At 62.5% G+C, this 52,378-nt stretch carries 48 protein-coding genes and 5 pseudogenes; 28 read left to right on the top strand and 25 right to left on the bottom strand.

Annotation, left to right across the window (positions count from 1 at the left end; genetic code table 11):
- Positions 1-203 precede the first annotated feature (203 nt).
- Positions 204-1,064 (bottom strand): alpha/beta fold hydrolase, encoded by an 861-nt coding sequence (locus tag L5G32_RS18650; RefSeq protein WP_237012577.1) that lies wholly within the window; start codon positions 1,062-1,064, stop codon positions 204-206.
- Between the two features lie 223 nt (positions 1,065-1,287).
- Here L5G32_RS18650 and L5G32_RS18645 point away from each other — a divergent pair, with 223 nt between their 5' ends.
- Together L5G32_RS18645 and L5G32_RS18640 are read left to right on the top strand one after the other, a co-directional pair.
- Positions 1,288-1,911 carry an LGFP repeat-containing protein gene (locus tag L5G32_RS18645; RefSeq protein ID WP_237012576.1) on the top strand — a complete coding sequence of 208 codons (624 nt, stop codon included), beginning with the start codon at positions 1,288-1,290 and terminating at the stop codon, positions 1,909-1,911.
- Between the two features lie 74 nt (positions 1,912-1,985).
- Complete coding sequence (locus L5G32_RS18640) at positions 1,986-2,579, top strand: class I SAM-dependent methyltransferase (protein ID WP_237012575.1); 594 nt, start codon at positions 1,986-1,988, stop codon at positions 2,577-2,579.
- A 21-nt stretch (positions 2,580-2,600) separates the two neighbouring features.
- Here the strand turns inward: L5G32_RS18640 and L5G32_RS18635 are convergent, their stop codons facing one another.
- A complete protein-coding gene (locus tag L5G32_RS18635) occupies positions 2,601-3,788 on the bottom strand; it encodes an oxygenase MpaB family protein (RefSeq protein WP_237012574.1) in 1,188 nt (395 codons plus the stop codon).
- 44 nt (positions 3,789-3,832) lie between these two features.
- Between L5G32_RS18635 and L5G32_RS18630 the strand changes: the two genes are divergently transcribed.
- From L5G32_RS18630 to L5G32_RS18620, 3 genes are all read left to right on the top strand, one after another.
- On the top strand, positions 3,833-4,441 hold the full coding sequence (locus L5G32_RS18630; RefSeq protein ID WP_308192066.1) for a TetR/AcrR family transcriptional regulator: 609 nt from the start codon (positions 3,833-3,835) through the stop codon (positions 4,439-4,441).
- A 130-nt stretch (positions 4,442-4,571) separates the two neighbouring features.
- Complete coding sequence (locus L5G32_RS18625; RefSeq protein ID WP_237012573.1) at positions 4,572-5,510, top strand: ABC transporter ATP-binding protein; 939 nt, start codon at positions 4,572-4,574, stop codon at positions 5,508-5,510.
- Entirely contained in the window at positions 5,510-6,331 is an 822-nt protein-coding gene (locus L5G32_RS18620) for an ABC transporter permease (RefSeq protein WP_237012572.1), read from the top strand. The genes L5G32_RS18625 and L5G32_RS18620 overlap by 1 nt, the downstream gene beginning before the upstream one ends.
- A 58-nt stretch (positions 6,332-6,389) precedes the next feature.
- Here the strand turns inward: L5G32_RS18620 and L5G32_RS19430 are convergent, their stop codons facing one another.
- A complete protein-coding gene (locus L5G32_RS19430; RefSeq protein WP_308192065.1) occupies positions 6,390-6,965 on the bottom strand; it encodes a sugar O-acetyltransferase in 576 nt (191 codons plus the stop codon).
- Between the two features lie 91 nt (positions 6,966-7,056).
- On the opposite strand from L5G32_RS19430, the gene L5G32_RS18610 reads away from it, so the two are divergent.
- The 4 genes from L5G32_RS18610 (at position 7,057) to metA (ending at position 11,784) form a co-directional block, all read left to right on the top strand.
- Positions 7,057-8,592 (top strand): acyl-CoA carboxylase subunit beta, encoded by a 1,536-nt coding sequence (locus L5G32_RS18610; RefSeq protein WP_372491726.1) that lies wholly within the window; start codon positions 7,057-7,059, stop codon positions 8,590-8,592.
- A gap of 101 nt (positions 8,593-8,693) precedes the next feature.
- On the top strand, positions 8,694-9,179 hold the full coding sequence (locus L5G32_RS18605) for a GNAT family N-acetyltransferase (RefSeq protein ID WP_237012571.1): 486 nt from the start codon (positions 8,694-8,696) through the stop codon (positions 9,177-9,179).
- Between the two features lie 131 nt (positions 9,180-9,310).
- Entirely contained in the window at positions 9,311-10,813 is a 1,503-nt protein-coding gene (locus L5G32_RS18600; RefSeq protein ID WP_237012570.1) for an MFS transporter, read from the top strand.
- A gap of 56 nt (positions 10,814-10,869) precedes the next feature.
- Positions 10,870-11,784, top strand: coding sequence for a homoserine O-acetyltransferase MetA (gene metA, locus L5G32_RS18595; RefSeq protein ID WP_237012569.1), 915 nt, complete (start codon positions 10,870-10,872; stop codon positions 11,782-11,784).
- Positions 11,785-11,807: 23 nt separating this feature from the next.
- Here the strand turns inward: metA and L5G32_RS18590 are convergent, their stop codons facing one another.
- The 4 genes from L5G32_RS18590 to L5G32_RS18575 form a co-directional block, all read right to left on the bottom strand.
- Positions 11,808-12,206 (bottom strand): DUF5313 domain-containing protein, encoded by a 399-nt coding sequence (locus L5G32_RS18590; protein WP_237012568.1) that lies wholly within the window; start codon positions 12,204-12,206, stop codon positions 11,808-11,810.
- 86 nt (positions 12,207-12,292) lie between these two features.
- The gene (locus L5G32_RS18585; RefSeq protein ID WP_237012567.1) at positions 12,293-12,754 is read right to left on the bottom strand and encodes an arsenate-mycothiol transferase ArsC; all 462 of its coding nucleotides are present in this window, start codon (positions 12,752-12,754) and stop codon (positions 12,293-12,295) included.
- Positions 12,751-13,839, bottom strand: coding sequence for an ACR3 family arsenite efflux transporter (arsB, locus tag L5G32_RS18580; protein WP_237012566.1), 1,089 nt, complete (start codon positions 13,837-13,839; stop codon positions 12,751-12,753). The genes L5G32_RS18585 and arsB overlap by 4 nt, the downstream gene beginning before the upstream one ends.
- Positions 13,840-13,869: 30 nt before the next feature.
- The gene (locus L5G32_RS18575; RefSeq protein ID WP_237012565.1) at positions 13,870-14,328 is read right to left on the bottom strand and encodes an ArsI/CadI family heavy metal resistance metalloenzyme; all 459 of its coding nucleotides are present in this window, start codon (positions 14,326-14,328) and stop codon (positions 13,870-13,872) included.
- Between the two features lie 93 nt (positions 14,329-14,421).
- Between L5G32_RS18575 and L5G32_RS18570 the strand changes: the two genes are divergently transcribed.
- Both L5G32_RS18570 and L5G32_RS18565 read left to right on the top strand, forming a co-directional pair.
- A complete protein-coding gene (locus tag L5G32_RS18570) occupies positions 14,422-14,775 on the top strand; it encodes an Rv2640c family ArsR-like transcriptional regulator (RefSeq protein ID WP_237012564.1) in 354 nt (117 codons plus the stop codon).
- A 48-nt stretch (positions 14,776-14,823) separates the two neighbouring features.
- Positions 14,824-15,180 carry a hypothetical protein gene (locus L5G32_RS18565; RefSeq protein WP_237012563.1) on the top strand — a complete coding sequence of 119 codons (357 nt, stop codon included), beginning with the start codon at positions 14,824-14,826 and terminating at the stop codon, positions 15,178-15,180.
- Between the two features lie 19 nt (positions 15,181-15,199).
- Here the strand turns inward: L5G32_RS18565 and L5G32_RS18560 are convergent, their stop codons facing one another.
- On the bottom strand, positions 15,200-16,564 hold the full coding sequence (locus tag L5G32_RS18560) for a dihydrolipoyl dehydrogenase family protein (RefSeq protein WP_237012562.1): 1,365 nt from the start codon (positions 16,562-16,564) through the stop codon (positions 15,200-15,202).
- On the opposite strand from L5G32_RS18560, the pseudogene L5G32_RS18555 reads away from it, so the two are divergent.
- Positions 16,500-17,314 (top strand): annotated as a pseudogene (locus L5G32_RS18555) (acetoacetate decarboxylase). The gene L5G32_RS18560 and the pseudogene L5G32_RS18555 overlap by 65 nt on opposite strands.
- On the top strand, positions 17,314-17,949 hold the full coding sequence (locus L5G32_RS18550) for a TetR/AcrR family transcriptional regulator (RefSeq protein ID WP_237012561.1): 636 nt from the start codon (positions 17,314-17,316) through the stop codon (positions 17,947-17,949). Before L5G32_RS18555 ends, L5G32_RS18550 begins: the two are co-directional and overlap by 1 nt.
- Positions 17,950-18,025: 76 nt before the next feature.
- On the opposite strand, the gene L5G32_RS18545 is transcribed toward L5G32_RS18550, so the two are convergent.
- Both L5G32_RS18545 and L5G32_RS18540 read right to left on the bottom strand, forming a co-directional pair.
- The gene (locus L5G32_RS18545; protein WP_237012560.1) at positions 18,026-18,403 is read right to left on the bottom strand and encodes a hypothetical protein; all 378 of its coding nucleotides are present in this window, start codon (positions 18,401-18,403) and stop codon (positions 18,026-18,028) included.
- A gap of 344 nt (positions 18,404-18,747) precedes the next feature.
- Positions 18,748-19,671, bottom strand: coding sequence for an alpha/beta hydrolase (locus tag L5G32_RS18540; protein WP_237012559.1), 924 nt, complete (start codon positions 19,669-19,671; stop codon positions 18,748-18,750).
- Positions 19,672-19,794: 123 nt separating this feature from the next.
- On the opposite strand from L5G32_RS18540, the gene L5G32_RS18535 reads away from it, so the two are divergent.
- From L5G32_RS18535 to L5G32_RS18525, 4 genes and pseudogenes are all read left to right on the top strand, one after another.
- Positions 19,795-20,367 (top strand): TetR/AcrR family transcriptional regulator, encoded by a 573-nt coding sequence (locus tag L5G32_RS18535; RefSeq protein ID WP_237012558.1) that lies wholly within the window; start codon positions 19,795-19,797, stop codon positions 20,365-20,367.
- A 230-nt stretch (positions 20,368-20,597) separates the two neighbouring features.
- A pseudogene (locus L5G32_RS19520) lies at positions 20,598-20,744 on the top strand (LLM class F420-dependent oxidoreductase); the annotation flags it as partial.
- Between the two features lie 44 nt (positions 20,745-20,788).
- A complete protein-coding gene (locus L5G32_RS18530) occupies positions 20,789-21,058 on the top strand; it encodes an SAP domain-containing protein (RefSeq protein WP_237012557.1) in 270 nt (89 codons plus the stop codon).
- 216 nt (positions 21,059-21,274) lie between these two features.
- Positions 21,275-21,949 (top strand): type 1 glutamine amidotransferase domain-containing protein, encoded by a 675-nt coding sequence (locus tag L5G32_RS18525; RefSeq protein WP_237012556.1) that lies wholly within the window; start codon positions 21,275-21,277, stop codon positions 21,947-21,949.
- A 1,639-nt stretch (positions 21,950-23,588) separates the two neighbouring features.
- Here L5G32_RS18525 and L5G32_RS18520 read toward each other — a convergent pair.
- The 6 genes and pseudogenes from L5G32_RS18520 to L5G32_RS18495 all read right to left on the bottom strand — a co-directional run bounded on the left by L5G32_RS18520 (position 23,589) and on the right by L5G32_RS18495 (position 30,512).
- Positions 23,589-24,308: a hypothetical protein gene (locus L5G32_RS18520; protein WP_237012555.1), complete on the bottom strand. Its 720-nt coding sequence runs from the start codon at positions 24,306-24,308 to the stop codon at positions 23,589-23,591.
- 194 nt (positions 24,309-24,502) lie between these two features.
- Positions 24,503-25,738, bottom strand: a pseudogene (locus L5G32_RS18515) (IS3 family transposase).
- 461 nt (positions 25,739-26,199) lie between these two features.
- Positions 26,200-26,619, bottom strand: coding sequence for a hypothetical protein (locus L5G32_RS18510; RefSeq protein ID WP_237012554.1), 420 nt, complete (start codon positions 26,617-26,619; stop codon positions 26,200-26,202).
- Between the two features lie 844 nt (positions 26,620-27,463).
- Positions 27,464-27,727: an MFS transporter gene (locus L5G32_RS18505; RefSeq protein ID WP_372491727.1), complete on the bottom strand. Its 264-nt coding sequence runs from the start codon at positions 27,725-27,727 to the stop codon at positions 27,464-27,466.
- A gap of 289 nt (positions 27,728-28,016) precedes the next feature.
- The gene (locus L5G32_RS18500) at positions 28,017-28,574 is read right to left on the bottom strand and encodes an alpha/beta fold hydrolase (protein ID WP_237012552.1); all 558 of its coding nucleotides are present in this window, start codon (positions 28,572-28,574) and stop codon (positions 28,017-28,019) included.
- Between the two features lie 1,455 nt (positions 28,575-30,029).
- Positions 30,030-30,512: a hypothetical protein gene (locus tag L5G32_RS18495; protein ID WP_237012551.1), complete on the bottom strand. Its 483-nt coding sequence runs from the start codon at positions 30,510-30,512 to the stop codon at positions 30,030-30,032.
- Between the two features lie 1,082 nt (positions 30,513-31,594).
- On the opposite strand from L5G32_RS18495, the gene L5G32_RS18490 reads away from it, so the two are divergent.
- Positions 31,595-32,760 (top strand): IS3 family transposase gene (locus L5G32_RS18490; protein WP_237012550.1). Its coding sequence is split into 2 segments (ribosomal slippage): positions 31,595-31,879 and positions 31,882-32,760, totalling 1,164 coding nucleotides; the frame shifts between segments, so codons are not numbered across the junction.
- Positions 32,761-33,174: 414 nt separating this feature from the next.
- Positions 33,175-33,642 carry a hypothetical protein gene (locus tag L5G32_RS18485; RefSeq protein WP_237012549.1) on the top strand — a complete coding sequence of 156 codons (468 nt, stop codon included), beginning with the start codon at positions 33,175-33,177 and terminating at the stop codon, positions 33,640-33,642.
- 341 nt (positions 33,643-33,983) lie between these two features.
- Here the strand turns inward: L5G32_RS18485 and L5G32_RS18480 are convergent.
- Positions 33,984-34,190 (bottom strand): annotated as a pseudogene (locus L5G32_RS18480) (Na+/H+ antiporter NhaA); the annotation flags it as partial.
- Positions 34,191-34,322: 132 nt separating this feature from the next.
- Between L5G32_RS18480 and L5G32_RS18475 the strand changes: the two are divergent.
- Complete coding sequence (locus tag L5G32_RS18475; protein WP_237012578.1) at positions 34,323-35,621, top strand: IS256 family transposase; 1,299 nt, start codon at positions 34,323-34,325, stop codon at positions 35,619-35,621.
- Positions 35,622-35,639: 18 nt separating this feature from the next.
- Here the strand turns inward: L5G32_RS18475 and nhaA are convergent, their stop codons facing one another.
- From nhaA to L5G32_RS18460, 3 genes are all read right to left on the bottom strand, one after another.
- Positions 35,640-36,644 (bottom strand): Na+/H+ antiporter NhaA, encoded by a 1,005-nt coding sequence (gene nhaA / locus L5G32_RS18470; RefSeq protein ID WP_265739205.1) that lies wholly within the window; start codon positions 36,642-36,644, stop codon positions 35,640-35,642.
- A gap of 320 nt (positions 36,645-36,964) precedes the next feature.
- On the bottom strand, positions 36,965-37,549 hold the full coding sequence (locus L5G32_RS18465; RefSeq protein ID WP_237012546.1) for a TetR/AcrR family transcriptional regulator: 585 nt from the start codon (positions 37,547-37,549) through the stop codon (positions 36,965-36,967).
- 97 nt (positions 37,550-37,646) lie between these two features.
- Positions 37,647-38,786, bottom strand: coding sequence for a saccharopine dehydrogenase NADP-binding domain-containing protein (locus L5G32_RS18460; RefSeq protein WP_237012545.1), 1,140 nt, complete (start codon positions 38,784-38,786; stop codon positions 37,647-37,649).
- A gap of 235 nt (positions 38,787-39,021) precedes the next feature.
- Between L5G32_RS18460 and L5G32_RS18455 the strand changes: the two genes are divergently transcribed.
- Both L5G32_RS18455 and L5G32_RS18450 read left to right on the top strand, forming a co-directional pair.
- Entirely contained in the window at positions 39,022-39,666 is a 645-nt protein-coding gene (locus L5G32_RS18455; protein WP_237012544.1) for a TetR/AcrR family transcriptional regulator, read from the top strand.
- A gap of 64 nt (positions 39,667-39,730) precedes the next feature.
- A complete protein-coding gene (locus tag L5G32_RS18450; RefSeq protein ID WP_237012543.1) occupies positions 39,731-40,717 on the top strand; it encodes an oxygenase MpaB family protein in 987 nt (328 codons plus the stop codon).
- Between the two features lie 861 nt (positions 40,718-41,578).
- Here the strand turns inward: L5G32_RS18450 and L5G32_RS18445 are convergent.
- Positions 41,579-42,226, bottom strand: a complete 648-nt coding sequence (locus tag L5G32_RS18445; RefSeq protein ID WP_237012542.1) for a TetR/AcrR family transcriptional regulator — start codon at positions 42,224-42,226, stop codon at positions 41,579-41,581.
- A gap of 108 nt (positions 42,227-42,334) precedes the next feature.
- Between L5G32_RS18445 and L5G32_RS18440 the strand changes: the two genes are divergently transcribed.
- Genes L5G32_RS18440 through L5G32_RS18430 form a run of 3 tightly spaced genes read left to right on the top strand, consistent with a single transcriptional unit; the run spans position 42,335 to position 45,710 of the window.
- Positions 42,335-43,225 (top strand): SDR family oxidoreductase, encoded by an 891-nt coding sequence (locus L5G32_RS18440; protein ID WP_237012541.1) that lies wholly within the window; start codon positions 42,335-42,337, stop codon positions 43,223-43,225.
- Positions 43,222-44,154 (top strand): patatin-like phospholipase family protein, encoded by a 933-nt coding sequence (locus L5G32_RS18435; RefSeq protein ID WP_237012540.1) that lies wholly within the window; start codon positions 43,222-43,224, stop codon positions 44,152-44,154. Before L5G32_RS18440 ends, L5G32_RS18435 begins: the two co-directional genes overlap by 4 nt.
- Complete coding sequence (locus tag L5G32_RS18430; protein ID WP_237012539.1) at positions 44,151-45,710, top strand: flavin-containing monooxygenase; 1,560 nt, start codon at positions 44,151-44,153, stop codon at positions 45,708-45,710. The genes L5G32_RS18435 and L5G32_RS18430 overlap by 4 nt, the downstream gene beginning before the upstream one ends.
- A 47-nt stretch (positions 45,711-45,757) precedes the next feature.
- Here L5G32_RS18430 and L5G32_RS18425 read toward each other — a convergent pair.
- The 4 genes and pseudogenes from L5G32_RS18425 to L5G32_RS18410 all read right to left on the bottom strand — a co-directional run.
- A pseudogene (locus L5G32_RS18425) lies at positions 45,758-46,076 on the bottom strand (DDE-type integrase/transposase/recombinase); the annotation flags it as partial.
- A gap of 112 nt (positions 46,077-46,188) precedes the next feature.
- On the bottom strand, positions 46,189-47,244 hold the full coding sequence (locus L5G32_RS18420) for a site-specific integrase (RefSeq protein ID WP_237012538.1): 1,056 nt from the start codon (positions 47,242-47,244) through the stop codon (positions 46,189-46,191).
- Positions 47,245-47,700: 456 nt separating this feature from the next.
- Positions 47,701-48,033, bottom strand: coding sequence for a helix-turn-helix domain-containing protein (locus L5G32_RS18415; protein WP_237012537.1), 333 nt, complete (start codon positions 48,031-48,033; stop codon positions 47,701-47,703).
- Positions 48,030-49,136 carry a tyrosine-type recombinase/integrase gene (locus L5G32_RS18410; protein ID WP_237012536.1) on the bottom strand — a complete coding sequence of 369 codons (1,107 nt, stop codon included), beginning with the start codon at positions 49,134-49,136 and terminating at the stop codon, positions 48,030-48,032. Before L5G32_RS18410 ends, L5G32_RS18415 begins: the two co-directional genes overlap by 4 nt.
- Positions 49,137-49,582: 446 nt before the next feature.
- Between L5G32_RS18410 and L5G32_RS18405 the strand changes: the two genes are divergently transcribed.
- The 3 genes from L5G32_RS18405 (at position 49,583) to L5G32_RS18395 (ending at position 52,276) form a co-directional block, all read left to right on the top strand.
- Positions 49,583-50,716, top strand: coding sequence for a tyrosine-type recombinase/integrase (locus tag L5G32_RS18405; RefSeq protein WP_237012535.1), 1,134 nt, complete (start codon positions 49,583-49,585; stop codon positions 50,714-50,716).
- The gene (locus L5G32_RS18400; RefSeq protein WP_237012534.1) at positions 50,713-51,078 is read left to right on the top strand and encodes a helix-turn-helix domain-containing protein; all 366 of its coding nucleotides are present in this window, start codon (positions 50,713-50,715) and stop codon (positions 51,076-51,078) included. The genes L5G32_RS18405 and L5G32_RS18400 overlap by 4 nt, the downstream gene beginning before the upstream one ends.
- 151 nt (positions 51,079-51,229) lie before the next feature.
- Entirely contained in the window at positions 51,230-52,276 is a 1,047-nt protein-coding gene (locus L5G32_RS18395) for a Fis family transcriptional regulator (protein ID WP_237012533.1), read from the top strand.
- The last annotated feature ends 102 nt before the right edge of the window (positions 52,277-52,378 follow it).

Genomic DNA, 52,378 nt, shown 5'->3' with positions numbered 1-52,378 from the left:
CTCAAACGCTACATCGCACGCGAAATCTTCAAGACCTGCGAACGCAGCACAACCACCGCCGAGACCACGACAAACACCCAACACAGACCCACCGCGGCTTGACACCACACATAGAAGCGTCGAGACCCCGCCCGCCGGTCGAGCGTCCCCCCCGCCCGCCGGTCGAGCGTCCCTGCGTCCGCTGGTCGAGCGGAGTCGAGACCTCACAGAGCGTGCTTGTCCAAGAAGTCGTCGATCGCGCTCGCGAACACCTGATTGTCGTCACCGGCCACCATGTGGCCGGCAGCGCTGACGTCTGCGACGTCGGCGTGGGGGACCAACTCGAGCATGCTGGCGACGCCTGCTTCGCTGACGACGTCCGACTTTCCGCCGCGCACGATCAGCGTCGGCACCTTCACGTTCTGTGCAGCGGCGCTGAGCCGTGCCGGATCCGTGTGGCGGCGTGCTTCGTTTCCGGACGACCTGATGAACGCCGGGTCCCAGTGCCAGTACCAGCGACCGTCGTCGTGAAGGCGGACGTTCTTCTTGAGTCCTTCGAGGTTCCGCGGCCGCTTACGTTCCGGGTTGTACTCGGTGACGGCGTCGGCGACGTCCTCGAGCGTCGCGAAGCCATCGATGTGGTCGGTCATGAACGACTGGATGCGACCTATGCCTTCGGGTTCCACGTGCACGACGACGTCGACCATGACGAGGGCTGCCGCAGTGTCGGGATTCTCGCCCGCGAGGCACAGGCTGGTGATTCCGCCCAGTGACGCGCCGACGAGGATCGGTGCCCGGCCGATGGCCGTGACGACGTCGTGGATGTCGCCGACGAACGCGTCGATGCCGTAGTCGCCGTCGGGCGCCCAACTGCTGTCGCCATGCCCGCGCAGGTCGATGGTGTAGACCTCTCGGCCTCGCTCGGCGAGCGCTGCGGCGCTGCGATCCCACGAGTGTCGGGTCTGGCCGCCGCCGTGCAAGAGGACGATCGGCGTGCCCGTCGCGGTCTCGGACGCCCACCGATCGCCGACGATTCGGACCGCGCCAGAGTCGATGGACAGTGGTTCGGGCGTAATGTCGAGCATTCGTTTTCCTCCATAATCTATTCGATATTGCAAACCTACACAGAGGGTGAATCCCGGTCCGTTTCGGGTGGTTGCGATGCTTTTGTGGTCGATCTGAATGAATATGTGTCGAAATTGAAACCATTGACTACATGACGGAGTACCGATCAGACGCTATTGTCGATTCGGGTCAATGTTCACGCATTCACCCAAATCGAATCGTGATAGGAACCGAAGGGGAGACATGACGAAGATTGTGCGCCGCCGGACAGCAGGCATCGTTGCAGCTCTGGCCGTGACCACGCTGGTTGCAGCGGGATGCAGCGACGACAACACTGACGACGCTTCGAACGCATCGGGTACGGCGACCGAGCAGTCCGCAGACGCGAGCGGCGCGGAATCGGGCTCGGAGTCCGGTGCCACCAGTGGTGAAGACGTCTCGCTGGACGCGGCAGACGGCTCGAAGATCACCTTGACCGGCGCGATCGCGGGCAAGTACTCGTCGGCCACCGAGAAGCAGAAGACCGACCTCGGCAAGCCGCTGACCGGTGAGGACGCTTCGGGCACAGGCGAGAACGGTGTGTCCTTCCAGCAGTTCGACGGCGGCGTCATCACGTCGAAGGGCGACAACGCCTACATCACGTGGGGCAAGATCCGCGACGCGTGGAACGTCAAGCGCGACGACGCAGGCGAGCCCGCCGAGGACGGCAAGGGCGGCTCGGCAGGCCCGCTGGGCGCACCGACGAGCGACGAGACCGAAGAGGGCGACATGAAGAAGTCGACCTTCGAGAACGGTGAGATCACCTACGACACCAAGACTCAGAAGGTCGAGGTGACCGTCGACGGGAAGACCGTCGCGGCCGAGTGATCGAGTAATCGGTAGATATGCCCCGTCTGCGCTGCAGGCGGGGCATTTCTGTGTAGTGATGTAAAGGTTGTGATGTGAAAGAGCCGCTTCGACGTTGGAATCACAACATTCATTATCACAGCGTCGTACTCGACGTAGTGCCGGACGGTGCGCGTTCGGCATTGGACGTGGGGACCGGGGACGGGCTGCTGGCAGTCGATCTACGTGCCGCCGTCGAGGATGTCGTCGCGATAGACGTCGACGAGGACGTCCTCGAGTCGGCGCAGCGGGAGGCCGACGACGTCGAGTGGATTCACGGCGACGTCATGGACTATCCGTTCGCCCGGACGTTCGACGTCGTCGCGTCGATAGCGACGTTCCACCACCTGCCGGATCCTCGTGCCGCGTTCGGGCGACTCGCTGAACTGACGGCGCCGGGTGGCGTGTTGGTGATCGTCGGACTCGCACGACCTTCGACGCCACTCGACTACGGGTACGCCGCAGTGGGGAGCGTTCAACACCGCTGGTCATCGTGGCGGTATGGGTACTGGGAGCACTCGGCGCCGATTCTATTGCCGCCGCCGCAGACGTACTCGCAGGTCGCCGAGACGGCGCGCGAGGTGCTGCCGGGCGCGCGGTGGCGGCGACTGCCGTTGTTCCGGTATGCGGTCACGTGGCATCGACGGTGACCGTCTCCGACTGCGGGTCGCTCATGTCGACGGTGCGGCGGGCGCGTCGTCGACCATCTGGTGTCGGACGTCGTACGCGGCTCTCATGCGTTCCATCTCGGTGTCCCGGTCGCGGTACCCGCGGGCGACGAGTCGGTCGCGGCCGCCGGCCATGATCGGCCGGAGCCTCTCGCCTGTGGTTAACACGGGACGGGCGACCTTCAACACGCCAGTGAGGCGGCTCGGTCCGATGCCCAGTTCGTCGGCTGCTCGGTCGCCGAGGAACAGGCGTTGAAGGCCGCGCATCAGGTCGACGGCCGTGGCGTGGCGCCACCTGTCTGGGCCCGGCAACACAGCGGCCAGTTCGGGGATCAAGTAGTCGTCGGTGAGCGCGGTGACGAATTCGATGTCGTCCGGTCCAGGGCCGGGTGAGGTCAGCCGGTACAGATTCTCGATGCGGACATGGTCTGCGGCGGTGCACGGGTTGAGGTGATCGTCGACGCCGATGACGTGACCGACGTACCGCCACAGGTGGTAGATGTCGGCCAGTTCTTGATCGGTGAACCGGACGCCGAGTTTCTGCATAGCGTCGATGGCGATGTGGCCGAACTCCGCCATCGTGAACGCCATGTACGGCTGTGGAATCGGGACACCCCACGCGTCGTCGTCCCACAGCGCGGCCAGACGGAGACCGCGGCGCACGTGGGCGTGGATGATGCGCACGCGCACCGTGTACGCGAAGCCGTCACCGTCACGCCGCATGCCGCCGGGGCTGATCACATTTCGAAGCCACTCGCCGACCTCCACCGAACGGACCGCGGGCTGCGACACATAGCGCCCGGTCAGCGCCAGCGGCTTGCCTGCGATCGTGTTCGACGCACCGCGCAGCAACGACGCCGCACCGAGCACGATGCCTAACGAGGCGGTGTGCTGGACGAGAGTGTCTGCGGCGCGGTCCATCGCGGCGTGGTCGACCCAGGGCGGCTCGTCGTCGAGAACCGAGAACAGGTCATGCAGGGACGCGGGCGCATCCACGACCGCGTCGACGCCGAGAGCGAGCGCCGTGGTGACGGCATGGGTCGCGGAACCGGAGGCGAAATCGTCGGACACGAGTGCGTCAGCGAGTGGGTCGGCGTCCCACATCGCGTCGAGCCATCGCTTGCCTGCGGGACCGAAACGATAGACGGCGGCGTCTGATTCCACAAGGTCGGTCGGCGGCTGTTTGACCATGCATTCAGTCAAACACGAGAATTCCTCAGTTACTATTCACTTTCATGACCCGATCGTCTGGGACGCCGAGACGCGCACGACCTCGACAGCAACGCAGCATCGCGATGCGCGAGCGATTGCTGACCGAGGCCGTGCGACTGCTTGCCCGCACTCCGGGATCATTGCCGACGACCCAGCAACTCGCCGACAAGGCGCACGTCAGCATCGGTACCGTCTACCGGTACTTCGAGTCGATCGACTCAGTCGTGGACGAGCTCCGGTCGCACGCGATCCGGGACATCACCACCGATCTCGCGACCGGGGTCGGCACTGCGCTCGGACAGGAACCGATGGATGCGATGGTCACCGTCGTGGAGACCCTCACGTCTTCGTTCGAACGTCACCAGCCCATTCTGTCGGTGACTTTCACGGCCGGGGACGAGGGACAGTTGTGGCCGGAGGTCGAGGGGCCACTGGTCCCGCTGGCTCGTGTCTTGCCCGCTCGGCTTCGGCCTGACCTGCTGGACCGCGAGCTCGACGACCTCGTGTTCCTCACCATGGGCGCCACAGCGAGCCTGTGCCTGCGGATCGCGTTGTTCCGCGAACCCGACGCCGACCGCGACGCACTTGTGGCGGCGGCGGCGCGAATGTTGTTGGCCGCCTTCGCGACGTGAGCCAGACGGTGTCACCGGGTCTTCCCCGAGGGAGGGACCAGGGTCGATCTCGGGGAACTCACTGATGTGCATAGCTACTGGTCGCGCCTAGTTTTGTGGTCATGACGAACCTCGACGAGGGAGCACGGACATGATTGCAGCGAGCGAACTGACCAAGCAGTACGGCGACCGAACCGCCGTCGACGGGATCGACTTCACGGTGAGGCCAGGGAAGGTGACCGGGTTTCTCGGACCGAATGGTGCCGGGAAGTCGACGACCATGCGGATGATTCTGGGGCTGGATCGACCGACGTCGGGCTCGGTCCGGGTCAACGGTCATCCGTACACGCAGTCGCCTGCCCCTCTCCGAGAGGTCGGCGCACTGCTCGAGGCCCACGCCATCCATCCGGGACGTTCGGCCGTCGACCACCTCCGATGGCTCGCTGCGAGCAACGGCATCTCGCATGCGAGAGTTCGCCAGATTCTCGACCAAGTCGGACTCGAGGACGTCGCCCGTACCCGTGCCGGGAAGTTCTCGCTCGGCATGAGGCAGCGACTCGGCATCGCGTCCGCACTGATCGGTGACCCGCCCGTGGTGATCCTCGACGAGCCGGTCAACGGGCTCGACTCCGAAGGCATTCGCTGGGTTCGACGACTCTGCAGGCAGCTCGCCGACGAGGGGCGCACTGTGTTCGTGTCCTCGCATCTCATGGCCGAGATGTCTCTGATGGCAGACCAATTGATCGTCATCGGTCAGGGCCGGATCCTCGCCGACGCCTCGATGAGCGACTTCATGACTGACCACGCACCGAGTTACGTCCGCGTACGCACACCCGAGCCGGGTGATGCCCGACAGGCGTTGGCTCGAGCGGGCCACGACGGCGCGATGGTGGGCGACGAGTTGCGCGTCGCCGGACTGGACGCGTCCGCGGTCGGCGACGTCCTGTTCGCCGCCCGGGTTCGAGTCCACGAACTCACGGCCGTCCAGTCGTCTCTCGAGGAGGCGTTCATGGCGTTGACGGCGGACTCCGTCGAGTACCACGCCCACATGGAGCGTTCAGTCGCCCCAGCGCTCGAAGGAGCCTTCTGATGAGCACTACGACTGTCGCCGCCGGAGTCGACACGACGACCTTCACCGAGCCGGCAACGCCTGGTCTGGGAGCTGTGCTCAGAGCCGAGTGGATCAAGCTGTTCTCGGTTCGCTCCACCTGGTGGACGCTTGGAGCCACTGTCGTTCTCGGTGCGGGTCTCACCATCGTGCTGTGCGCGGCGAATGCGGAATGGCTGGCGTCCGAATCGGCGGACGAGTCTCCAGGATCGTTCATCACGTGGGGGATGATGATCGCCCAGATCTGCGCCGTCGTCATCGGTGCACTATGTGTGACGAGCGAATACGGAACTCGTATGGTGCAGGCGACGTTCGCCGCGGTGCCGTCCCGAGGGCGCGTATTGCTCGCGAAGTCTCTGATCGTCGGCCCGCTGATGTTCGTCGTCGGCACGTTCACCGCCGTGCTCGGGTACTTCGGCGGAAACTACTTCCTTGATGCACAAGGCATCGGGATGCCGCTGGAGGGCACGGTGGCGCGGTCGATGTACGGCAGCGGTCTCTTCATGGCCGCGATCGCACTGCTCAGCATCGGCGTCGGATTCCTGGTGCGGCACACGGCCGGAACCATCACGATCGTGCTGGCGGTGATTCTGATCCTGGGCAACATGGTGATGATGGTGCCGGGGGAATTCGGCGAATGGCTCGGGAAGCTGATGCCAGGAAACGCAGGCCAGGCGATCTCCACCCCCGTTCCGTTCAATCCGGACCTTCTGTCGGCGTGGCCGGGGTTCGGAGTCCTCGTCGCCGAAGTCGTCGCGGTCCTCGCAGTGGCGTGGGTGCTGCTTCGCCGACGAGACGTCTGACTTCTCGCAACGTTTGCGCTCGAACGTGTCCTCAGGACACTGTCGAGCGCAAACGTTCTCAGCGAGTGTCGGGGTCGGCGGCACTCGGCTGTGCGGAGGCTCCCTGCGCATGGAGCGTGCGCCGCTCGACGGCGGCCATACCGGTTACCACGCTCAGCGGGGGCACGTCCTTCGCGACGACTGTGCCTGCACCGACCACGGAGTCGTGGCCGATCGTGACGCCCGGAGCGATGGTCGCGCCAGCCCCGATCCACACGTTGTCCTCGATGACGATCGGCGCATGCGTGATGTAGTCGAAGCGTTCGTCGGGTTCTACAGGATGACCCGACGTGCTCAGAGTGACGCGCGGACCGATCAGCACACGGTCGCCGATGGTGATCCCACCGAAGTCGAGCAGGAAGCATCCCTGGTTGATGAACACTCGCTCGCCGAACGTCGTGTGCAGTCCGTAGTCGGTGTAGAACGGCGGCAGAATCGACAGCGAGTCGGGGAGCGGTCCACCGAAGATCTCGGTGAGTTTCTCCGCGCGTCCGGCGAGGTCGGTGAACGCGAGTGCGTTCAGGTCGGCACAGAGCGACATCGCCGTCTGAACGCGGGTGGCGAAGGCTTTGGACTCGTCAGTGTGGGTCGGCATTCGCTGTTCGTTACGCACGCTGATGACTGTGCCACCTTTCGAGCCGGCGGCTCTCGACTTCGCGGCCCGCGTTCTGCCTTACAGTGCGAGAGTGGGCGAGCGATGGAACTCAGAGACCGATTACCAGACGTCCGGTGAACCGGTGGACGGCGTGGCCGAGGTTCTCGCCAGGCGTCATCTGACGACGGATGCGGCGCGACCGGCGAAAGTCGACGCCTGGCATGCGAAGGGGCGGCGGACGGCACGCGAGAACATCGCCGACCTCGTCGACGACGGATCGTTCGTCGAGTATGGACGGTTCGTCACGCCTGCACAGGAGGGGGCCCGCGACGTGATGGACCTCGTCCTGGAGGCGCCCGCGGACGGGATAATCGGCGGAACGGCGACCGTGGACGGTCGTCCGTGCGCGGTGTTCTCGTACGACTACCTCGTGATGGCTGGTACCCAGGGCATGCGCGGCCACCGTAAGTCCGATCGCCTCATCGAGATCGCGACCCGGATGAACCTGCCGACGGTGTTCTTCACCGAGGGCGGCGGCGGCCGCCCGGGGGACGTCGACTGGCCGACGGTGTCGGCCCTCGACGTCGGATCGTTCGCGTTGTGGGCCGCCATGACCACTCCACGGATAGCAGTCGTCTCCGGACGGTGCTTCGCAGGCAATGCGGTGCTCGCCGGCTCCGCGGACTTACGGATCGCGACGGTCGACGCGAACCTCGGCATGGCCGGACCGGCGATGATCTCCGGCGGCGGTCTCGGCGAATTCTCCCCGGAAGAGATCGGACCGGTGTCCGACCAGGAACTCAACGGCGTGATCGACGTCGTCGTCGACGACGAGGCCGACGCGGTCGCCGTCGTCACACAGATCCTCGGGTATCTCGACGGTCGCGCAACGGCCGCCGACGTGGACGACGGCAGGCAGGCCTCGCTCCGAGAAGCCTTGCCTGCCAATGATCGTCAAGCGTTCGACGTCTGCCCGGTGGTCGAGACGATCGCCGATGAGGACTCCGTGACCTGGTTGCGTCCCGCGTACGCGCCTGAACTCGTGACAGCACTCGCACGAGTCGGCGGACACGCCGTCGGCGTGCTCGCGAACCAATCGACGCACGAGGCCGGGGCGATCACGACGGATGCCTCCCGAAAAGTCGCTGACTTCCTCGACCTGTGCGAGCGGTGGCGGCTTCCCGTGGTGTCGCTGGTCGACACACCGGGGTTCATGGTGGGCCCCGACGTCGAACGCAGCGGACTCGTCCGGGAGGCCGCACGGATGGTGAACGCCGGCGCCAGGCTGACGACGCCGTTGGTCGGCATCGTCCTACGTCGCGGCTACGGACTCGGCGCGCAGGCGATGCTCGGCGGCAGCACACACCGGCCGCTGATGACGGCAGCGTGGCCGAGCGCGCACCTCGGCCCGATGGGGCTGGAGGGCGCCGTGCGTCTCGGCATGGCCAAGCAACTCGCCGCCATGGCGCCCGACGAGCGGGAGCAGGTCGTCGCACAGGCGACCGCCCAGATGCGCGACCATGCGAAAGCCCTCAACGCGGCACGCTATTTCGAGATCGACGACGTGATCGATCCGGTCGAGACGCGTGCGTTGATCGTCGCCACGATTGCGCGGACGGGTGACTGAACGAGTGCGGAAAACCTGTTGACGAGTCGGGTCTGCGGTAGCACGATCCGGTGGTGATCATCCGAAGAGAATGTCCAGACGACACCCCCGGGATCAGGACGGTGACCGCCGCCGCATTCCGGGATGCGGATTACAGCGCACCGCCCGCTGAGCCGGGCGGTGACCCGGGAGAGGTCGCTCTCATAGACAGTCTGCGTGACGATTCCGGGTGGATGCCGGAACTGTCGTTGGTCGCTGTCGACGGAGAGCTTATTGTCGGCCACGTCGTCGGATCCCGTGCGTGGTTGGGTGACTCGCCTGCGGTCGGCCTCGGTCCGTTGAGTGTCAGTCCCGAAAGGCAGAAGGCCGGGGTCGGCAGCGCGCTGATGCATGCGATTCTGGGTGCGGCGGATGCACTCGGCGAGTCGATCGTCGGACTACTCGGCGAGCCGTCCTATTACGCCCGGTTCGGTTTCGTTCCCGCTGCTTTGCACGATGTAAAGGCGCCCGACATTTCGTGGGGCGAATACTTCCAAGTACGGACTCTGACCACTTACGGCGGCGCAGCGGGGCTGTTCAGCTATGCGGCTCCGTTCGAAGCGGTGTGACGAGCACACCAGGACTGGCCGACTCTGCGCTGGCCAGGTCACCCGCGGAGTCGTATCGTTCGTAGGGTCGGGAAGCGACAGCGGCGTCGTTAACGTTCTGACTGCGCGACACGACAGAATCGAGACGACCCATGACGTCTGCTGGTATTTCACCCACGACAACACCGGATCCACGCCGCTGGAAGGCGTTGGTCTTCATCTGCATCGCCCAGCTGATGGTGGTGCTCGACGGCACCGTCGTGAACATCGCTCTGCCGTATGCGAAGCAAGATCTGAACATCAGCGACTCGAATCAGCAGTGGCTGATCACCGCGTATGCGCTCGCGTTCGGCGGGCTGCTGCTCTTCGGCGGCAGGATCGCGGATCTCTGGGGTCGGCGACGGGCGCTGATGGTCGGACTCGTGGGCTTCGCTTTCGCGTCCGCGTTGGGTGGCGCGGCGGTGAACGAAGCGATGCTGTTCGGAGCGCGTGCCCTCCAAGGAGCGTTCGGGGCATTGCTGGCGCCCGCAGCGTTGTCGTTGCTCACGGTCATGTTCACCTCGCCCAAAGAGCGCGCACGCGCCTTCGGCGTTTTCGGCGCAATCGCCGGTGGCGGTGCGGCGGTCGGCCTGCTTCTCGGCGGTCTGCTGACGCAAGTGCTGGACTGGCGCTGGACCATGTACATCAACGTGGTGTTCGCCGCGATCGCACTTGCCGGCGCGATCTTCGAGATCAAAGAGCCGCCGCGCGACCCCGATCATGTCGTCAAGCTCGACTTCCTCGGAGTCGTCCTGGCGGGCTCGGGTCTCGCACTGGTCGTGTATGGGTTCAGCCGGGCCGCGGAGACGAGTTGGGGAGACACCGGGACGGTCACGAGTCTCGTCGTCTCCGTCGTGCTGTTGGCGTTGTTCGTCGCGTGGCAGACCAGAAGTCGGTATCCGCTTCTGCCACTGCGGGTGGTGGCCGACCGGGCGCGCGGCGGAGCCTATCTCGCCGTCGGGCTGTCGGTGATCGCGATGTTCGGATCGTTCCTGTATCTCACGTTGTACATGCAGACCGTGCACCACTATTCGCCGCTCAGCGCTGGTGTCGCGTTTCTTCCCATGGTGTTCGGAATGCTGATCGGCTCCACCCAGATCGCGGCGCGGCTGATCACCCGCGTTCCACCGCGTTTCCTCCTGGTCCCTGGTGCGTTGCTCGCTGCGTGCGGCATGCTGCTGTTCACTCAGATCTCCGCCGACTCGACGCGGTACTGGAGTGTGATCTTCCCGGCGTTGATCATGCTCGGCATGGGGATGGGCACGGTGTTCATGACGTCGATGAACCTCGCGACGTTCGGCGTCGAGCCGTACGACGCGGGTGTCGCCTCTGCCATGGTGAACACCTCTCAGCAGGTGGGCGGGGCCGTCGGCACCGCGCTGCTGAACACGGTGGCGGCCAATGCTGCTACCTCGTACATCACGAGTCACAAGGATGCGGTGCGCGCTCCGGCCGACGCGGTGCACATGCAGGCGGTGGCGTTGGTCCACGGCGAGAGCATGGGGTTCTATGTCGCCGCGGGGATTCTCGCAGCAGTCGCCCTGATCACCGGTCTGTTGATCAATGTCGGGCGTCCGATCGGTGAGCCCGCCGAAGTCGCGCCTGTAGCGGCGTAGCCGAAAACCGGCGCATAGCAGGAGTACTCGACGTCGCCGAACTACACTGGATGCCGATGCCTGTAAACGTGCCGCACGACCTCCCCGCCCGAGCGATCCTGGAGGCGGAGAAGATCTTCGTCATGTCCGACGAACGTGCGTGGCATCAAGACATCCGCCCGATGCGGATTGCCGTCCTGAACCTAATGCCACTGAAGGTAACCACCGAGACGCAGTTGCTACGGCTGCTCAGCAACACGCCGCTGCAGATCGAGATCACCTTGCTGCACACGGCGAGTCACGTCTCGCAGACCACCTCGGCCGAGCACCTCGAATCGTTCTACTCGACCTTCGACGATGTCGCGGAACAGCACTTCGACGGTCTGATCATCACCGGGGCTCCGATCGAGAAGCTCGACTTCGAGGATGTCGACTACTGGCCGGAGATGGCACGAATCTTGGACTGGACCCGCACCAACGTGCAGTCGACTCTGCACGTGTGCTGGGGTGCGCAAGCCGCGCTTTATCACCACTACGGCGTCGGTAAATACGAAGTGCCGCAGAAGATCTCGGGCGTGTTCACTCATCGTCTCACCGGTGCCGAGTCGCCGATCATCACCGGTTTCGACGAGGAGTTCCTGGCGCCGCACTCGCGGCACACCGATGTTCACGCCTCGGCGATCGCCGCGACCGGGGAGGTCGACGTGCTGGCGGTCAGCGACGAGGCTGGAGTCTTCTTGGCCGGAACTGCAGACGGTCGCCAGATCTTCGTGACGGGCCATCCCGAATACGACGCAGACACGTTGGCGCGCGAGTATCGCCGCGACAGCGAGCAAGGAATGTCGGTTCCGGTCCCGGCCCACTACTTCCCGGACGATGATCCCGCCGCTGTTCCCCTCAACCGCTGGCGCGGCCACGGGCACCTGTTGTACGCCAACTGGCTCAACTACTGCGTCTACCAGGAAGTCCCGTTCGAACTGGACGGGGTCTGACCGTACGGAACTGAACTGCCGGCCTAGCGGCTGCGCGGCCCGTACTTCTCTTCGTAGGTGCGGCGGAGGGGTGCCTCGCGCTCGCGTTTACGTTCGTCGGCGATATCCGGGTCCAGCCCGTGCTGGTCGAGGCGGTGGCGTCGCCAGACGGTGTTCAGTGCGAAGGAAAAGTAGACGAACGGGATGAGGATCGGCAGCGTCATGCTCGCGTGCACGAGGAGCGTGGTCGGGATGAAGAGCATCGGGATCAGAATCAACACGCACAGCGCGGACCAGCGAACGACGGTTCGGCGCACCGCGCCGGGGCCGGCCAAGTCGTTTCGGACCCATGCCCTCATCGAATCCGGGAGACGCTTCCCGTAGCAGTACAGGACGTACTCGATCGCGTTCGGGCGAGTCCGCTCCGGGCTGTCAGTGCTCATTCGTCGTCCTCATTCACGTGGCAGGGGTGCCTACCTGGGCATTTTAGCAAGCGGTGCACAGCGTGCCGCCCGGCACCAGCGTGGCGTCAGCGTCTCGGGGAGTCGTGCGTTGATTCGGCCGAGGCGGACCTGGTCAGTTCGGCGAGGAGGTGATGCACACGGGCAGCGATGTCATCGCGGACCAGGCGCATGCGTTCGATTCCGTCGATGCCACGTTCGGAAGGCTCGTCGGTGTCCCAATTCACGACCCGGACCCCCGATACGTCGACGACGGCTTCGCGTCCCAGCGTGACGACCAGATCGACGCGGTCGAGGACAGCGGGGTCGATGGCCTTGGGGACTTCGCGACTGATGTCGACGCCGACCTCGCACAACGATTCGGCCGACAACGCGTTGACCGCCTGTCCTGGACGGGTTCCGGCGGAGTGCACTTCGACGTCATCCCCGGCGAGTTGGGCCATCAGCCCGGCTGCCATCTGGGACTTGCCGCCGTTCTTCACGCAGACGAAGAGGACGGCGGGACGGCTGTGGCCGGGGGAGTAGGTCATGTCAGGTCGCTTCCTATCGGGGCGGTGATGTTGTGCGAGAAGCGCTTTCGAAGTGCGAGGGACACGTAGACGAGGCCGACGAGCACCGGGACTTCGATGAGGGGACCGACGACTCCGGCGAGTGCCTGACCGGAGGTTGCGCCGTAGGTGCCGATCGCGACGGCGATCGCGAGTTCGAAGTTGTTGCCCGCAGCGGTGAACGCGAGCGTCGTGGTCCGGGCATAACCGAGTCGCATCGCGGCGCCGAGAAGGTATCCGCCGCCCCACATGACGGCGAAGTAGGCGAGCAGGGGCAGTGCGATGCGAGCCACGTCCCACGGCCGCGAGGTGATCTGTTCGCCTTGCAGCGCAAAGAGAACGACGATCGTGAACAGGAGCCCATAGAGGGCCCACGGGCCGATCTTCGGCAGGAACGATGTCTCGTACCAGTCGCGACCCTTGGTGCGCTCGCCGATGCGGCGGGACAGATAGCCGGCGAAGAGTGGGACGCCGAGGAAGATCAGCACGGATTTGGCGATCTGCCAGGGGGAGGCGTCGATCGTCGTCTGCTCCAGTCCTAGCCAACCGGGCAGGACCGACAGGTAGAACCATCCGAGGACGGCGAACATGATCACTTGGAACACGGAGTTGATCGCGACGAGGACGGCGGCGGCTTCGCGGTCCCCGCATGCGAGGTCGTTCCAGATGATGACCATCGCGATGCAACGCGCGAGGCCGACGATGATCAGACCGGTCCGATACTCGGGCAGGTCGGGCAGCAGGAGCCACGCGAGGGCGAACATGAGCGCGGGACCGAGGACCCAGTTGAGGACGAGTGAGCCGACGAGGAGCTTGCGGTCGCCGGTGACGGTGTCGAGACGGTCGTAGCGGACTTTTGCCAGGACCGGGTACATCATGATGAGCAGACCGAGAGCGATGGGCAGCGAGACGCCGTCGACCTGGACCTTCTCGATTGCTGTGTCCACACCGGGGATCACGCGCCCAACGAGCAGTCCGGCGACCATCGCCACGCCGATCCACACCGGCAGGAACCGGTCGAGTGTGGAGAGTCTGGCGACGACCTTGTCGTCTGTGGGTGCACTCATGCGGATTCTTCTCGTCGAGCCGAAACGGGGTCAGTTCGTCGCGGCGGGTGTGCAGCAGGGAGCGTTCGTGGCCGGTGCATCGTCGGACGGGCCGGTCAGAGCAGACGGGGTCTCGCCGAAGGTGTCCGAGTCGGCCAACACGGTGTAGACCTCCCAGCGCTCGCCGTCGGGTGCTTCGACCCAGACCTTGTCCTGGGTGGCGAAACAACATGTGGTGGCGATCTGCTCCTCGGTGAACAGTCCGCCGTCAGTCAGTCGTGCGATTTCGCTGTGCACGGCTTCGCTGGAGTCCACTTCGACGCCGAGGTGGTTGATACTGCCGCCCTGGCCGGGGTTCTCCAGCAGAACCAGTTTCAACGACGGTTCGGTGATCGCGAAATTGGCGTACCCGGGTTTCACTTTGGCCGGGGTCGTGTCGAACAGGCGGCTGTAGAATTCGATGGACGCGTCGAGATCGTCGACGTTGAGAGCGAGTTGCATGCGCGACATGGGGTCTCCGTGAGTTTGATGAATATCGAAATCTGACGTGCTCCGTTCTAATTCATACTTTGATAAATGTCAAAGGTTAGTTACAGTGGTCGCATGCCGAAGACACTGCCTGTGGTCGACATCAGTGCACCGATCTGCTGCGCGCCGTTGGCGGCTGGGTCGATGACGAGTGAGGACGCCGTCGCGCTGGCGTTGCGTCTCAAGGCATTGGCCGATCCCGTTCGCCTCCAATTGATGTCGATGCTGATGGGCGCGAGGCCGGGGGAGGTGGCTGCCAGCGACTTGGCGTGCGCTGTTGGGGTGTCCGGCGGCACCGCATCACACCATTTGAACCAGCTCCGCAATGCGGGACTGGTCGCGTCGGAACGTCGCGGGGTGAATGTCTTCTACCGGGCTGAGCCGGAGAATCTCGAGGCTATGCGAGTAGTTCTCGATACCTGCTGCTGATCACATTTAGGCGTACCGTTGTAGGCCCCTAGCTGTCAGGAAACGACAATGCAGATTCACGCTCGTTCATCCATTGTCCGGACGGCTTCGGTCGCCGTCGTCGTCGGTGCCGTCGTCGCGTTCGGTGCGGTTGGCCAAGCCTCTGCCGACGTCAAACCGGGTACTTACACCTCCACCACGCTGTCGTCGGGTGCTGTGTTGCTGCAGCGCACCGGCCACGTGGAAGGAAACGAACTGGTTCTCATCGGGCGCTACCGTATTCATCCGACGTCCACGGGCGGTTACGTCGACTTCTTCCCTGGCCACCGCGTCTTCATGAACAGGGACGGACACGGCGGATACAGCGGTCCGGCGTACTTCGGCGGGACTCGGATCGGTAGCTTCAAGCTGACACCGCGCCGCTGACGAGCTTCTTCCGGCGCCGCTAACCGAGCAGGGCGTTGAAGACCTCTGAGCTGCTCGGGTGGGTGTAGATCATCGAGCCGAGTGTGGACGCCGGAATCGAGTTGCTCATTGCGACGGCCACGAGATTGATCAGCTCCTGCGAATCGACACAGTAGAGCGTGCACCCGAGGATCCGGTCGGATTCGACGTCGAGAAGGAACTTTGCGATTCCCTGCGGCTCGCCGAGGATCTTCGGCCGCGGCATGATCGGAATGTCGGCGATGTTCTTGACTCGCATGTCGAGGCGATGCCCACGTCCTTCGGTGTCCTCGCGCGCCTGCTCTTCGCTCATTCCTGCCTGCGACAGCGGCGGCGTGAGGAACGTCGTGCTCGGGATCAACCGTCCCGCGGTGGTCCGCGACCCGTCGCCCCAGCGGTCCGACAGGATCACGCGGTGATCGTCGTACGAGACATAGGTGAACTGCGGTCCGCCGGTTACGTCGCCCGCGGCGTACACGCCCTCCGCGCTGGTGCGCAGATGCTCGTCGACCCTCACTGCTCCCCGGTCAGTGGTCGTGATCCCCGCGGCATCGGGGGCGAGACCGTCGGTCGCGGGGCGTCTACCGGTGGCGAGCAGGATATAGTCGGCCTGCAGGTCGCCGCCGGTGTAGGAAACGTCGACACCGTCGTCGTGCGAGGTGAAGCCGGTAACGTCGACGCCGGAAAGGATTGTGACACCGAGCTTCTCGAGGTCGGAGTGCACCGCCTCCGCGACGTCACGGTCGAATCGCTTGAGGAAGACGTCGGAGTGGTCGAGCACGGTGACCGACGTGCCGAACTGCGCGAACATCGTGGCGAACTCGAGGCCGATAGGACCTGCGCCGACGACGGCTAGCCGTTCGGGATGGCCCGGCACGTGCTGGATTCGGGTTGAATCGAGGATGCGCGGCCCGTCGACGCCGGGCAGGTCGGGTCGGACTGGAGTCGATCCGGTGTTGATGACGACGGTGGTCGCGGTGACGGTGAGTTCGTCGGAGCCGCCCGTGACGCGAATGGTGTGCGGCGCGACGAACTCGGCGTCGCCGTCGATGACTGTGACTCCGGCGTCGTCGGCCAGCTTCTTGTTGACCGAGTTGAGCTTGGCGATGAGAGTGTCGCGCCGATTCTGTGCGCTGGACAGGGCCGTCCCGTCGTCGGCTCCGGATGACGCTGCTGCGTGAAGGTGAGCGTCGGTCAGCAGTGTCTTCGTCGGCACGCAGCCAATGTTGATACAGGTACCGCCGTACATATCCCGTGATCGCTCGACCAGGGCGACGCGGTCACCGGCTTTGGCGCGCGTCATGGCGATGGTCTTTCCGGCCTTACCGAATCCGATGACGAGGAGGTCGTATTCGACAGTGCTCATAGTCGCGGACCTTACGCCGCAGGGACGTTCGTCGCTCCGGATCGGATGCCGGGGGAGAAGGACGGGTCACCAGGACGGACGAGAGGCAGACCCAGTCGCCTATCGCACAGATCCGGACGCGCTGCGTGCGGTCGTTCCGGAACCTCTGACCATCGACGACCCGCTCGTGCGGTTCGAGGTGATGAAGATGGGCGAGGTGGACGGATTCGGTCCGTACACCGAGTCGGGTCAGGCGATCGCGGTGGAGCTGGACGGCGAGCACGGTGAGTACCTTCGCGCGATGTACCTCGACAACTTCGCCGCGACCGCCGCGGGGCGCGAGCTCAGCGCATTTCCGAAGGTCGTCGGAACGCCGGGGTTGGCGGTCGACACGGGTGCTCTGGTCGGGACGCTCGACAGGGGAGCGGAACGTGTGGCGACTGCAACGATGCCTTACAAGTGGAAGGGCCTACGTTCATGGTGAAGATCGTGCCCGACGTTTTCACCGTCGAACTCCTCCGCTCGCACTTGGTCCGAACCGAGATCACCGACGTCACGGTGAAAGAGGCGTGGACCGGTCCAGCGAGGCTTCAGCTGCTCGAGCACGTGATGGCGCCCATGGCCGACCTTCCGGTTCTCGAAGTCGTCTCGGCTTCTCACATCGTCACCGACTTGACCTTGGCGCCGGTCCCGCCGGTCTTCGACTACCTCGCCGATGAGAGAGTCGATGCATCCGCGTCGCGCGCCGCCGCAGGCTCCAGGACCCAGTGATGGCGGCTTCAGCTTCGGCAGCGGGTCCTCCGAGCCGTCCGGCCCGACGCCGCACGACGACCCGGGCTCAGCTGATTTCCGCGGCGACCGCTGTGTTCGAAGAGACGGGAACCACCAACGTCAGCGTCGGAGCGATCTGTACTCGTGCAGGCTTCACGCGCGGAGCGTTCTACTCGAACTTCAACACCGTCGATGACCTGTTCTTCGCGCTCTACCAGGATCGCAGTGTCGAGGTCGCTGGCCGCATGGAAGAGGCACTCGCACGGGCGAGCCGCGAAGGCTCGGGGGAGACGTTGGAAGGCAGCGTGAAGGGAGTCCTCGCCGCGCTGCCGGTCGACGAGACGTGGTTCGCGATCCGTGCGATCTTCCTCGGCCGAGCGCATCGCAACGAAAGCGTCGCCGAGCATCTGCGCGAGCATGCCGATCAACTCCGAACGGCGTTGCAGCCCAGCCTGTTGGAGGCGGACTCTCGCGCTGGTCGCGAAGTGACTGTCGGCGAGGAGACGTTCACTCACGCAGTGATTGCCGCGCACGTCGGCACCGCCATCCAGAGAGTCACTTACGAACGGCCAGACGAGATTCGCCACGCCGCAGTTCTCGGGGTGCTGACGGGGCTGACGAGGCCGCGCGGCTGATTGCGCTCGAGGTAGCCATCACGATCGCAAAGCACGGCAAACGTGCCGCTGTGAGCGGGATACCAACGGCGGTCGTTTAGCGGCCGCGTTTGGGCACCAGGGTGACGTCGCACAGCTTGAATCCGACAGCGTTAAACGCCGCGCCGGTATAACTACCATGCGCTGCCCTGGTGAGATCAATATGACCGTTTCCGGGTGATTCAATAACACCGCCCTGCCGCGTCTGACGGATGGTGCTGCTCGTGGCCGGGCCACCTTCCGGCGGGGTGTAAATGAACTGATTGCCATGCACGGTCGCCGTCGTCGAGTTCACCACGCCGAAACAGGTAGCGGTGTAAACGTACGTCCCGCCGTGCACATTCGCCGAGGCTGGTCCGGCTACGGCACCGGCCATGCCAAATGCCGCGATACCACTTACGGCCATACCGCTTACGATTCTCTGAATTCGTTTCATTGCGTCGCCTTTCGTATGGGTGGATCCTTTTCTCTCCCTACGAGGGCTATCGAGCGGTCCGCAGTCGCTGTTAGCCGATGGCGTCATTCGGTCGGACGACAGCGTTTGCAACTGACGGTCGAGGTCCGGACGCGCGTAGTTTTTGTCTGGCGTCCCAGAACTCGTTCGGATATCGAGCGCGGCGAAGTGCCGCTGCCGTCCAGTCTCCGAGTGTCGGGGAATGGTGTCGGTCTCCGTGGCTGTGCGGGGCTAGCGCGCTGTGAAGTCGGCGGCCAGCGAGGCGGCGCGGACGGCGATTCGAACGTCGCGGCCGCGTGGAGGTGTGCGGTGGGCTGCCTGCCGCGTCACCGCACGTTCTCGTCAAGGAAATCGAGTTGGTCGGCCACTACTGTTGAGAACAGCGGGTCGACATACGGATCGAAATGACCACCGGGGTAGAAACGGATCGTGGCATTGCGTATCTTCTCTGCCGCGCGTTGTGCAACTGCGGCTGGAGTCACTGCATCCTCGGACATGATTTGGACCAATGTGGGGCATCCGATCGCTGCCACAGTTCGTCCGGGAGAGTACCGCCAGATTTTCAGCAGTATGCGTGCGGCGACAGTCTCGGGGTAGTCGCCATCGCGTAATCCTGAATCGCGCAACAGCCGATCGCGTCCGGTAATCGCATCCGGTGAGACCATCACTGCACGCGTTCCGGGCAAGCCGACACTGTCGATATAGTGCGGCGGGCGTCGAAGAAGTGCTCGGATGCCGTCGCTGATAGCCGCGGGGCCTACCCGGAGCGCGTGCCGGAGTCCGACTGCACGGACGGCGGCAATGCCGTCAACATGGGGTACTTGCGCGATGACAGCAGCGAATTCGAGGCCGTTGCCCGCGAGTGTGAGTACGTGGCCACCGGCGAAGGACGTGCCCCATCCGACGATCCTCTTCTCGTCGACTCGATCGAGCGTCCGTGTGAAGTCGACGGCACTACGCCAATCGGCGAGCTGTTTCGGTATGTCCAACAGCTGCCGTGGTTCGCCGTCACTGTCCCCGAAGTATCGGTAGTCGAAGACGCACACGATGAAACCTGCCGCTACAAACCGCTCCGCGTACGCGTACAGGCGCATGGCCCGGGGTGTGCCGAATCCGTGCGCCATCACGATTGCGGGGAGCGGTGCTACGTCCGCTGTTGTGGGCCGGAACACTGTTGCTGCGCACCGAACACCGCCGGAGGTGAACGACGTTTCAGAACGCGTGAAATCGGTGTGTCCGTCAGTGGCCATCGGATAATTCCCCTGTTCTGTGGCGGGATGCACGGTGCGACGCGAGGAGAACCTGCGCTCTCTTGAATGGTCCTCAAGAACCGTAGCAGTACCTTGAACGGCGTTCAAGATAGGATTCGGAGCATGCCCAAGAACCGTGGACTTCACAACAGGGAGGCGAAGCGAGCAGGCATCATCAGTGTCGCGCGCGACCTGTTCGTGTCTGAAGGTTTTGAGCGCACGTCCATCACCCGGCTAGCCACAGCCGTCGGCATCACGGCAAACACGTTGTACTGGTATTTCGACGACAAGGACGACATCCTCGTGGCCGTTCTGACGGCCATCGTGGCCGAGGACATGGAGGACTATGCCGCCGTTGCGGATCGTCCGCTCGCCGAGCGGCTCGAATGGCTGGTCGAGCGGCTGAAACGGGTGGGGCCGTTGGTGTCGACCGTGCACGAGCGTGCGACCAAGTCGAAAGTCATCGACGAATGGCACAACGGATTTCACGCATACACCGAAGCGCTCTTCTCTGGCGATATCGCGGCCGCAGGCCTGTCAGGACCGGACGCGGACGCCGTGATCCACATCGGGACGTTCGTCATCGAAGGTCTTCTTACACACACGCTGCCACCTCAAGTATCGCGGGCAGTGATCGAACAACTCGTCGACTCGATGTCCCAAGGGCCCACTCCCGGAGCAATTACAGCGCAATGACTGGGCTACTGCGCCTAGAGGTGACATCTTGACCTGGCTTGCAGTGTGCGAGTGGGTCAAGCGCGGCGATAGTGATTGATTCAGCAGGGATCTACTGGGACTGCCACGCGGTGTGCGCAGAGAGTCGGCGCGCGCGATACGTGCGAGCGTAGGGTCGAGTCAGGACACCGAGTCGGTGGTTGTCGCAAATCCAACAATTGACTTCCAACTCGATACAACTCGCGAGGTCCGTCGATGACATCCGTCGGTACTGGGAAACGGGTTTCACCGACATCGCATTGGTTCAGGTCGGCGGAAGTTCTCAAGGCGCCTTCCTCCCTGACATCGCGCCCATATTGCTCCAGAAGCTGCGAGACGCCTCGTCCGAGGCCGATTGACGACCGCGTCGAAATTCGCTCAACCGAGGAAATGGAGGCACGACATGCCGCAGAAGAATCCTGGTCCATCAGTGAAAGACGATGAGCTGTACGAGCGACTGCGTGACGAAGGCGATTCAAAAGCGAAGTCGGCCAGAATCGCGAACGCGGCGGCCAACCGTGGCCGCTCCGCGGTCGGGGCGGCCGGTGGCCATTCGCATCGTTACGAAGATTGGACGGTCGATGAGTTGAAGTCACGCGCGAACGAACTGGGACTCACCGGCTATTCATCGCTCAACAAGAACGAGCTGGTTGAGAGGCTACGCAATCACTAGAGGTACCTCACAGACAGCGGGAGCTGTCGCTTCTCTGCGTTCCGCGGAACGCGACACCGGACTGAGTCTGGCTCGGCTCGGAATAGTGTAGACGCGCCACGGAGTTGAACTGAAGTACTGCGTGGACTGGCTGCTGCGAGTGCGGTGCCCCGTCCTTCGCAGTGTGTCGAATCCGAATTTTAGGAGCATACAAACGTGTCAAAGATCCTCTTCGTGATGACCGGCGTCGACTACTGGACGCTCGCCGACGGCACCAAGCACCCGACCGGCTTCTGGGCCGAAGAAGCCGTCGGACCGTTCGAGGTCTTTACGGAGGCCGGCTACGAGGTTGTCGTTGCGACCCCGGGCGGTGTGATACCCAGCGTTGACGAGGGCAGTCTCAGCGCAGAAGCCAACGGTGGTGAGAAGAACGCCACGCAGGTCAAGGCCACTCTCGATTCCATCACCGCGTTGCGGCATCCGATTGCTCTCGGAGACGTAGATCTCGACGACTACGTGGCGGTCTTCTATGCTGGCGGGCACGGACCAATGGAGGACCTTGCGGTCGACCACACCTCTGGCGAGCTGCTGGTCGCCGCCCGGGATTCCGGCAAGCCACTCGCGATCGTCTGTCACGGACCGGCCGCGATGCTCGCCGCCACGATCGAGGGCGGGGCCAACGCGTTCTCCGGGTACCGGGTGGCCGCCTTCACCAACGCCGAGGAATCGCAGGCGGGACTTGCAGACAAGGCGGAATGGTTGCTCGAGGACCGACTGACAGAAGCGGGCATTCAGGTCGAGGTCGGTGACCCCTGGGAGTCCAATGTCGTGACTGACCGTGGCCTGGTCACCGGTCAGAACCCGGCGTCGTCCCGGCCGCTGGCTGCCGAGATGGTCTCCCGCCTCGCCTGAACTGAGACCGCTTCACGGTAGTCCGCCCCGTCCACTGGAAATAAGTGGACGGGGCGGACTGTCGGACACACCCGTCGGGGGAGTCTGGCCGGTTGTAGGAGATGCAGTAGGAGTCACGTCGGACTTGGTCATGGTCGTCGGGCAGCAGCAAGGTTGAGATCTGCCTCGGTTCGGTCTGTGCCAGAGGTGATGGTCAATTGAGCGGCGCCGCTCTCCGTCAGCGCGAGGTTCTGTCCGGCCTGCAATTGCACCAGGGCGGCTTGTCCTCCGACAATGATTGATTCATCTGGTGTAGTACGCAGGGGGCTGCTGGACATCCTGCGTATTCGTTTGCTGCGTATCGCGACGGCGTCCAGTCTCTGAAAGCTGGGGAGTGGTGTCGATTCTGGTGGCCACGTGTTCGGCCTGCGCGTCGTGAGGTCCATCGGCGGTCGCTGCCTTTGGGCTATACCTGGACGGTGATGGGAGATCCCGAGGGCAACTTGTTCTGCGTCGGGATCCACAGGAATGATCTGAGCGCTGAGCCATGTGCCACGCCGTTCGGTCTGACGAGCGGCACGATGCCCACGGGCTCCGTCACGTTAGGGGCGCTGATGGGCTCAATCCGCGCCGACGGCCCAGTTCTTATGTGAACGTGGACAGTAACGGAGGCGCTTGTGAGGGGAGTGGGCATCGCTGGCAGCACATCAAGACGTCCTGCCTCCACCGCGGCAGTTAGAGTGGGAGTTATTCATTGGAGTCGCACGTACCCGGACAGTTCGACCATGATCAGGTTGTATTAGGGACGCTTGGATCATTTCTCGGCTGCCTTACCAGGTCCGAGTTTAGCGCAGCGTCCCGCTTGACGGACGGCGGATTGCGAAGGCGTGTTGTATCCGGCGGTTCGCTTCCGGAGCTGATCGAAGAAGTCGTGAATTGTCCTGATGCCGTGAGGATTCTACCAGTTCCCCTTGTGGTTTCCGACCGACGATCGGCAGTGGTTATTTGTTCATTATCTATGAATAACCGGACGAGGCCAGTTTCTATTTTCTCTGTGCTGGTCAGGAAGCCTGAACCTGACCGGCAGTGGGCGATTATTGATATTGGACGACGGGAGTCTTCCGCTCCAATGCGATTGGACGCGAGTATGGGTGACGGTGATTCGTTAGGAGATGATCCATCTGGGCCATCTGAGATGGACGTCGACTGGACTGATCCGGAATTCGTGTTGACTCCAGGACGAAATGGAAATCCAAACTATACGGTCTCCGATGTCATGAAGGAGCTAGCAGGATTTGATAGTGATGGCCGACGGATCGTTGCCAGAGCTGCAAACACTTGGTTATCCGCGTATTTGATTTCTCACGACCCTGATCTCTTGGCCGGACCGGAGGAGTTTCGGTAAATACTAGTTCGGGACCGTCAAATGAGCGACGAGCCCTACGCTGTCGAGTTGCCCCCGCGGCTATCGTCGCGGCGCCGGCGAGTCAATGTGTGTCGACAGTTATCGTTGTGCTCTCGCCGGGACCGTGGTGTAAGGCGAGTCGCGCAATGGGTGGAACTACCGGATGCTTCGCGCCCTCCTCAGAGCGCCTTCGGCCATAATCGCATGCGTGCAACGGGGCATGTAATCGAAGGGAAGTGGTGGTCTCTTCGAGATTCAGCAGTGCCGTGGCGGACCTTCGGACCAGTTCACGGTGTCGGACGTGATCGTCACATCGTCGTTGGCGGAGACTTCGCACGCCTCGATCACGGGGGCGTGCAGCAGTCGGTCGATCGCGTCGGCGGTTCCACCGACGTAGGTCGACACGAGGTCGATGTTCGACGCGACGATCCAGGATCGGTCGCGGGCCCACCAGAGGTTGGGTCGTAGGCCGTGGAAGTGTCTCGTCGCGTCGGCCGCGGTGCCGACCATGATGTGGAAGCGGTGCTGGTCGATGGTCGCCTTGGGAAGGTCGCGGTTCACCCCTTGCAGCGAGCTGTTGCCTTCCCACACGGCGAAGTAACATTCGTCGTCGCCGAGTCGGGCGGCAATCTCCGCAACGACATGGTTTGGAATGAGATTTGTCGACGACGGGCCCTCGTTCCAAAACGCGAGCGGCGACTCCTCGTCAATGTCGGCGATGGCGTCCCACTGCATCCGAGCATGCGCGATCGCTCCGGTGACACGTGCGACATCGGCCCACCGGAAGTACTCGACGGGGACGCCGTGCACGGTGCGGCGGGCCGGGTGCAGCACTCGGGCGTAGCTGTCGAAGCGGTTGGTGACCAGGTGCGCGACTGTGCCGAATCGGGCGGAAGTGATCGCCTCATCGATCCAGGCTGTGGGTGGAAGGGCTACGAGCTGATCAGTGTCGGCCCAGTCGTGTGCAGTGGTCATCGGTGGCTTACTGGGCGGACCCGAGGTGCAGCGGGCATAGGTAATCCGTATCTACGAGTAGCGAACTGTCCAGCTCGGACCGATGCCCGGTTCGTCGCCGGAACCGCCAATCGGTCACAGCACAAGGCTTGTCGCGATGACCGTACCGGTCGTCAGGGCCTTGACCCTCGATCGTGGACACGGTGTTGGTTCAGTTATGCCGCTTCCGCGAGGGTAGCTGACCTCGCGGCTTCGTAGCTGTTCGGGGGCGATGTTGCAGATCGCGGAGTGGCGTCGGCGGGTGTTGTAGCGGTTGGCCCATCGGAACACGGCCCGGTAGGCGGTGGCCTGGTCAGGGAACGTCGCCCGCCCTTCGAGCAGCTCGCGCTTGAGCGCGGCGTTGAAGCTCTCCGCCAGCGAGTTGTCGGCGCTCGTCCCGATCGCGCCCATGGACTGGGTCACCTTCAACTGCTCGCAGAGCGCGGCGTAGGCCTTCGAGGTGTAGACCGAGCCGTGGTCGCTGTGAAACACGGCGCCAGCCAGCGATCCGCGGTCGCGGGCGGCCGCGCGGAGGGCGTTTTCGACGAGGCCCACGCGCATGTGGTCGGCGGCCTGCCAGCCTGCGAGCTTGCGCGAGCCGAGGTCGATGCAGGTCGCGAGGTAGAGGTTCGTGCCGTCGGCGATGGGGAGGTAGGTGATGTCGCCGACATACCGGCGGTTCGGCTCGCCGATGCTGAAGTCCCGCCCGATCAGGTCGGGGAACTTGCGTCCGGACTGGTCCGGGATCGTCGTCTTCACCCGGCGTCGCAGCCGGATCCCCGCGAGCTGATGTTCGCGCATCACCCGCGCGACCCGCTTGTGGTTCACCCGCGCTGAAGGCGTCACGTCGTCGTTCAGGTCGGCCGTGATCCGCGGTGCCCCGTAGGCGCGGTCACCACCCTGGGCGGGGTCCTGCAGCACCCGGATCCGCGCCGCCAACGCAGCGTCCTCTGCAGCCTTCGCCGCCCGTCCGGGAGCCGCAGCGAGCCAGGCGTAGAACGACGATCTCGCGATCTCGATGACCTCACACAACCGCTTCACGCCGTAGGCGTCCTTGTGGTCCTCGACGAACTGGAAGCGGTTCACCAGTTCGTCTCCCCGGCGAAATACTTCGCCGCCTGACGGAGGATGTCCCGCTCGGTCTCGAGCTTGCGCTTCTCCGCCTTCGACTGGTCCAGTTCGGCTTCCAGCCGGACGATCCGCGCGGCCTGCGATTCCACCGGCCCCGACACGAGCGGCGACGTCTTGCCGGGCGTTGCCGTCCCGGAGCCGTGCTTTTCGACCCACTCCCTCAGCGCACCCCGGGAGATCCCCAAATCCGCTGCGATGCCCTTGAACGTCGCACCCGGTGTCGACTCATACAGATCCACCGCCCGCAGCCGGAACTCGTCCGTGTAGTTCTTCCTCGCCATCCCTTAGATTCTCGCTTCCCCAGCGTCGTGCTGGAATCAGCGTGTCCAAGATCAGGGGTCAAGCGCCTCAGGGCGGGGACGACAGACGGTGTGATCTGTACTTTTCGCATGATGATCATCCAAGCATTGGAATCAGCGACAACGGTAGCGAATCCGAGCATTCGGTGCCGCGCGAAGGAAAGCCAACTGCTCTGATGACCGGCAGCGACGTCAACTAGCTCTGAGTATATTCGTTGGCTGGCGTAGGGATCCTGGAGTATTGCGGTGCCCAAGCTACCGCCGCACCACGAACAGCATCACGGCCGCAGACTCTAAGTCGACGGCCGTGATCGGTGTTCGTAACGAATCCCTACCCTGTGGGAGTCGTTAGGGTTCTCGCGGGTCCAAATCCCCAAATGATGCGCCGATCACCCCACTGGTTGGAATGTCAGCCGGGTCCCCCGATATCCACGCCCGTGGAACTAGGAGATCGACCAGTTCAACTTCTGACTTGTGACCCCACCAAATACCGAATACAACCTTGTCCATCGCACAGGGACCTTCAACCTGGTATCGATCTGCAGTTCCGCTGTACCCTGATCGAAATGATCAATCAATTTGACGACTACACCGCCATCGATACGGGCCGCGTCAACCATTCTCCACTTGTCGTCTGGTCTTCCCCAGATATCGAGTGCACTCTTTACCGGATTCTCCTGCGCCACGACGACGGCGACATCCGATGCTGGTCGCGGTCCGGTGTCGACATGACCGCGGACTTCCCGGAACTGCGCGAACTCGGCGCCGTGCTCCGCGGATTCGACGTCGTCCTGGACGGCGAGATGGTCGCGTTCGACGCAGCAGGTCGCACCGGTCGAAGCATCCGGATCGAAATAGGCCATTCTAGTTCGGCGGGAATATAGTCCACGGTCTTCCCGTTATCTATATGCTCTTGCCCGAATGCTGCCGAATACCGGCGCTCAACCCCCACCGAATCGAGAGACTTCTCCAACCAGTTCCCGGATCTGTTATTCGAAACGAATTTCGCCCTACTCACCTTCTTCGCGGGACCGCTCGTCTCTCCCTTTCCCCAAGACTTCATTAGAACCGTACCGGAAACCCTCGGACAGTCTTCCGCAGCCTCAAGCAGATCGATCGCTTGCTTCAAGACCTCCTTGTTGTCATCATTCTTCATCATCAATCTCCAAACTCTCCATGCCGCCCTTAGGTTCGCGCTATGTGAATGTGCACTGACCGGAACCGGATGCGGGGCAGTCGAAGTCTGGTACTCTCATATCTGGATGCATTTCCACAGTGTACCCAACCGCTGGACATGACAGGAAGTGCAAGGTTGTTTAATCGTTGGTCAGATGGAACTTCCTTCGCTTTGCGAAGGGTAGTATTCTTCAGTTTGAAGCCATCCCACATCGAATGGACGCATTTCAATACTCTCAGGCTCTCCGACATAAGGGTCGGATCCGAATGATACAGTCTCGCGCTGGTTCCATTTGAACTCGATCCCCATGACAAACGCCTCCCAACCGACACGATTAGCTATTGTTGGCCATGAAGTGGTGACGGCCGACAGGCAACAGCCACTGTTCCCTGGCCGGGCGAGCAGGGAACGATCTGCCTCTTTCACGTCTACGTGCACCATGTGGCAGGGCCAGCGTGCATCGATCTTCGTGGCGTCGCCGCCGGTTGACCCGCTTTTGGGGCGCATGCCCGGCAGGCGCCCATCTCGCATTACTTGAGCGGCCAGCCGGGCCTTGCCTCACTCAATTGGACGATAGCGACGGTAGCGGTCGCGGCTGCGAGGCCGATCGCGCCGCCGAATTGCTTGGCAGTGTTCATCAGGCCAGAGGCTGCGCCAGCGTGTTCGGGACGAACACCTCTGGTCACGAGCGTGGCGAGTGGTGTGTTCATCAGGCCACCGCCGATCTCAATCATGAGGGAGGGAACCAGGATGGCAACAGCGAAGTACCCGCCATCGACAATGGTCAGCCAGATCAGAGCGATTGATTCATCTGGTGTAATACGCAGGACTTTACTGGATATCCTGCGTATTCATTTTGCTGCGTATCGCGACGGCGTCCGGTCTCTGTAAGTCGGGGAGTGGTGTCGATTCTGGTGGCCACGAGTGCGGCTTGTGTGTTGTGAGGTCGGCGCAGACGCGGGCGGTTCGACAGGGGCGACTTGGCGCGGAATTTATCGGGATCGACGAAGGAGGTGTCCGAGCCGGGCGTCCAGAGGACCTCAGCTCGCCTGCTGGCTTCAAGGATTGGCGCGGCGCCGATACTTACTGACGGACCCGGTCGATCAATTCTCGGTTGGCTACGGCCCAGTGCTGGACGAGCGACGCACCGCCGTGGCCTTCGCCTTCGTCGACCATCAACGTCGAACCGGGCCACGAGCGGTGCAGTCGCCAGGCGGTCTCGACGGGACTGGAGATGTCACGCCGGCCGTGTATCAAGGACCCGGGTATGTCGTCGCCGCCGAGTACCGCGGCGATCTCGGCAACGACATAGTCTGGAATGAGATTTGTCGACGACGGGCCCTCGTTCCAGAACGCAAGCGGTGACTCCTCGTCAATGTCGGCGATGGCGTCCCACTGCATCCGAGCATGCGCGATCGCTCCGGTGACACGTGCGACATCGGCCCACCGGAAGTATTCAACGGGTACGTCGTGCACGGTGCGCTGGGCCGGGTATAGCACTCGGGCGTAGCGGTCGAAGCGGCTGGTGACCAGGTGCGCGACGGTGCCTAATCGGGCCGAGGTGATCGCATCATCGATCCAGTCTGTGGGTGGAACGGCGAGAAGTTGGTCGGTGTCGTCCCAGTCGTGTGTGGTGGTCATCGGTCGCTCTCCGGGGCGGTCCCGAGGCACTGGCATTGGTAATCTCGTTTCTACGAGCAGCTTAGTTGTGGCGTGACATCGACGGATCTGAAAGCGTGTTAAATTTAGGCCAGGAGTGTGGAATTCGGGTTGTCTCAGAGTATTCTGTAGCCAATTCCTCACTACGGGTGATTCTATTTCATAGATCGGACGAAGAAATTGCGAAACAGACCACAAAACGTTCGGCGTCGTCTCGCCGGAATCGAAGTGACCCTGCACAAGGATGACGACGTTTCTGTTTGGTTAGATTCATTCTACTCGTATCCGGATTCTTTTGAGTTTACGTTATGCATCGTTAAGCGAAGTGCGCGATACACCATTTCAACGTACGGATTCGGAAGACCTGAACCCTCCAGTTTCACCGGCCAATATCTATTGGCACTAGAGATGCCTGACGGTGAGATCCTGTCGAATCTACCGAATCAACCCAACGGAAAGCTCCACCACCTGGCTTCGAAGAGTAATCCTCAGACAGGTACCACGACGTTCTACTCCGAACGGCTTCCCAACCCGGGCGCTATCGAAATCTGGTTTGCCTGGCCCGCTTATGGCATCGAAGACCGGCCAGTGAGCGTAGACGCTACAGAGATCCTAGAAGCTAGCAGGCGATCGGAGATTCTGTGGCCGCTAAGTGCTGTCACACGCGACGGTGGCCCAGAGCCGTCCGCACCAAGGAGTCCTGTCGAACCCATCGCTGGGGGATGGTTCGACCGACACTGGTTCCGCAAAAACCCTTCCAAGGAGGATGGGACCGCTGCCCGGATAGGCCATGTCTGTGCCGAGGAAGGCGATTGAATCGTGTAGGGGCCTACTGACGCTAATACCTAGGGGACTCACCCCTGTCGATCAACGACACCGGCGATCTAGCTGCGGGGGAGCTATCGTCCGTGCCACGGTGGCGGGCGTGAAGATTCTAGTTACTGGGGCCTCCAGCCGTGCTTGGAGAGCCGGTTGTGGAGGAGCCTGTATGCCGTGGGCACGACGTTGTGGCGCTGGCGCGTGATCCAAGGAAGGCCGACGGACTCCGACCGGTCGGTTCTTCAGCTCGCCATGCCGACGTCTTCGATTTCGATCGCGATGGATCCTTCGGTTGGTTTCTGCAGGTCAGCGCCGTGCGTGTATGGGTCACACCCTGGGGTAGACGGTAGACGTTTGATTCACCTGATGTAATACGCAGGGGTCTACTGGATATTCTACGTATTCGTTTGCTGCGTATCGCGACGGCGTCCAGTCTCTGAAAGTCGGGGAGTGGCGTAGATTCGTGGTGGCCACGAGTGCGGCTTGCGCGTTGTTAGGACGACGGTCGACGCAGCGACGCGGACGGCGATCCGGGTGACGTTGTGGGCGCACGATTAGGTGATCGAGAAACGTACCGTATTCTGCAAGAAATTAAACCGAATTTATTGGTGAGTAATCCTAAGTCCAGTAATAGTTCAGTTTCTGATCTTGGTGTGAATCTGCTACTGCATCGATACGCGTGTCATCGAGGACTGCGTCGACTGCAGAAGTAGCCGCAGCGATGGTGGCAAAGTGCGAATCAAGGTCCCTTGCGACGAACCAAGCGCGGTCTGCAGGCCAGACCAGGGCCGGTACAGGAAGTTGCCATCCACTCATCTTCTCGCTTGCGTACGCGTCGCTGGCGGGACTATCGGCTATTGAACTGAGATCCTTTACCGCACCACGGTAGAGGTAGTAGTTACGCCCCGACACGGCGAAATTGACTGCGCCACTCGAGTCAAAATCTGAAAATCCGCTATTGATCGCAAAATAACACTCGTCGGGGCGAGTCGTGTAATCAGATAGGCGGGATAAAGCGACGGCAATTTGCCACGTCTCTGTAGGGCCGATGGTAGGGATAATGGTGCTGTGACTCTGGCCATCCGTCATGGGGTCCGGCACGAACCTGATTCGCGCATACCGTTGATATCCACGCGGGCCTCGGATTAGCAGTTGGGACCAATCCGCATCCTGAATCCAGAACGCGGGGTCCGGTCGGCATTCTGGGCTGAGAACCAATCTATCCTCAATTCAGGTTCGTGTGCTTACAGTGGTTCTGATAGAACAGGGTGCTAGTGTCGTGGACACATCCTGCACAATATGTCCACGACACTGGACTGCCGTGTTCAATTGCGATGTTACTTCGGATGGCCCGGTTGCGGGACCCGAGTTGCTCATGCCGAGTCTTGTAGTTGGGGAAGAGCCAAGGGGTGCTGGGTACGCGATTGATTCATCTGGTGCAATACGCAGGGGTTTACTGGACATCCTGCGTATTCGTTTGTTGCGTATCGCGACGGCGTCCAGTCTTTGAGTGTCGGGGAGTGGTGTCGATTCTGGTGGCCACGTGTGCGGCTTGCGCATTGCTAAGTCGGAGGTCGGCGCGGATGCGGACGGCGATCCGGGTGACGTGTTGTCGGTGCGTGGTTAGGTGGCCGGGTCGGCGGTAGTGATGTTGAGGTGGCTCTGGTGGAGGAGTTGCTCGATGGTGTCTGCTCCCGCGCTGATCCCTGCCCAGTCGTGGTCGACGTCGGAGGCGATACACCAGGCGTGATCGGCCGGCCAGACGAACGACGCTAGGTTGAATCCTGTCTCGTACGAGCTCCACGGACCGAAGTCGGCCAGGGTGCCGTGGAGCAAGTAGTAGGCCCGGTGAGGGATTTGTACTCGAGGGCTCCGCCGGACCATCTTGGAAGTGTCCGGCCAGCCGTCCCAAATAGCGAAGTAGCAGTCGTCGGGAGTGCCGGTTTCTGCTTGTAGAAGCTCGCAGAGGGTACGCACTTTCGCGTGATCAGTGGAGAGGTTAGAGGGCGGTCCGTTGGTCTGTCCGTGTGGGTCGGGGCCGAACCTTAAGCGGGCGTACGCGTCGAAGACGGGCGGGCCGAAGCTGGCCAACCTGTCCCAGGGAGTTTTCGAATGGGACTGCCGCATCGATAGGTGACATCTGATCTGGCTTGCCCGTAGGGCGGCCTGGAAGGATGTGCACCATGCCCGCTCCCTACCCCCAGGAGTTCCGCGACGATGTCGTGCGCGTGGCTCGGTCCCGTGAAGACGGCGTCACTCTCGCGCAGATCGCGAAGGACTTCGGTGTCCACGAGATGACGCTGCACAAATGGATCCGCCAAGCCGACATCGACGACGGCAGCCGTCCCGGCAAGACCCGGGAGGAGTCGGCCGATCTGCGCGATGCGCGCAAGCGGATCCGGCTGCTGGAGCAGGAGAACGAGGTCCTGCGCCGAGCTGCCGCCTACCTCTCCCAGGCGAACCTGCCGGGAAAAGGTTCTACCCGCTCGTGAGCGAGCTCGCCGCTGACGGTATCCCCGTCGCGGTGTCCCTGCGGGTCCTGAAGCTCTCCCGCCAGCCCTACTACCGCTGGCGGAACCAGCAGGTCACTGAAGCCGAGCTGATCGAGGCGTACCGGTCCAACGCACTGCTGGACGCACACCTCGACGACCCCGAGTACGGCTATCGGTTCCTCGTCGGCGAAGCCGCGGAGGCCGGCGAGGAGATGTGTGAGCGGACCGCGTGGCGGATCTGCCGAGACAACCGGTGGTGGTCCGTGTTCGGGAAAAAGCGCGGCAAGAACGGGAAGCGCCCCGGCCCGCCGGTCCACGACGACCTCGTCAAGCGGGACTTCTCCGCCGATGACGTCAACGAACTCTGGCTCACTGACATCACCGAGCATTGGACTGATGAGGGAAAGCTCTACCTCTGCGCGATCAAGGACGTGTTCTCCGGCCGGATCGTGGGCTACTCCATCAGCGACCGGATGAAGGCCGGCCTCGCGGTGAAAGCCCTGGACAACGCGGCATCTCGGCGTCGCGACGCGGCCGGTTGCATCGTGCACTCGGACCGCGGATCTCAGTTCAGGTCACGGAAATTCGTGCACGCCCTGAACCGTCACCACCTCATCGGATCGATGGGCCAGGTCGGTGCTGCCGGAGACAACGCCGCGATGGAATCGTTCTTCGCGCTACTGCAGAAGAACGTCCTGGATCGCAAACGGTGGCGGGCCCGAGAGGAGTTGCGGATCGCGATTATCACCTGGATTGAGAGGACCTACCACCGTCGTCGCCGGCAGGCCCGTCTGGGCCGATTGACCCCGATCGAATACGAGACGATCATGAACCCGGCCGTGAGTCTCGCGGCCTGAGATCCCAACTGTCACCTAAACGTGCGGCAGTCCCAATTGACGATCCATGCTGCTGGCTGCGCATCGTCACTCGGTTGCAGCACCATGGAGGATATGAGAGCACACGCTGACGGTGCGCGTGTCGTTCCAGTCGAGTTCGAGACGTGGGTGCGACGACGACCTTCAGTATCGAGTCGGCACGTGCGTGCGAAAGCTCGTGAGTTGTCGACGCTCGTGTGGAGTCGACGTTCGTCGTCTATCGCTGGTGGTCCCAAAGGTCTATGGGTGAAGGTTGTGCGGGCTTCATGGGTGCTGGTGGCAATACTCGCGATTGCGGCTGTCGCGTTCGAAGGTTGGGTACTGCACGAACCCTCGACGCGGCCAGCTTCGAGAATACGGTGAGCGGAGGGGAGTGCGATGGCCAAGAGGTCATTGATGCCGATCGTGGTTCCGGCAGTCGTCGGCGTCGTGGCAGTGGTGGCTATCATCTTCGGTGGACGGTGGGCTTTGACCACCTGGATCGATCGGGGAATGTTGCCGCACACCTACGAAGATGCGGATGGTGCAGTCCGCATGGCAACCCGGATGGGGTTGGTTCTTATCGATGGCGACAAGGTCGTTTATGGCGAGGTCACCAGCGCGTTCCCAGACTCCGGCGCCTATCTCGTCGTCCAGACGCCTTCGCGTGAGCGGCTCACCGCATTGCTCGCGCGGTCGGACTTTCCGCCGCCGACTGAAATAGACACAGCGCACGATCGATTGCGGCCCATCGATCGGCATGGCCCGGAGTCGAGTCCGACGTTGGTTCGGTCCGAACGCCGGAAATCCGGGGACTACCTCACCGCGATTTGGGATCCGGTCCTACGGCCACGGACCGTGCACCTAAGCGCTATCGAGACCTGACCGTCGGCCGCGGGAGCGTGTGCACGTAACTGGCCGTGATCCGGTGGCGTCGTGACGAGCGACCGATGCCGCGTCGGGCGAACAGTGGCGGTCTTGAGGCCGCATCTCTATATCAGGTGAGCGCGGTGTGAGTGGGTTGAGCAGCTGGGGTAGGCGATCGATTCATCTGATGTAATACGCGATGCTTTACTGGATACCCTGCGGATCACCTTGTTGCGTATAGCCTCGGTTCCTACGCACGATCCTGCGAGTGTTCCGGGCGTGAGACGTTGGCGCGGCGTTCGATAAGGACGACGTCGCGCCAGTGACCGTTGTGTTGGCTTCTCTGCACTAGTCAACCTCTACGGTCCGGACCGTCCTGTTGTCTCCGGCGTCGTCGCCTGTCGTTTCCGGGCTGTTAGCACGGTCCCGGCCAGAATCGCGGCCGCGGCCGATGCGATCAGAATCGCTGTTTTTCCGTGTTCGAGGGCCAGTGCGTTGTCGCCGATGCTCAGTTCTGCGACCAGTAGCGACACGGTGAACCCGATACCGGCGAGGATTCCGACGCACGTGAGGTGGGCGTGTCAGATGGTCTGTGTAAGCGGTGAAGTTCAACCCTGAAGGGAACCGCTGTAGTGACTATCAATGATGATGTGAGCGTGGATGATTCGCGTGCAGGTCGACGACAGAAGCAGACCGAGATGGCCAGTGAGTTGGTGGCATCCGGTGCGTTGGATGAGGTGTTCGCTCGCATCGATGCCGGCGAGCCGGTCGGCGGGCAGGACGGCCTGCTGAGCTCATTACTCAAGGCCACTCTCGAACGTGGCATGAACGCGGAGCTGACCGAGCATCTCGGGTACGAGGCTGGGGACCCCGAAGCAGCATCGTTTCCGAACTCGCGCAACGGATTTAGCCCTAAGACGGTCGCTTCCGAGGTCGGCGATGTGGATCTGGCCATCCCGCGCGATCGGGACGGGACGTTCACCCCGATGCTCGTGCGCAAGGGCCAACGCCGCCTCGATGGTCTGGACGCGATGATCGTCTCGCTATACGCAGGCGGGATGACGGTCCGCGATATCGCCCACCACCTCGCGTCGACGATCGGCACCGAACTCTCGCACGAGACGATCTCGAAGGTGACCGAGGAAGTCGCCGACGAGGTCGCGACCTGGCAACACCGTGATCTCGACGCCCTGTATCCGGTGATGTACCTCGATGCGATCGTGGTCAAGATCCGCGATGGCGCACACGTGCGGAACAAGGCCGCCCACCTCGCCGTCGGCGTGGACATGGACGGGGTCAAACACGTTCTCGGGATCTGGATCCAACAGAGCGAAGGCGCGAAGTTCTGGGCGTCGGTGTGCGCGGAACTGCGTAACCGCGGTGTACAGGACGTGTTGATCGTGTGCTGCGACGGGCTGACCGGGTTCGCTGAAGCCGTCGAGGCCACGTGGCCGCACGCAACAGTCCAAACGTGCGTGGTGCATCTGATCCGGGCCTCGATGCGGTTCGTCTCCTACAGCGACCGTAAAGCCGTGGTGCGCTTGCTCAAGCCGATCTATCAAGCGCCGACCGAGCCCGCTGCCGCGGACGCGTTAGACGCGTTCGCGGACTCGGACATGGGCCGTAAGTACGTGTCGGCGGTTAAAACGTTCCGCGATGCGTGGGAACGGTTCATTCCGTTTCTGGCGTTTCCGCCGGAGCTGCGGCGGGTCATCTACACCACGAACAGTATTGAGTCGCTGAACTATCAACTGCGCAAGGTCACGAAGAACCGGGGCCATTTCCCGAACGACGCGGCCGCGATGAAGCTGTTATGGCTGGCCATCGGCAACATCGAGGACAAACGAGCTCGCGAGCGCATCAAGGAACAAGGACTTCCCTCGCACAAACGCAAAGCCGCGGGGCGGCTCGTGGAAGGCGCGGTCACCACGAACTGGAAACGAGCGCTCGAGCAACTCTCACTGACCTACCCCGAACGTATCGACCATCACCTATAAACCGAACACCTGACCGACTTACACAGAAATCTTGACAGGCTCCGTGAGGTCGCCCCACCGCACCGAGGGATCGAGTTGGCTGCTCGTGTAGCGAACCGTCAGCCACGTCGCGGTCAGGATGCCGATGGGTTTGCCGACGACAAGCCCGAGTAGGACGCCGAGCGCGATCGGGTCTGTGAAGGTGTTCGCCAAACCTGTCAGGCCGCCGACTGTCACACCCGCGGACAAGAATGCGAATGCAGGCACTGCGAACCCTGTCGAGATCGGGCGGAAGCGGTGCTCGAACTCCTCAGCAAGGCCTGCCCCACCTTTTCGCACTGGGATCATGAATCCGAGGACCACGCCGGCGATCGTGGCGTGGATCCCGGAAGCGTGCACCAGTGCCCAGGCGAGGATCCCGAGTGGTAGCAACACTGCCCATGCTGCCCCGCGCCGTTCGGAGAACCAGTGCGCCCAGCGGTGCGCGAGGACTGCGAACATGGCGATCGGAACGATGGCTGCCAACAGCGGTACCGGCTTGACCTGCTCGGTGTATACAACTGCGATGATTGCGATCGCGATCAGGTCATCGACCACGGCGAGCGTGAGCAAAAATAGTCGCAGCGCGGCCGGCAGTCCGCGCCCCACGACGGCGAGCACAGCGACTGCGAACGCGATATCGGTGGCAGTAGGAATCGCCCAGCCCTGGACACCGTCACGACCCCAGTTGACCGCGAGGTAGATGACGGCGGGAGCAACCACTCCGCCGATCGCGGCGAACACCGGAACGATCGCGGTACGCATCGAACGCAGTTGCCCAGCGACGATCTCGCGCTTCAATTCCAGTCCGACGAGGAAGAAGAAGATCGCGAGCAGACCGTCCGACGCCCATTGCCCGAGCGCCAACTCGAGATGCCAAGGCGCATAACCGATCCTGGCGTCTCGAAGCTTCTCGTAGACATCGGCGAGCGGGGTGTTCGCCATGACGATAGCGATGACTGCCGCGGCCACGAGCAGGAATCCGCCGACCGTCTCACGTCGCAGTAACTCAATAACTCGCCGCGTCTCGGCAACGGGACCGCGTTGGAAGACACAGACAGACCGATGGCTATTGGTGTGGGGCATCAAGCTCCTCAAGTTGGCACGACGATATAGACGCCGACCAGACTTCCCGGCACACCAGAAGTAACCCTACCGTGCCGCGAGGGGGGGACGAACGGTCATCCGGGAGCGATGCCTTTCGCAGACTTTTGTCGAGGCTCACCCAGGCAGCTACCGCGCTCAATCTGATCCCACGGAACCGGCCCTCACCCGCATGCACGGGTCCTGGACCCACAAGGCGCCTAACGTCACGGTCTCCGCGGTCATATCGGCAATTGCGGGCCGAGTCGTTCGAGGTAGTTCTTGATCAGTACCTGCGCATCAGGCTCGGAAAGTTGCCCTGTCATCAATAGAGTTCCGACTCCGTGTGCTAGGCCCATGACTTCCAACGCGAGGAGTCGGGCCGCGGGCCCTGTTCTGAGATCGTCGGGCCGCAGTCGTTCAGCGAGGTGGGCGGCCAAGCCGCTCAGGTGCTTCTGGTAAGCCTGCCCTGCCACACCCGGGGTAGATATCGCCAGCTCCTCCATTGCGATCCCGAGCCGGTGGAAGTCGAGACTCACCGGATCGTTGGGTAGGGCTTCGACTAGGAATGTCTTGATGAGCTCCAGCGGCGAACCGGATTCTTGTTGACGAGCGCGAGCCCGCCACCGCTCGACGCTCTTGTCGGCGTGGCTGTTGAGTGTGGCGCGGAGCAGCTCATCTTTGGTGCTGCCGTAATACTGCACGAGCCGCAGAGACACGCCCGCTTCGGTGGCCACAGCTCTCATCGTTACGGCATTGATTCCACCGCGGGCCAAGAGGCGCTCGACCGCCTCCAGGATCTCGGTTCTACGTTCGGACTCCGTCATCAACGATTCCCTCCATCCCCACCGATGGTACATTCGTATCACTGTGATACAAGCGTATCAAGGAGGGGAAGTGTCGACTTCGTTGCAACGGCTCGGGCTATGGACGGCTGCGTATCCCGGCGTGTTCGACGCCCTTGGTGACGCGATCAATTCCGAATCCGATGAGTGGGCCGACAACCCCGGGGGGCCGGCGTGGAGAGTTGGTGAGGAATTCGTTGGCACCCCACGCTAGTAGGCGGCCGGTAAATTCGTAGGGCTCGGTTCCTGTGAATGTTGACCGTGCGAGCAGACGTCCGCGGGCGTCTGTGGCCTCAGCGATGATGAGGCTGCAGACGCCGCCCGACGGTACGTGTTGTTGCCATGGGAGGTGCGTCGACGCGGTGTCTGTGAGGGCTTTCGCTGGTTGGGAGGTGGCGGTGGGGCCGAGTAGTCGTGTCAACGCGTGCAGTGGCGTGGTGGCTCTGCCAAGCCAGCCGAGTCCCACATCGACCGTTTCAATGCCGGGGTGCGCTTCAGGGACGGTGAAATGTTCGGCGCCTCCGACAGAGAGTGCGCGAACGGTTCGCCCTTCATGGTCCTGGAATTTTAGGAGCTGCGTACCGTTCCGTTCTGTCGTCGTCCCGAACGGGGCGGATGTGCCGCGAAATGCGAAGGACTGTTCCGAGATTACGCGGGCGAGTGATTCGCGTGTTCCCGGTGTTGTTGCTCGGGTCAGTCTTCTGAATGGAATCTGCTTGCCGGTGTCGTCAGTGAGGAAGTAGCCGATCCGCACATGCGTTGCGGTGGGGGCTTGAGTGATGGCCGCCGATGCCGCGACGGCGCCGGGGGTGTAGTCGTAGCCGAATGCGGGGACGACGGTCGCTCCTCGCCGCGTTGCTGCAGCGCTTCTCGATTCGAACAGGGTGCGGATGAATGGCGGCTCGCCCGTGGAATCGAGATATGCCGCTCCACTCTCGATCGCTGCGTCAGCCACCGCGAGCCCGACCCGTGTGAACGGTCCGACAGTGGAAATCACCACATCGGTGTCGTGAAAGCGCGGCAATGAAGCCGCTCTTGAGGCGTCCCCGTACACGACGTCGATACCAGGTCCATGCCGTTCGGCGAGCAGCCGAAGCTCCCGCACGTTGCGGCCCACCAAAGTTAGTGGCATGTCGTACTGCCTCAGTGCGGTCAGCACCAGCTTGCCGGTGTAGCCGGTTGCGCCCAGCAAAATCGCGCGGCCAACTGGTGTAGCCATAACTGCACTTCCTTCAAAGGTGAGCGACCATCAGTCGCCGAGAATTCTTCGGTCACTGTAGCTGGCATGTCGAGTCAGGGCAACGGGAGGCACGTGGCCTGCAATATTTAGACTCGCGGCGCGATGTGCGCTCAAGTTCTTGACTGCCATTTTGTCGATGGATATAGTGACCATGGGTTTCTGGAATACTCTTGGTCGCCCAGGTGGATCCGTCGAGTATGGGAGGTGGACATCTATGTCTCCAACGCGCCGTGAAGTTACTGCCGCGCAGACCCGAGATTCGCTCGTTCAGAGCGCAACGGAGTGTATTTGCACGGATGGCTTCGAGTCGGTCTCGTTGGCGGATCTGACTGATCGCGCTGGGGTCAGTAAGGGTGCGTTTTACAAGCATTTCCCGGATAAGACGGCCGTGTTCACGGAGGTGTTCGTTGGTCGGCTTGAGGTTGCCGAGGCGCTGATCACGGGTGCGTGCGAGGAACTTGAGGGGCGGCCTCGTGGCGCGGGCGTCCATGTCGCATCCATGGCTGCGGCCAAGTTCGCGATGCTGTCGTTGTCTGATCCGGTACACCGGGAGGTAATGAGGCAGGCTCCGGAGGTCCTCGGTTCCGATCAGGTCGCCGCGATCGACGATCAGTACTTGCTCGATCCGTTGCTCACGTTGCTCATGATCATGGAGCAGCGCGATGAGTTGGTGTCCGGTCTGCCCTTGTCTACTGCGGCGGCACTGCTGATCCGTGTGCTTTGCGCGGGCAACACGATGGTCAGCGCTGCTGAGGACATGAATTCCGCGCTCGTTGACGAGATTGCAGCGGTCGGGGCGATGTTCCAGGGTCTTGTCGCTGTCGACCTGCGGTCATCGGTACCGGAAATCACCACATAGAAGCGCGGACGCCGTCGAGTTTTCGGACGAGTCGACGGCCAGTAATCAACCAAGGGGAGTCGAGATGTTGACTGACGATGAGCTCGATGCGCTATTGGGGCCAGGAAGTCCGACTCGCGTGATGCTCGCTGACGCCTCGACCGTGTATGCCGCGTTCCCCGCTTTCATCTACCCAGTGCTTTCGCCCAAAGGCGGTAAAGGTGTTGATGATCATGATCGAATCGGCAAAGTGTCGGTGCGGGACGAGGTTCGGCTGGAAGATGTGATCGGTCGCGCTCGAGACACAATCGACCTCGTTCTCGGTGTCGTCTTCGCTGATGAGGAGCGTCGAGAAGTCGCTGCGGCGATTGAAGAGTTGCACCGCTTCATTCACGGTGAGCTCGCTGACGGATCAAAATATCACGCCTGGGAGAACGATCTGTGGAACTGGACGTGGGCTGCGATCATGATCCCGCTGATGGACGCTCACGAGAAATTGCGTGGATGGCCGTCAGATCAGTTTCGTGAAGATGCGTACGCGGGACTGCGCGCGGTCGGCGCACTTTTCGGTGCCGCCTCGCTGCCCGACACCTACGATGGATTTATCGAGTATCGCGACTCCTCGTGGCTGGAGAGCGTTGACCCATCGGCTGCTGCGGCCACCAGCTACCTGCTCGGCCAACGCGCGGACCCTTCTCGTCTGCGCTCGCCTAGTAAATTTCCGCATACTTTCACCCGGATTGTGAGTGGCCCTGCACGCCATATCGCGCGGGTCGGCCTGCTCCTGGTGAATACAGATACGGTCGGTGCGGCGATGGGCATGTCGCCCACGCGCGCGGATGAGGTGACTTTGGCTGCGCACCGCCATATCTGGCGATTGATCCCACGGCGGGCATCGAGCGGCTGGGTTGAGTGCTACATGCGAATTCGGTTGCGCTTCGGCTCACCGGAACCAGTGTGGCGGACTCACTATTCGCCAGCTGCGTTGGCCCAATACCGTCAGCGGATGCGGGCGGCCCGTGCCGCCGATACCTCAGAGCCTCCCCGTCCATCGACGAAGACGCGCACCTGACGGCTTCTGCGGTCGAACTCGACGTGAATATACTCGCGTTCGTTGGAGATACAGCTTGTCCCAGACGCTTGCGCACGGAAACTGGGGTCCAGTCGTGCTGCGTTGAGCCGTTCGGAGTAGGCGACGGAGCTGTATTGTATTTCGTGGTCAGGATGGGCGATCAGTCGAGTCAGGTTCTCGGCTTCGCGCTAATGGTTGGCGGATCCGTCGGCCCGCGTATCGTGACCACGTTTCACCTGCGCGTTCCGCGTGTCTCAACGCGGATTGATGACTGTATCCGAGAGCGTCTACAACTACCGGTGGTGGGCATTCTACGGCGAGTTCGTTCGGAGCGCTGTTGTGGGATCCGAGGTTGCTCATGCCGAGTCTTCGTAGTCTGTGCATCATTGTGTCAGGAGATATGTGGTGACCGGCGTGTGTGCTGGAGAAGAGCCACAGGGTGTCCTCGCCGGTGATTCGTAGGTTGGAGCGGTTGCTGAGGAGTTCTCGCAGGAGGGTGGCGAAGGGGTCGGAGACATCGACTGGGTGTTTGCCGAACGTGACCGTCATGGGCAGGGACTGCCGCACGGATAGGTGAGATCTGATCTGGCTTGCCCGGCAGGGGTTTACTGGTTAAGTGTCGTGTCCGGTAGTCGCGAGTTCTCCGGTGGTCGGCGATCTGCGCTTCCGTCGTCGGCCACACCGTAGATTAGGGCGGCGAGCTGTACTGGAGTCGAGCGGGTCATTGATGGTCGCTTCAGCGATTTCCGTCGAAGTCGCGAACAGGGAGCGTCGCTGCGCTCCCTGAAGGCCGGTGACCGGGTGCGCGGGGATGACTTTGAGGTTTATGACAGCTCGTGACTCAAGGGCCCGGGGCTGCGCTTATTCTTCCGCCATGGCCTCGATCGACGGGGCAAGACTGGCCAAAATTGCAAAAGCGGCCCGCAGTGCATCTGTTGCCGGTCCGGCCGAAACCGATGGGTCGACTGCACGCTGGATTCCGAGACCGATGCCGGTGCTCAGGAGAAAGTTGGCGACGCTGTCGAGCGGCACGGGCAGCTCTGCCTCGCCGACATCGCTGATTCCGAGGCCAGACAGGAACGATTGCAGCACCGCGGTCACCATCTCCTGGGCGTCATCGCGAAGGTTGACGATCATGGCGGCGAGTTCGGGATCGGAGCGCGAGAGCACCACGAACTCCAGTTCGAGCATCGTCCACTTGACGTCGCCCGCGGTGTCCTCCACCCATTGCGTGAGCATCTCGATGCGATTCTCCAGAACGATGCCCGAGGTCGCGATCGCGGCGATCTCTCCCAGCTTTTCGTGGTGGATAGCGTCGAGTACCGCCCGACAGAGGTTCCGCTTGTCCTGAAAGTTCGAGTAGACAGCACCCTTTGAATAGCCCGCGTCCTCGGCGATGTCGTCGACACTTGTGCCTGCGAATCCCGTGCTCAGAAACCGACGCTTTGCCGACTCGACCAGCTCGGAGCGGGTCAGGGCCTGGCGTTCGGCGCGGGTCAGTCGCGGCATGCCGAAATGGTACCGGACCGGGCGCCCATTGACATACTTTCGGTATTTGAATACGTTCGGTATATCAAATGGGACGGTCGCTGGTCGGCCGCTGGAGAGGATCTAGCAATGAGTGCTGCGAGTCAGCTGGGGTCAGTGGACGGGACGACCGTGATCATCACGGGTGGTGCGAGGGGCATTGGCGCCGCGACGGCCCGATTGTTCGCCGACAGGGGAGCAACGGTCTGGATCGGCGACGTCGACACGGACGTCGCCGCGGCGACCGCAGACGACATCCCCCGGGCCCGATCGGGTCGCCTCGATGTGACGAGTCCTCGATCGTGGCAACAGTTTGTCGACACTGTCGTGTCCGATTCCGGACCCATCGACATCCTTGTCAACAACGCGGGGGTCATGCCGCTCGGCGCCTTGACCGACGAGACCGACGCCACCACTGATCTGATTCTCGACGTCAACGTCAAGGGGATGCTCAACGGTATTCGAGCAGTGGTCCCGCAGATGGTCGATCGAAGATTTGGTCATATCGTGAACGTTGCGTCGATGGCCGGCATGATCCCGATCCCCGGGATGGTGACCTACAACGCGAGCAAGTTCGCGGCGCTGGGCGCATCACTGGCTGCCCGCCGCGAATACGCAGGTACCGGTGTGAGTATCTCGGCGATTCTGCCGGCAGCGGTCCGGACGGAACTCGCTTCAGGAGCTGAACTCGGCGGCGGGATGCCGACAGTCGATCCGGACGTGGTCGCTGCTGCGATCGTCAAAACGGTGCGCACACAGGCGGCCCGCACGTCGGTGCCCCGATGGGTGGCTCCGGGATGGTCGGTGGTCAATGCATTTGTGCCCGAGTCGATTCAGAATGTGGCGCGGCGATTGCTCGATGATCGACGCGCGCTGAGGTCGATCGACGCGGACGGTCGCCGCACCTACTCTGATCGCATCGACCGCCAGACCCGCGCGCACTGTGCACCGGGTCCGACGTCGAACGAAGTCGGCAAATGAGCAAGACAGCGATCGTCATCGGCTGCGGGGGAACGATCGGCGCAACCTGGATTGTTGCGGCGCTTCACGCCTTGGCCGAGCAGACAGGCCTGGACCCACGCGAAGCCGATGTGCTGCAGGGCACGTCGGCAGGGGCGGAGACGGTGACGATGCTCGCGGGCGGCGTCAGCGTCGAGGGCCTCGTCGACATGCACCGCGGGGTCGCCACTGACACAAGGCTGCGCGAGCACATCAATGCGACGCCTCCGGGACTTCCGCCGATACCGAAGCCGGGGATGCTGAACCCGGGACTCCTACGAAGCGAACGGGGTCTCGCCCGGATGACAGGTCTCGCGCCGACCGGACGCGCAGATGCCTCGTGGTTGCAGCGATTGGCAGAAGCGTTCAGCGACAACGCAGGGTGGCCGCCTCATCCTGGCGTCCGGATGGTTGCGTTCGACTACCGGTCTGGCGAAAGGGTCGCGTTCGGGGCTCCTGGCGCGCCGCGGCCGACAGCGGGCGAAGCGCTGCGCGCCTCCTGGGCAATACCCGGATGGATGCCGCCGGTGACCGTCGCGGGACGCCACTACGTCGATGGCGGGGCCGCATCCACGGCGTCCGTCGATCTGATCGCCGCCGAGGACGCTGACGTCATCTACGTCGTGGCGCCGATGGCCTCGGAACGGACCGATCGTGCCCCCGGTCTCGGTGGATACGCCGAGAGCCGCTTGCTGCGCCGCCCGATGAGCAGGGTTCTCGACAGTGAGATCACGCGGGTTCGGGCCCGCGGGACCCGGGTTGTCCCGGTCGTGGCCACACGCGATGACCTTGCGGGCCTGGGCGCCAACTTCATGAACCGCAGCCGTCGTCGGGCCGCCTTCGAATCGGCGATGATCACCGCGCCGGAGACGGTCCGGCGAGCGCTCAGCGCGAGCGGAGTGCGCTCGTGACCAGACCTCGGGACCCGCGTGTGGTCATCATCGGCGCCGGCGTCGCCGGTATCGCGACCGCATATACGTTGCAGCAGGCCGGCTTCACGAACATCACCATCCTGGAGAAGGGTTCCGACGTCGGGGGAGTCTGGCATTGGAACCGCTACCCGGGGCTGACTTGCGACGTACCGTCGCAGATCTATCAGTTCTCGTTCGCGCCCAATCCGAACTGGTCGCGCATCTGGGCCACCGGAGATGAGATCCAGCAATACCATCGCGATGTCGTCGAACGATTCGGGTTGGACAAGTACCTGCGCCTCAACACCGAGGTGACAGCAGCCCGCTACGACACCCACGCCGCACAGTGGCACGTGACCACCGATGATGGACGGACCCAGGTCGCCGACTTTGTTGTCTGCGCAACCGGGGTGCTCCACCAACCCGCAGTCCCGGACATACCCGGCCTGCAGACCTTTTCCGGGACGACGGTGCACACCGCGAGCTGGGACGATGCCATCGTCACCGCGGATCAACGGATAGCAGTGATCGGCACCGGATCCACCGGAGTTCAGATCGTGTCGGCCCTGCAACCGACGGCGAAGCGTGTGAGCCACTTCGCCCGGTCGCCGCAGTGGATTCTCTGGGCACCCATGCGGACACCGCAACCGGCGGTCGTGGCACAGCTGCTGGGACGTTATCCCCGGCTTCACGACGCGACATACCGTGGCCTGCTCTGGGCATCAGGAATTCTTGCCGACATCGTCACCACACCGTCATGGCGTCGCCGAGCAGTGCAGCGCTACGCCCGCTTGTCGTTGCGGGCGCAGGTACGAGATCGAGATCTGCGCAAGTCACTGACCCCCGACTACCAACCACTCTGCAAAAGACAGGTGCTTTCCGGAACCTATTACCGGGCGATCACCGCCGACAACGCTGACCTCGTCACCGACGGCATCACCGAGGTCACCTCGACCGGTATCCGCACAACATCCGGAGTCCACCACGACGTCGACGTCATCGTGCTCGCAACCGGGTTCCACGCTCACAATTACATGCGGCCCATGAACATCGAGGGTCGAGACGGTATTTCGCTCGACGAGGCCTGGGAGCGAGGCCCGCGCGCTTACCAGATGACGGCGATCCCCGGATATCCCAACCTGTTCACCGTGCTCGGCCCCAACTCGCCGACGGGGTCCATATCCCTGCAGTACACCGCCGAACTCACCGCCCGATACATCGTTCACTGGCTGCAGCGGTTCCGAGACAACATAATTGACGCGGTTGAAGTGACCGCAGACGCCACGAATCGATTCAACCGGCAAGTGGCGGACGCGATGGGGCCGACGGTATGGAACACCGGCTGCGACTCGTGGTACTTCACCGACAACAACACGATCGATCTCTGGCCATTCGATCGGGCCACCATGAGCCGGATGCTCGAATCACCGAACGAAGACGATTTTCACCTTACGAAGGGGGGCTCGACTGCTGTTCGCACGAATGCCCGACGAGTGGTCTCGGACGTGACAGTCGACCAGGGAGACAGGCCGAGCCGAGGTGTCAACGGCCGGTGAGAGCTGACCCCGTATCGACGTGGTGGGGGTCAGTATTCACGCGCCGTTGACACCCAGGCACGGCGGTCTAAGACGTCCTTCTGTAGGAGCGAGAAGAAGCTCCATGGCCGCGTTGTCACCGCACGCACCGACACGACCCATCGAGCCGACCATCTCGTGGCGGCCCAGAGCACGCACGAACTTCCGGCTACGGAACTGAGACCCGCGATCGGTGTGGACCACGCAGCCGGCCACGTCCCCGCGTCTGGCGACGGCGTTGTTGAGGGCAGCCACTGCCAGACGGGACTTCATCCTCTTGTCGATCGAGTACCCCACGATCCGGTTGGAGTGGGCGTCCTTGAACGCACAGCGATATGAACATCCTTCCAGCCCAACCATCTGATTAGGCCGCTCGATTGTCACCTATCAGTGCAGCAGACCCTCTGGAGGCCCTGCGGGCTGTGCTTGCAACGTGTTGTTGAGGCCGACGGCCAGGGGATTAGGGTTGCCGGATGGTTCGGCCGGTGTACCGTGCCCAGGTCTCCCCAGCGAGTTCGGCATGGTGGAACGCGACTTGGTGGCTGTAGCCGAGGGCGTTGGCGACGATAGGTGGCGGGCATTCGATGACGAGGCCGTTGAGGGCGCTGTTGCGGGCGCCGAGGTTGCTCATTCCGATTCTTTGGAGTCGATGCATCACGGTGTCGGGGAACATGTGTGTGTCGGCTTGCCGACCGGGGAACAACCATGGAGTGTCTTCGCCAGTGATGCGCAGGTTCGTTCGATGACGCAGCAGTTGTCGCACGAGGTCGGCGAATGGTTCGGGAACGTCGACCGGATGCGTGCCGAAGGTGATGGTCATGGGAACGCCGTCGAGGACGGCTTCTCGTCGTAGTCGCACGACTGTCTTCAGTGGTTGGGCGTAGAGCAGGATGAGCACGCCGGCCACACGGTAGGAGAGTGTTTCACTAGTACCGGTGACCAGTTCCCCGATCCAGGCGATCCGCTGATCCTGGGTGAGCTCTGGGCTCGTGCGAGCCACGCGATGACCGAGAGTCACGGTGGTGTTGAGCTTGTCTCGCTTGCAGACGACGAGGAAGGTACGGATCGCGTGTCGAGTGGTCGGTCCCGTCGCGATCCATTGATCGACATCGTACTGGGTACACGATTCGATGGTGCGACCGTAGGTTTCGTGCAGCCAGGTCAGGAACTTGATCGTCTCGGTGATCTCCTGTTTGGCCGAGCGAACTGACGGTTGGGTGTCGCCGCCGTCATCGGCGATCTCGCAGGTACGGCGCAGGTGGTGCCATGTCGCGAAGTGGCGGGCGGGCCGAGCGACCTCGCCGGGTAGGCCGTCGAGCTTCATCTCGATCCACTGTTCGAATCGCGGGAGCCACCGATCGCGAGGAGGGAGGAGTTGGTGGTGCTGCATCAGCGCCCGCAAGTGTTCGGTCGCACGCCCGGGCAGGCGGTCGAGGCCCTCGTGTGTGGCCGGGATCGACCCGTCGGCCAGCCCGCGCAGCAGCGCGATGACCTTCGGCGAACGTTTCCAGATCATCGTCGACTCAGGGCGTTTCGCTCGGCACAGCGCGTCGACAAGCCCAAGCAGGATCGGGTCGGTCGGCGTGCCGCCCATAATCTGGTGGAGGTCGTCGCGAACCGCGCAGCGAGCACAGATCTTCCCACGATGGTGCCCGTTCTCCTCACCGCAGCGGGCGCAGCGGAAATCGTCGGCGATACCGGCGCAATCAGCGCAGAGCAGTGTTCCGGCCTGCGCTAGAGGGCCGGGCAGGAGCCGAACGGCTCCGCAGCATGAGCAGATGCCGTGAGTGTGGATGGCGGTGAACCAGCAGGTGAAGCAGATACGCCCCTCGGGCCAGTGTGCCTGGATACGGGTCGTGGATCGTCCGCATCGGTCGCACGTCCAGTAGCCGTCGGTCAATCGCGGTCGACCGCGAACCGAGTAGTGGGGGACGAGTCCTTGTGGTTCCATGGTCCTCACCTCATGATGTGGCTATTCGTCGAGGATGTTGGCGCGGCGTGGGCGCGCCGTGCGATCGAGTGAGACGACGTTCGGGCCTGAGTTGCTGGCCTTCTTGTGTTCGCGAGCGTTGACTGCGGTGACGGTTAGGAGATCGTCCGGTCCGCATCCGAGGATGTCGCAGAGGGCAGAGATTAGTTGCAGTGAGACGCGTTCGGGGCGCTGGTTGACCAGCCGATACACTTGCGGGCGGGATAGGGAGATGTCGCGTTCGGCCAGCAACGGGATCAAGTCGGTGGTGTTGTTCATACCGCGAGCGGCCATCAGCTCCGCCAGGCGCCAGGTGTAATCGACTTTTCGCTTCATGGCCGTTTGCCCTTCTCTGCGCTGTGCAGTGCCTCGTTCATTGTCCGGTCTAACGCCGATCGAAGTGTCGACTGGCGGAACTGATCGGAGGTGAACTGGTAGATCCCGGTGGTCGATGCGTGTTCGTGGCCCATCTGGTCCTGAACGAACCTCGGATCCCAGCCAGCTTCGAGTAGGTGTGTGGCGTACGAACGTCGGAACGAATGCAGATCGACGCCCTTGGGTATCCCGAGTTCGGTCTGGTAGCGGCGGAGTCGCCGTAGGAGCGTCGGTTCGCTGACGAGTCCGCCTCGTTCGCTGGGGAATACGTCCAGGCTGTCGGGATGTCCGCGGCCATTTTGCAGCCAGTCCTCGGTGATCGCTGGCGTCCACCGCCACACGGTCAGCACGGACCGTGGTTTCGGCGGGGACCCGCGGCGAGACTTGCCGTACCGGACCTTGCAGACATCGAATTTGCCGAACTCGCGTGCGTGAGGGTTTCGTGCGAAGTCGATCGTTTGCAGATGGCTGACCTCGGTGAACCGTAGCCCGTAAGCGTACGAGAGTTTCATCATCGTTGCATCGCGGTAGGCCGCTTGCCATCCTTTTCGAGTCGTCGCACCGATGCGAGCGACCTCCTCGTCGGCGTACTCGAACAGGGCGTCGAGTTCTTCTCTGGTGTACGGGCGTTTAGTCGGCTGCCCGTCGTACTCCTGAACGTGCTGTGCGGTGTTCCACTCGAAGCACACCTGTGCTGGGTGAGTGCCGAACAATTCTTCGCAGACTCGATCCCAGCCGTAGTCCGGGTTGGCGACGTACGAGCAGAAGGCGCGAAGCGCGTTTTGGTAGCCACGGAGCGTCGAATGCGCGACGTGGTGGATCGAACGGAGATCCCCGGAAAACTCTTCGACCATCCCTGGCGTCCAGTTCCAGGGCTCCTCGTTGGAGTGCGTGATAAACCGCCGGACGCACCGGGCGCGCTGGTCGATCGTCTCGAACTGGAGATTCCGAGATAACTGCTGGTTACGCCATCCGTCGAGCATGAGCTCGACAACCCGTTCCTCGGGATATAGCAGCGGGACAGACTTCACCAAGTGGACGCGTCCAACCTCGTCTATCTGCATCGAAACCTCCGAAAATACGGTTTCATCCGATGAATCAATGATGCATCAGATGAGACTCGAAGGCAATAGGTGCTGGTCAAGAACTTCTGTCGAAGTGAATTCTGCGGCGTTCCGAGGGGCGCAACTCACCGTCTCTGCGCGGCTAGCGACACTGTAGTGCATCGTTTATGCAGGTCGGCGCAGTGTTGGAGTAGGTCGCACGCTGGGGTGGGAGCTTGATTCATCTGGTGTAATACGCAGAGCTTCATTTGACATAATGTATATTATCGGCACACAACCAGGACGAGTACAAACAGATGAGACGACTCGTCCTGACGGATCCTGAGCGAAGCGGCAGGCTGTGACGGCTGCCCATGAGCGGGCCTGCCGTGATCAGCTAGTGTGATGCGCAGATCAGCATCGGTTTATGCAAACAGATGAGAGATTCTCGCGCTATACTTGTGTTCATGCAGAGTGTTCCAGGTCGGCTACCAGAGTTCCTCTCGAACGGTGTCGTCGGCCTTCTGCGGCCCGAGGACCGTGTCTTCGAGGCGATGCTAGACGGCTGGCGAGCGCAGATGCTGGCCCGTGGACTCGGCGTCCCGTTCATCCAGTCATCGTGCAGTCTGGTGGCACGGTTCCAGGAGCATTCCAACGAGTACCCGTGGGCGTGGCAACCTATTCACGTCGACGAGTTCCTGGCAGATCGACGTATCGGCCCCAAAGGTGTCTCCGTGTCGACGCTGCGCGCGAACGCCGGCACTATCAGGGCCTTCTGCTATTACGTCACTGACGAAAGATACGGGTGGGCTACGTTCTGTAGCAAGGCATTTGAAGACGTTCCTTCCCAGGTCGTTTTCGAGTGGAACACGCCGCGCCACAAGACCGATGACGCCGTTCCAGCCGATCGGCGTAGCTTCACGCAAACTGAGTTGCAGACATTCTTTGACACGTGCGACGACCTTGTCGACCAAGAGTTCGCCAAGGGTTCGAAGCGCTGGCTCCCGCTGATGCGAGACTCGACTGCCTTTAAGGTCTGTTACGCCTACGGTCTGAGGCGCAGAGAGCTCGCGATGCTCGACTACCATGATTTCGGCCCGAACCCGCACGTCGACAATTACCGCCAGTACGGTGCGGTCCAGGTCCGCTACGCGAAAGGCATGTCGGGGTCAGGACCGCGCCGACGCACTGTTCTAACGGTGCCCGAGTTTGACTGGGTGGTCGACGTTCTCGATCATTGGCTCTCGTCGCAAGGCCGCGAACAGTTCGCTACGGCGGACCGCTCGGCGTCGTTGTGGCCGTCGGAACGGGCAGGTGCCACGGGCATCCGCAACTTTAATCGCACGTTCACAACGGTCCGCGAACTCGCTGGGCTGCCGACAGAGTTGAAGATGCACTGCCTGCGCCACTCCTACGTCACCCATCTCCTGGAGGCCGGATACGACCCGATGTTCGTCCAGCAGCAAGTCGGCCACGCCTACTCCTCCACCACTGCGCTTTACACCTCGGTCTCGGCAGACTTCAAACAGAAGACAATCCAACGGATGATCCAGCAACGAATCGTCACACGTGACGAAAAAGATGCAGGGAAGGACACGTGAGCGAGCAACGCCGGATCGGCTACCACTGGAATCTCCGCCAGCGGATGGCTGATCACAATCTCTGGAAGACAACGGAGCTCATTCCGTTGCTGAAGTCACGCGGTATCAACCTGTCTAATGCTCAGGTCCACCGATTGGTGACCGGGACGCCCGAGCGGATCCCTGCCCGCACCTTCGCGGCGCTGTGCGACATCCTTGAATGCACACCCAACGATCTGTTCGAGCCGTACGTGGAGATGCGCGCTGCAGCCACGGCAGACGCACCAGCGAACCCGGCCGATCTCGGTATCGGCGAGAAGCGCTCCGTTGCCCGTCGAATCCGGGTCGTCCGCGGTGATGATGACGATGGCAAGACCACGTAAACCCGAAGACCCACAACGGTGGGAAGTCCCGTGCGACCGCTGCGGCGAGCACCGCGGATGTGTCGTCACCTGGCAGGGCCTTGGGGTGTGCGGCTACTGCTACCAGGCAGCCAAACGGACCCGAGGCAGATGTGCGTGCGGTCACGATGGAGTGTTACCAGGATTCATCAACGGCGAACCCGCGTGCCGCAAATGCACTGGCATCAAACTTAACGTCGACTGCGTTGAGTGCGGCGCCGAGGAAGAGTTGTACGCGCAGGGCCGCTGCTGGCGATGCGTTCTGGGAGCGGCCGTCGACCGGCTACTGACGAACCCAGAGACTGGTGTCATTAACGATGAGCTACAACCCTTTGCCGCTGCCCTGAAGTCGATGAAACGAGCCAACAGTGGCCTGACCTGGATCAACCAGGAACACGTCACGGCGTTCCTCACCGACCTGGCCCGCACACCGCTCGTTTCCCACGACGTCGTCGATCAACTCCCCCGATCACGCACCCGAGAATACGTCCGAGAGCTCCTCGTCGCCCATCAGATCCTGCCACCCCGAGACGGACTGCTGCACCGCTACATCGACTGGTCGAACGACGCCCTTAACCGACTGAAATCGGCCGAACACCGCGATATTGTCAACCGCTACATCCGCTGGCACCACCTGCGGCAGATGCACTCCATGGAGTCGGTGTCGCACGGGACATTCTTGCGGTCTAAGCAAACCGTCACCGTCACAATCGAATTCCTCAACTGGCTTACCGACCGGGACATCTCGATCCGCGACCTATCTCAGTCAGATTTAGACGCGTGGCAAGCTGAAGGTCCGAGCACGCGAGAGTTCGCCATTCGATTCCTTGCGTGGGCGATCAAGACCAAGCTGGTCGCTGCTGACCTCGCAATGACGCCACACCGACGTGGCACCAGCCCGAAGATGAGCGTTGAGAACCAGAGAGACGTCGTTGACAGCATTACGTCGGACGAACCGGCGCTGAATCCACGGGACCGGGCCGCGGGGATTCTGGTGCTTGTCTTTGGCCAACAGATTGAGCGGGTCGTCAAACTCACCTGGGACCGCGTAATAGTCTCCGACAAACTCGTGACCGTCACGCTCGGCGACATCGCAATCTCGCTGCCAACACCCCTCGACGAACCATTCCGCTACCTCTCCGGAGAACGCGACCTGGTCAAGCCCCTTGTAGTGGTGTAACTGGTTTGTGATCCTTCGTTGGTGATCAGGCGGGTAGTTCCATCAATGGATCGGTACTCACCTCCGTCTGCGGGTTGGTGTCGGGATCGATGGTCAGAGTGA

It is taken from the genome of Gordonia zhenghanii (genome assembly GCF_021738965.1).
Classification (GTDB): Bacteria; Actinomycetota; Actinomycetes; order Mycobacteriales; family Mycobacteriaceae; genus Gordonia; species Gordonia zhenghanii.
This window is presented reverse-complemented; position numbering and strand designations above follow the sequence as displayed.

Coding starts and splice junctions, on each gene's coding strand:
- L5G32_RS18650 (WP_237012577.1), bottom strand. CDS start 1,064: ATGCTCGACATTACGCCCGAACCACTGTCCATCGACTCTGGCGCGGTC.
- L5G32_RS18645 (WP_237012576.1), top strand. CDS start 1,288: ATGACGAAGATTGTGCGCCGCCGGACAGCAGGCATCGTTGCAGCTCTG.
- L5G32_RS18635 (WP_237012574.1), bottom strand. CDS start 3,788: ATGGTCAAACAGCCGCCGACCGACCTTGTGGAATCAGACGCCGCCGTC.
- L5G32_RS18630 (WP_308192066.1), top strand. CDS start 3,833: ATGACCCGATCGTCTGGGACGCCGAGACGCGCACGACCTCGACAGCAA.
- L5G32_RS18625 (WP_237012573.1), top strand. CDS start 4,572: ATGATTGCAGCGAGCGAACTGACCAAGCAGTACGGCGACCGAACCGCC.
- L5G32_RS18620 (WP_237012572.1), top strand. CDS start 5,510: ATGAGCACTACGACTGTCGCCGCCGGAGTCGACACGACGACCTTCACC.
- L5G32_RS19430 (WP_308192065.1), bottom strand. CDS start 6,965: ATGCCGACCCACACTGACGAGTCCAAAGCCTTCGCCACCCGCGTTCAG.
- L5G32_RS18600 (WP_237012570.1), top strand. CDS start 9,311: ATGACGTCTGCTGGTATTTCACCCACGACAACACCGGATCCACGCCGC.
- metA (WP_237012569.1), top strand. CDS start 10,870: ATGCCTGTAAACGTGCCGCACGACCTCCCCGCCCGAGCGATCCTGGAG.
- L5G32_RS18590 (WP_237012568.1), bottom strand. CDS start 12,206: ATGAGCACTGACAGCCCGGAGCGGACTCGCCCGAACGCGATCGAGTAC.
- L5G32_RS18585 (WP_237012567.1), bottom strand. CDS start 12,754: ATGACCTACTCCCCCGGCCACAGCCGTCCCGCCGTCCTCTTCGTCTGC.
- arsB (WP_237012566.1), bottom strand. CDS start 13,839: ATGAGTGCACCCACAGACGACAAGGTCGTCGCCAGACTCTCCACACTC.
- L5G32_RS18575 (WP_237012565.1), bottom strand. CDS start 14,328: ATGTCGCGCATGCAACTCGCTCTCAACGTCGACGATCTCGACGCGTCC.
- L5G32_RS18570 (WP_237012564.1), top strand. CDS start 14,422: ATGCCGAAGACACTGCCTGTGGTCGACATCAGTGCACCGATCTGCTGC.
- L5G32_RS18565 (WP_237012563.1), top strand. CDS start 14,824: ATGCAGATTCACGCTCGTTCATCCATTGTCCGGACGGCTTCGGTCGCC.
- L5G32_RS18560 (WP_237012562.1), bottom strand. CDS start 16,564: ATGAGCACTGTCGAATACGACCTCCTCGTCATCGGATTCGGTAAGGCC.
- L5G32_RS18550 (WP_237012561.1), top strand. CDS start 17,314: ATGGCGGCTTCAGCTTCGGCAGCGGGTCCTCCGAGCCGTCCGGCCCGA.
- L5G32_RS18545 (WP_237012560.1), bottom strand. CDS start 18,403: ATGAAACGAATTCAGAGAATCGTAAGCGGTATGGCCGTAAGTGGTATC.
- L5G32_RS18540 (WP_237012559.1), bottom strand. CDS start 19,671: ATGGCCACTGACGGACACACCGATTTCACGCGTTCTGAAACGTCGTTC.
- L5G32_RS18535 (WP_237012558.1), top strand. CDS start 19,795: ATGCCCAAGAACCGTGGACTTCACAACAGGGAGGCGAAGCGAGCAGGC.
- L5G32_RS18530 (WP_237012557.1), top strand. CDS start 20,789: ATGCCGCAGAAGAATCCTGGTCCATCAGTGAAAGACGATGAGCTGTAC.
- L5G32_RS18525 (WP_237012556.1), top strand. CDS start 21,275: ATGACCGGCGTCGACTACTGGACGCTCGCCGACGGCACCAAGCACCCG.
- L5G32_RS18520 (WP_237012555.1), bottom strand. CDS start 24,308: ATGACCACTGCACACGACTGGGCCGACACTGATCAGCTCGTAGCCCTT.
- L5G32_RS18510 (WP_237012554.1), bottom strand. CDS start 26,619: ATGGCCTATTTCGATCCGGATGCTTCGACCGGTGCGACCTGCTGCGTC.
- L5G32_RS18500 (WP_237012552.1), bottom strand. CDS start 28,574: ATGACCACCACACACGACTGGGACGACACCGACCAACTTCTCGCCGTT.
- L5G32_RS18485 (WP_237012549.1), top strand. CDS start 33,175: ATGCCGATCGTGGTTCCGGCAGTCGTCGGCGTCGTGGCAGTGGTGGCT.
- L5G32_RS18475 (WP_237012578.1), top strand. CDS start 34,323: ATGGCCAGTGAGTTGGTGGCATCCGGTGCGTTGGATGAGGTGTTCGCT.
- L5G32_RS18465 (WP_237012546.1), bottom strand. CDS start 37,549: ATGACGGAGTCCGAACGTAGAACCGAGATCCTGGAGGCGGTCGAGCGC.
- L5G32_RS18460 (WP_237012545.1), bottom strand. CDS start 38,786: ATGGCTACACCAGTTGGCCGCGCGATTTTGCTGGGCGCAACCGGCTAC.
- L5G32_RS18455 (WP_237012544.1), top strand. CDS start 39,022: ATGTCTCCAACGCGCCGTGAAGTTACTGCCGCGCAGACCCGAGATTCG.
- L5G32_RS18450 (WP_237012543.1), top strand. CDS start 39,731: ATGTTGACTGACGATGAGCTCGATGCGCTATTGGGGCCAGGAAGTCCG.
- L5G32_RS18445 (WP_237012542.1), bottom strand. CDS start 42,226: ATGCCGCGACTGACCCGCGCCGAACGCCAGGCCCTGACCCGCTCCGAG.
- L5G32_RS18440 (WP_237012541.1), top strand. CDS start 42,335: ATGAGTGCTGCGAGTCAGCTGGGGTCAGTGGACGGGACGACCGTGATC.
- L5G32_RS18435 (WP_237012540.1), top strand. CDS start 43,222: ATGAGCAAGACAGCGATCGTCATCGGCTGCGGGGGAACGATCGGCGCA.
- L5G32_RS18420 (WP_237012538.1), bottom strand. CDS start 47,244: ATGATCTGGAAACGTTCGCCGAAGGTCATCGCGCTGCTGCGCGGGCTG.
- L5G32_RS18415 (WP_237012537.1), bottom strand. CDS start 48,033: ATGAAGCGAAAAGTCGATTACACCTGGCGCCTGGCGGAGCTGATGGCC.
- L5G32_RS18410 (WP_237012536.1), bottom strand. CDS start 49,136: ATGCAGATAGACGAGGTTGGACGCGTCCACTTGGTGAAGTCTGTCCCG.
- L5G32_RS18405 (WP_237012535.1), top strand. CDS start 49,583: ATGCAGAGTGTTCCAGGTCGGCTACCAGAGTTCCTCTCGAACGGTGTC.